The sequence below is a fragment of the Rhizobacter sp. P2_D12 genome (genome assembly GCF_056404395.1).
In genome coordinates, this window is the sequence record NZ_JBFUEB010000007.1 from 1 (window position 1) to 54568 (window position 54568).

Genomic DNA, 54568 nt, shown 5'->3' on the forward strand with positions numbered 1-54568 from the left:
CCATCCTGCGGCGCGCCGCACCGGCCGGCGACGAGGCCGCGCTGCCGGCGAAGCGGCTGCAGGCCGGGGCGCTGGAGCTGACGCCCGGCAGCCGCAGCGCGCTGTGGCGCGGCGAGCCGTTGGAGCTGACCGGTACCGAGTTCAGCCTGCTGGAGGTGCTCGCGCGCCAGGCCGGCCAGCTCGTCAGCAAGCAGGACATCTCGAAGCGCGCCTTCGGCCGGCCGCTGGAGCGCTTCGACCGGCGCATCGACGTGCACATCAGCAGCATCCGCCAGAAGCTGGGCACGCGGCCCGACGGGCAGTCGTGGATCCAGGGCGTGCGCGGCATGGGCTACCAGCTGCTGGTGGATTGACGACCATGGCGACCTTCTGGCGACTGTTCATCAGCCTGTGGGCGGTGTCGGTGCTGGCCTTCGGCGCCGCGGTGGGGGTGCTGCATTTCACCGGGCACAGGCCGCCCCCGGAGGACGCGCTGTTCCCGCTGCTGCCGATCGGCCTGGCGGCGCTGGTCAGCCTGATCTTCAGCGCCGGGGTCGCGGGCTTCCTGTCGCGCTCGCTGGGCCACCTGCGCTGGGGCCTGCAGCGGGCGGCGCAGGAACGCTTCGAGACACGGGTGCGTCCGCTGATGGACAGCCGCAGCAACGAGTTCATGGCGGTCGCGCACGAGTTCGACCGCATGGCCGAACGGCTGCAGCTGATGCAGGCGACGCGGCGCACGCTGCTGCACGACCTGTCGCACGAGTTGCGCTCGCCGCTGGCGCGCATGCAGGCCGCGATCGGGCTGAGCCGGCAGGATGCCGAGGGCGCGCGGCTGCTGCACGAGCGCATCGAGCGCGAGGTGCAGCGCCTGGACCTGCTGGTGGAGGAGCTGCTCACGCTGCACCGCCTCGAATCGGCGGACGACCCGGCCGGCGAACGGCTCGCGACCGAGCGCGTCGACCTGGTCGAGCTGCTGAACGCGATCACCGATGACGCCAACCTGGAGGCGAAGGCGGCCGAGGGCCGCAGCGTCGAACTGCGCAGCGACGGCGCCTTCGTCGCGAACGTCAACGGCGACCTCGTCTACCGCGCGTTCGAGAACGTGATCCGCAATGCGGTGAAGTACACCGCGCCGGGCAGCCGCGTCGAGGTGGAGGCACGGGTGTCGCAGGGCGGGCGGGCGCTGGAGGTGACGGTGTCCGACCGCGGGCCCGGCGTGCCGCAGGACAAGCTGCAGGCGATGTTCGAGCCCTTCGTGCGGCTGGAGGGCAGCGAGAGCGTGCGCGGCACCGGCCTCGGCCTGGCGCTCGCCAAGCGCGCCATCCTGTCGCACGGCGGGCGCATCGAGGCCCGGCGGCGCGACGGCGGCGGGCTGGTCGTCGGCATCCACCTGCCGGCGGGATGAGGCCGGACGGCGTCGTGGCCGTTCAGTACCCCACCGCCTGCCCGTCTCGGCGCGAATCGCTGGCGGCGACGTAGCCATCCTCCCCGTCGTCGCCCAGCTTCCAGATGAACTGCCCGCTGCCGTAGTCCATGTACGCATCGGGCGTCGGCTCGAAGCGGTGCCCCAGCGCCTTCAGCCCGTCGACGAGTGCGGGCGCCATCGTCGATTCGAAATCCACCGCCCGCCCCGCACCCACCTTCCAGCGCGGCGCATCGCAGGCCGCCTGCGGCTGCTGGCGGTGCACCAGCATGCGCACCAGCGTCTGCAGGTGGCCTTGCGGCTGCATGTTGCCGCCCATCACGCCGAAGCTCATCTGCGGCCGGTCGTCGCGCATCAGGAAGCCCGGAATGATGGTGTGGAACGGTCGCTTGCCCGGCGCAACGACGTTCGGGTGGTTCTCGTCCAGCGTGAAGCCGTGGCCGCGGTTCTGCAGGCTCACGCCGGTGCCCGGCACCACAACGCCGCTGCCGAAGCCCATGTAGTTGGACTGGATCAGGCTGACCATCATCCCGCGCTCGTCGGCCGCGCTCAGGTAGATCGTGCCGCCCTTCGGCGGCGTGCCGTGCGCCGGATCGGCGGCGCGCTTCGGGTCGATCCGCTTCGCGCGCTCGCTCAGGTAGCCGTCACTGAGCAGGTCTGCCGCAGTCACTGGCGTCATCGCACGTTCGTCCGCGACCCAGCGGTAGGTGTCGGCGAAGGCCAGCTTCATCGCCTCGATCTGCAGGTGCTGCGATTCGACGCTGTCGACCGGCAGGCGCCCCAGGTCCAGCCGCTCCAGCATGCCCAGCGCCATCAAGGCCGCGATGCCCTGCCCGTTGGGCGGGATCTCGTGCACCGTGTGACCGGCGAAATCCTTCCGGATCGTCGTGACCCATTCGGGCCGGTAGTTCGCGAGGTCCGACAAGGCCATGCTGCCGCCATGGGCCTTGGCGTGGGCCACCAGCTTCTCGGCGATCTCGCCGCGGTAGAAGGCCTCGCCCTTCGTCAGCGCGATCTGCCGCAGCGTGGCCCCGGCCTCGGCGAAGACGAAGCGCTCGCCGGGCTCGGGCGCGCGGCCGCGCGGCAGGAAGGCCTCGGCATAGCCGGGCTGGTCTTTCAGGCCCGGCACCTGGCGGGCCCACTTGTCGGACACGATGCGGCCGACGCCATGCCCGCGCTCGGCCAGCTCGATCGCCGGCTCCAGCAGGTCGGCGAACGGCAGCCTGCCGAAGCGCGTCGACAAGGCCACCCAGCCGGCCACCGCGCCCGGCGTGGTCACTGCATCCCAGCCGCGCACCGGCATCGCATCGCCATGCTTGCGGCGGAAGTAGCCCGGGGTCCATGCGGCCGGCGCGACGCCCGACGCGTTGAGGCCATGCAGTTGTTGCCCGTCCCACAGGATCGCGAAGTTGTCGCTGCCCAGGCCGTTCGACACCGGCTCGACGATGGTCAGTGCCGCCGCGGCGGCGATGGCGGCATCGACCGCGTTGCCGCCCTTGAGCAGCATGCGCAGGCCGGCCTGCGAGGCGAGAGCCTGCGAGGTGGCGACGACGTTGCGCGCCATCAGCGGGCTGCGGATGGTGGGGTACGGATTGTTCCAGTCGAAGTTCATGATGGGGATGGTGGGAATGTCGTTCGGGATCCATCTGTCGCATGAAGACCGTTCGGACTGAGCTTGTCGAAGGCCTGGTGGCTGCGCGCAAGGGCCTGCGGCGCGCTGCGGCGCCAACCCTTCGACACGGGCCCTCGACAAGCTCGGTCCCTGCCCAGGGCGAACGGTTCGTCGGTCATCACGCGATGCCTCATCATCGCTGCCGCGGATCCAGCGCATCCCGCAGCCCGTCGCCCAGCAGGTTGAAAGACAGCACCAGCAGGAAGATCGACGCCCCCGGCCAGATCGCCATCCAGGGCGCCGAGTCGACGTAGTTCTTCGCGGTATTGAGCATGCTGCCCCAGCTCGGCTGCGGCGGCTGCTGCCCGAGCCCGAGGAAGGACAGGCTGGCCTCGGCGATCACCGCCGACGCGATGGCCAGCGTCGCCTGCACGATGATCGGGGGCGTCACGTTGGGCAGCACGTGGCGCAGCGCGATGCGCAGCGGCGGGTTGCCGACGGCGCGCGCCGCCTCGATGTAGTCCTCGACCCGCACGTTGAGCACCTGCGCGCGCGTCAGCCGCACGAAGATCGGCGTAGCCGACACGCCGATCGCGATCATCGCGTTGCTCAGGCTCGGCCCGAGGAAGGCCGCCAGCGCGATCGCCAGGATCAGGAACGGACAGGCCAGGAAGGCATCGGTGATGCGCGAGATCAGCGCATCGGCGAACCCGCCGACGAACCCCGCCGCCAACCCGATCGGCACGCCCAGCAGCAGCGAAATGCTCACCGACACCACGCCGGCCAGCAGCGACGCGCGCGTGCCCCACACCACGCGCGACAGCACGTCGCGGCCGATCTCGTCGGTGCCGAACCAGTGCTCGGCGCTCGGTGCCTTGCGGATCGCACCCCAGCTGGTGGCCACCGGGTCCTGCAGGCCGAACCACGGCGCGAGCAGCGCCAGCGCGATGAAGCCCAGCACCACCGCCAGGCCGAGCAGCGCGCCGCGGCGGCGTTTCAGGCGCCGCCACGCGCGGCGCCACGGCCCGGCCTCGGAACGCGGCACGGTCGACATCGGAGCGGGAAGCACGGCCGCCATCAGCGCCTCAATCTCGGGTTGACCGCAAAGTAGGCCAGGTCGGCCAGCAGGTTCAGCAGCATGTAGGTGCTGGCGGTGACCAGCACCACGCCCTGCACCACCGCGTAGTCGCGGTTGAATACCGCATCGACCACCAGCTTGCCGAAGCCCGGGATCGTGAACACCTGTTCGGTGAGCACCGCGCCCGACAGCAGCGTGCCCAGCTCCAGCGCGCCCAGCGTGAGGATGGGCGTCAGCGCATTGCGCAGCGCATGCTTCAGCACCACCGTGCGCTCGCTCAGGCCCTTGGCCCGCGCGGTGCGCACGTAGTCGGCCGACATCACCTGCAGCATCGCGCTGCGCGTGTGGCGCATCAGCACCGCGGCGATCGCGTTGCCGAGCACGAAGGCCGGCATGGTCATCGCGGCCAGGTTGGCACCCAGGTCCTCGAACGGGCTCACGTAGCCCGAGGCCGGCAGCCAGCCCAGCTGCACCGAGAACAGCAGGATCATCAGGATGCCGAGCCAGAAGTTCGGCGTCGAGATGCCCCACAGCGCGAACGCATTGGCCGCATGGTCCCAGGCCGTGCCGCGCCCCACCGCCGAGACGATGCCCGACGGGATGCCGATGACCAGCGCGATCGCCATCGCCAGCAGCGCGAGCTCCACCGTCACCGGCAGCTTCTGCAGGACCAGGTCGAGCACCGGCTGCTGGTTGCGCACCGATTCGCCCAGGTCGCCGCGCAGCACGCCGCCTACCCAGTGGGCATAGCGCAGCGGCAGCGGCTCGTCCAGGTGCAGCCTGGTGCGCAGGTAGGCGATGACCTGCGGGTCCTGGTCTTCGCCGGCCAGGATCCTGGCCGGATCGCCGGGCAGCAGCTGCTGCAGCCCGAAGATCAGCATCGAGACGAACAGCAGCGTCGGCAGCAGCGTCGCGACGCGCTTGACGAGGTATTCGAACATCAGGGTGCGAGTTTCAGGCCTGCCACGCGCAACAGCCCGTCAGGCACGTTGCGCACGCCCGAGAGCTTGGCGTTGTAGGCCCACAGCCAGTTGCGGTGGTACAGGTAGACGATGGGCCGCTCCTTCAGCACGCGCGCGGCCACCTGTTCGAACACCTTCCTGCGCTCGGCCGGGTCGCGCAGCTCGCGCGAGCGGGCCAGCAGCGCATCGGTCTCGGCATCGCAGTAGCCGGCGTAGTTCAGCGGCTGCTTGCAGGCGTCGAAGCTGAACAAGTTGCCGTCCGGGTCGGCACGGCCGCTCCAGGCCAGCACCAGGGCCTCGTAGTCGCCCTTGTCGGCCATGTTCAGCGAGGTCGCGAACTCGGCGGCCTGGATCTTCACGTCGAAGCCGGCCTCGCGCGTCATCGCCTGCACCACCAGCGCCAGGCGCTGCGCGTCGGACGTGGTCGGCGCCACCAGCGTGAAGCTCGGGTTGGGCACGCCGGCTTCCTTCAGCAAGGCCTTGGCGCGCGCGACGTCGCGCTTGGGCACCGGCACGTTCTTCGCGTAGTACGCGTTGCCCGGCGCGACCCACTGGTTGCCCACCGTCGCCTCGTTGTCCATCACCACCTGCGCGATGCCTTGCCGGTCGAGCGCCAGCTCGAAGGCTTCGCGCACGCGGGCGTCGCGGCCCAGCGGGTTCTGCTTCGCCTTCTCGCTCTTGGCCAGGTTGATCGTGATGCCCTGGTAGCCGATCTCGGTGATGCGCGAGGTCTTGAGCTTCTTGTCGGACTGCAGCTTTTCCATGTCGCTGGAGGCCACGCGCTCGATGAAATCGAGCTGGCCGGACTTCAGGTTGGCCAGCCGCACCGTCGCATCCGGGATCGGCGTGTAGACCACCTTGTCGAAGTGGATCGCGTCCTTGTTCCAGTACTGCGCGAAGCGCTCGAACACGATGCGGTCCTGGGCGACGCGCTCGACGAACTTGAACGGGCCCGAACACACGGGCTTGACGCCGAACTTGTCGCCCGCCGCCTGCGCCGCCTTGGGCGACACCATCATGCCGGCGCGATCGGCCAGTTGCGCGAGCAGCGGCGAGAACGGCGCCGACAGGTTCAGCCGCACCGTCATCGGGTCGACGACGTCGACCGTGGTCACCGGCGCCAGCTCGCCGCGGCGGTTCGAGCCCGGCATCGTCTTGTGGCGCTCGATGTTGAACTTGACGGCGGCGGCGTCGAACTTCTCGCCGTCGTGGAAGCTGACGCCGGCGCGCAGCTTCAGCGTCAGCGCCTTGCTGTCGGCGGACCATTCGTAGGCGGTGGCCAGCTGCGGCACGATGGCGAGCTTCTCGTCGACGTCGAACAGCTTGTCGCACAGCGCGCTGAACACGACGCGGCCGACGAAGCTGCGTGCGAGCGACGGGTCGAGCACGTCGGGGTCTTCGGCCAGGCCGACGCGCAAGGCCTGCGCCGGCGCGAACAGCGGAACGAGCGCCAGCAGCAGCGCAGGGATCCATCGGGTCGGGGGGGTCATCGGGGGCTCCGGAAACAGCTCAGAAGGTGGGTTCGGCCTGCACGAAGGCCGACTGCAGGCGGGCCAGGCGCCGGCTGGCCGGCGTCGCCACGGGCGCTTCGTGCAGCGCGACAGGCGCCGGGATCTCGCGCCAGAAATGGCAGGCCACCGCGTGGCCGTCGTGCGTCTCGAGTGCCGGCGCCTGCTGCGCGCACAGCGCGCGCGCATGCGCGCAACGGGTGTGGAAGTGGCAGCCGCCGGGCGGATGCACCGGGCTCGGCACGTCGCCGGCCAGCAGCACGCGCTCGCGCTGCAGGCCCGGCTCGCGGATCGGGGCGGGATGCGGAATGGCCGACAGCAGCGCCTGCGTGTACGGATGCCGCGGCGCGGCGAACAGCGTGCGCTTGTCGGCCAGCTCGACCACGCGGCCGAGGTACATCACCGCGACGCGCGCCGCGATGTGCTTGACCACCGCCAGGTCGTGTGCGATGAACAGGTAGGCGATGCCGAAGCGGCGCTGCAGGTCCTGCAGCAGGTTCACCACCTGGGCCTGCACCGACACGTCGAGCGCCGACACCGCCTCGTCGCAGACGATCAGCTGCGGCTGCACCGCCAGCGCCCGCGCGATGCCGATGCGCTGGCGCTGCCCGCCGGAGAACTCGTGCGGAAAGCGCTGCGCATGCTCGGGCGCGAGGCCCACGGTGTGCAGCAACTCGGCCACGCGCTCGCGGTGACGGCCGGCGTGCAGGCCGTGCAGCATCAACGGCTCGGCCAGCGCCTGGCCGACCGTCATGCGCGGGTTCAGCGACGAGAACGGGTCCTGGAAGATGATCTGCATCGCACGGCGCCGCGCACGCAAGGCGGCGGCATCGAGCGTGCCGAGGTCCTGGCCGTCGAAGCGCACGCGGCCGGCGCTGGGTTCGATCAGCCGCAGCACGAGACGGCCGAGCGTCGACTTGCCGCAGCCGGATTCGCCGACCACGCCCAGCGTCTCGCCGCGGCCGATCGAGAGATCGACGCCGTCGACCGCGCGCACCGCGCCCTTCGCACGGCCGAACAGCCCGCGGCGCACCGGGAAGTGCTTGACCAGCCCCTCGACGCTCAGCAGCGGATCGCTCATGACAGCGGCGCCCTCCAGCAGGCGGCTTCGTGCCCGGGGGCGAGTTCGAACAGCTCGGGCTCGGCCTCGCGGCAGCGCGGCTCGGCGAACGGGCAACGCTCGGCGAACGCGCAGCCCGGTGGGCGGCGCAGCGGGCCGGGCACCTGGCCGTCGATCGATGCAAGCCGCGTGCGCTCGCCATCGAGCCGCGGCACCGACCCGAGCAGGCCGATGGTGTAGGGGTGCTGCGGGGTCTCGAACAGCACCTGCACCGGCGCGCGCTCGACGACGCGGCCGGCATACATCACGACCACCTCGTCGGCCACCTCGGCCACCACGCCCAGGTCGTGCGTGATCAGGATGACCGCGGTGCCGGTCTCCTGCTGCAGCGTGCGCATCAGCGCGAGGATCTGGGCCTGGATCGTCACGTCGAGCGCGGTGGTCGGCTCGTCGGCGATCAACAGCTGCGGCTCGCAGGCCAGCGCCATCGCGATCATCGCGCGCTGGCGCATGCCGCCCGACAGCTGGTGCGGGTGCTCGTGGAAACGCTGCTCCGGCGCCGGCATGCGCACCTTGCGCAGCATCGCCAGCGCCTGCGCCTCGGCCTCCGCGCGGCCGATGCGGCGGTGGCGCAGCAGCCCTTCGACGATCTGCTCGCCAATCGTGAAGACCGGGTTCAGCGACGACATCGGCTCCTGGAAGATCATCGCCATGCCGTTGCCGCGCAGGTCCTGCATCTGCTGCGCCGGGGCGCCGACCAGCTCGCGGCCTGCGAAGCGGATCGAGCCGCTGTCGATGCGCCCGGGCGGCGACGGCACCAGGCCCATGATGGACAGCGAGGTCACGCTCTTGCCGCAGCCCGACTCGCCGACGATGGCCAGCGTGCGGCCGGCATGCACGTCGAAGCTGACGCCGTCGACCGCCGGGAACTCGCCGTCGTCGGTCTTGAACTGCGTGCGCAGCTTGCGCACTTCGAGTAGCGCGCTCATGACGCGTTGAAGCGCTGGATGCGCAGCGCGGCGATCAGGCGTCCGGCGAATGGCAGCGTTGCGGATTCGCGATAGGTGCGCGCCGTCGCATCGATCACCTGCGGCCCGGCCAGCATGTTGCCGGCGATGCTGAAGTCGTCGAAGAGCCGATGGCCGCACCATTCGATGCATTGCGCGCCGGTGTGGGCCGCGGGTGCACCGCTCGCAGGCAGCAGGTGCACCTGGCGATGCGCACGGCCCGCATCGCCGGCCAGCAGGTTCTGCAGTGCAGCACCGGCCGCGTGGCCAGCGGCCAACAGCGCGAGGCCGGCAGCGCCGTCGCGGCTTGATCTCAACGACATCTTCTTGATCTCCGGCACATGGCGTGACCTGTGCAAGCAATGTGCCACCTGGGCGGGTGGCGTCCGTCCGGGTGAGCCGCAAGCCGGAAAATACGGCTCAAAAAGTGAGCCGTAAAAAAGTGATCGCGACCGCCACGTCGACGGCCTGGCCGAGGTCATCAACGACGCGGCGACCGGCTTCGAGCTGCCGCTCGACCATGACCGGCTGTATCGCTGGCAGTCCGCGCTGTTCCCCGGTGGCACGAGCGGCATCCGCCGCATCGCGGTGGGCCGCTACCGCGATCACGAAGACCCGAGCCTCGGCGCCAAGCAAGGCGGGTGCCGCTCAGCCCTTCCAGGCATCGCCATGCGCCAGCAGCGCCGCGCGAAGCCTGGCGGCGCTGGATGACTTTGCCAGGCCGCGCAGGTGGAAGCAGTGGTAGCGCAGGTTCGGCAGCTCGGGCAGTGCCACCGCCACCACGCCCTGCGGCAGGCGGCAACAGGCGTTGACCACGGCGAGCCCGATGTTCATCGCGACGAAACCCAGTATCAGCTCCCAGCCGTTGGCCTCCATCGCCACCGTCCACGGCACCTGCTCCGATTGCAGCAGCGCGCCCAGCATCTGCCGGTGCGGGCGCCCTGGCGGCGGCACCACCAGGCGTTCACCGCTCAGGTCCTTCAGCTTCAGGCGCGTGCGCCCCGCCAACCGGTGGTCCGCCGGCACCGCGAGCACCTGGCCCACCGTCGTCAAGGCCGTCGCCTGCAGGCCATCCGGCACGGTGTCGAGCGGCGCGACACCCAACTGGGCCTTGCCGCCCAGCACCGCCGCCACCGTCTGGTCGCGGTCCAGGCTCAGCAGGCGCAACGGCGCCTGGGCGTCGCGCTGGAAGCTTCCGATGCCGGTGCCGAGCAGGTAGAGGTACGCACCCTCGCCCGCGGCCAAGGTGACCGACTGCTCGCCGGCACCGTCGAGTCGCCCGAGGAATTCGTCCGCACCGGCGCGCAGCTGGCGCCCATAACGAGCCAGCGCTTCGCCGTGTTCGGTCAGTTCGAGCGCGCGGCCGACCCGCCGGTAGAGCGGCCGATCGAGCTGCTCGCCGAGCTTGCGCACCTTCACGTGCAATGCCGGCTGCGAGATGTGCAGCTTGCGCGCGGCCGCGCTGAAGTTGAGCGCGTCCGCGAACACCGCGAACGACAGAACGGCATCGAAGTCGAGTCGCGAAGCCTGGATCATGTATAGCTCTGGATTATAGAAGCTCTGGCAAGAGTAGTTCCCGAACAGCATTGACCTTCCTACGATGCCGCATCGAGTCAACGAGCAGCACGGAAGGAATCACCATGATCAAACTGGGAATCGACATCGGCCGCGTGCTGATCGCACCGGACGCGCCCGACGGCAAGGCCGACACCTCGTTCATCGGCGGGACGCTGGAGGCGGCGCTGGCGACGCCACCGTTCGACGGCATGTTCGACGCCGTGCCCGCACTCGTCCAGCAGTTCAAGGGCCAGGTCTGGCTGGTGTCCAAGGCCGGCCCGCGGGTCCAGGAGAAGACGCGCCTCTGGCTGCGCCGCCACGCATTCTTCGAGCGCACCGGCATCGCACCCGGCCACCTGCGGTTCTGCCTGGAGCGGCCACAGAAGGCATTGCACTGCCGCGAGCTGGGCATCACGCACTTCGTCGATGACCGGCCCGACGTGCTGGCCCACCTGGAAGGCGTCGTGGCCCATCGCTTCCTGTTCGGGCCGCAGAAGCGCCCCTGCGCGGCCCCCGGCATCGTGGCTGTGCCCTCCTGGGCCCAGGCGCGCACGGCCATCGAACAGTCGCTGGCCCGCAGCGCGCTCGCGCTGTGAAGCGCCGGGCCTAAGCCGCAGGCCTGACCCGGCTCAGGTGGCTCGCGATCATGCCGGCCACCGTCCGCGCGACCGCCTTCACGTCCAGCGGCTCGTCGAAGATCATCTCGACCGTCGCGTAGATCAGCTCCACCACGATGCGGCTGACGAGCTTCAGCTCGGCCGCGTCCGCGCCCGGCAGCGCCTTCGCCAGCAGCAGCGCCTGCTCCTGCGTGACGGCCGCGTGCGAGGCCAGCCGCACCTGCTGCAGCGCCGGCACCGCGCGCAGCGCGCGCATGATCCACACGCCGCCCATCGTCTGCAGCGTCACCTCGTAGGTGTCGACGATCAGCCCTTCGAGCGCCTGCTCCAGCACCTCGATGCCGCCGCCGAAGACCTCGATCGTGATCCAGTGGTCCACGCGCTCGTTCTGCCGCTGCATCAGCCGCTGGCCCAGCTCGGACAGCAGCGCGTACTTGTTCGGGAAGTAGCGGTACAGCGCCGGCGGCGTCAGCCCCGCGCGCTCGCACACCAGGTTGGTCGACAGCCGCTCGATGCCGACGTCGGCCAGCGTCTGCGCCGTCACCTCGAGGATGCGCTCGTAGGTCTCCGTCGCCCGCTGCTGCGCAGGCTGCTTCTTGGTGGCCAGCGAGGGTGGGGGCTTGCGGGTCGACGGCATCGGCAAGGTCGGGCGAGGGGCGTGCGGCATCAGGGATTGTCCGGGGAATGTTGTTGACACCAAACGGTAGTCATGACTATAAACTAGTCATCACTATCCAACGGTGCCGATGCCATGAAGTCCCTGCTGCCTGCTGCCCTGCTCTTGCTGGCCACTGCCGCGCACGCCGCCGGCCCCGACGATGCGAAGGGCCTGTGGATGACCGCGGAGAAGGATGCGGTGATCCAGTTCGCGCCGTGCGCCGATGCGGCCACCGCGCTGTGCGGGCGCATCGTCTGGGACAAGGACGCCGGCACGCCGAAGGACACCTGCGGCGTGCAGATCGCGCGGCTCGAGCGCTACGACAGCGACGCCTGGCGCGACGGCTGGGTCTACGACCCGCGCAGCACCAAGAAGTACAAGGGCATCGTCCGCATCAAGTCCGGCGAGCTCCACATCCGCGCCTTCGTCGGCGTCGAGATCCTCGGCGAGACGGAGATCCTGCGGCGCGTCCCGGCCCTGCCCGAGTCGCCGGCCTGCAAGTCCTGAAGTCGTCCCCCCACCCCTGGAGCCACCCATGCATTTCCGCTGTCTGCTTCCGGTCGCCCTCGGCGCACTGTTCACCGCCATCGCCCCGTCGGCCTTCGCGGCCGACACGGCCAGTTTCGCCGTCGACACCGACGTCAAGCTCACGTCCGACCAGCGCACCCGCGGCATCTCGGACTCCTTCAACCGGCCGGGCATCAAGCTCAGCGTGCAGGCCGCGCACGAGAGCGGGCTGATCGGGCTGGTCGAGCTCGCATCGGTCAGCAAGAAGCAGTTCCTCGACGGCAGCGGCGTCGGCGTGACGCTGGGCGGCGGCTACCGCTTCGGCGATCCGGAGGCCTGGCACTTCGGCGTCGGCCTCGCCACCGAGCTGTTCCCCGGCGCGAAGTTCGAGGCCCCGCACGGCTTCGACATGACCACCTTCACGCCGACGGATTTCCAGACCACGAAGTACGACAGCGCCTTCGCGGTGCTGGAGGTCGGCTACGGCGCGCTCGAAGGGCGCGTGCTGAACGTGATCTCCAAGACCTACCGCGGCGCCGACACCGGCGGCGTGTGCGGCACGATGCTCGCGCTGATGCCCGACCCGACGCAGGGGCTCGAGTGCTATGCGCGCGGCGACAACAACTCGCGCGGCAGCTGGCTGCTCGACCTGGACTACAAAGTCCACCTCGCACCGGCCACCACGCTGAACCTGCATGGCGGCTACCAGCGGATCCGGCACTTCTCGGAAGCGAACTTCTCCGACTGGCGCGTCGGCATCACGCACAAGCAATGGGGCTTCGACTGGAATGCCGACGTCGTGGCGACCAACACCCGCGTGCGCGAGCTGTACATCGCGCTCGACGGCGACGAGCAGCGCGCCACCGACAACACCAAGTTCGTCGTCTCCGTGTCGCGCCGGTTCTGAACAGGCCATGGCAAACACCCCGCTCGCCCTGAGCTTGTCGAAGGGTCGGACCCCTTCGACACGGGCCTGCGACGAGCTCAGCCCGGCTCAGGGCGAACGGGTTGTCGCGAGGTGAGTTCGCAATTGAACACGCGCGAACGCCTCGTGCTGGCCGTCGACCTGGGCACCTCCGGCTGCAAGACCGCGCTGGTGGGGCTGGATGGCACGGTGCACGCGTGGGCCTTCCGGCCGGTGGCGCTGCACGTGCAGGGCGCTGTGGCCGAGCAGGACCCGAACGCCTGGTGGGACGCCTTCCTGGCCGGCGCCGCCGAGGTGCTGAACGGCGATGCCGGGCTGCGCGCGCGCGTGGTCGCCGTGTGCTGCTCGGCGCAGACCGAGGGCACGGTGTGCGTCGACCGCGCGGGCGAGGCGATCGGCCCGGCACTGACCTGGCTCGATGCGCGCGGCGCCGACGCGATGGCGCGCCGCGCGCGCGGACGCGGCCTGCGCATCGAAGGCTACGGGCCGCTGAAACTGTGGCGCTGGCTGCGGCTCACCGGCGGCGCACCGTCGCTGTCGGGGCGCGACTCGGCCGGGCACATCGCCTGGCTGCTCGACCACGCGCCCGAGCGCTGCGAGCGCACGCACAAGTTCCTGAACGTGCTCGACTTCATGAACCTGCGGCTGACCGGGCGCTTCTGCGCGACACAGGACTCGGTGCTGACCTCGTGGATCACCGACAACCGCGACGTGCGGAAGGTGCGCTACGACGCCGGCCTGGTCCGCCTGCTGGGCGTCGCGCCCGACCAACTGCCCGAGATCGTGCAATCGACCGAGACCCTCGGCCCGCTGCTGCCGGCGGTGGCGCAGACGTTGGGGCTGAGCCCGAAGACACCGGTCGTGGCCGGTGCGGTCGACACCTCGGCCGTTGCCGTGGGCGCGGCCACCGGCGATTTCGAGACGCACCTGTACCTGGGCACCTCGTCGTGGCTGGGCGCGCACGTGCCCGCCATGAAGACCGACGTGCGCCACAAGATCGCCGCCGTGCCCTGCGCGGTGGACGGGCGCTACCTGGCGCTGGCGCTGCAGTCGACCGCGGGCGCGAACCTGTCCTTCCTGCGCGACCGCATCCTCTTCCACCCGGACGAGCTCGCCAGCGACGAAGAGCATCCTGCGGTCTACGAGCTGCTGAACACCATCGCCGCGCGCGTGCCGCCGGGCGCGCGCGGCCTGATCTACACGCCGTGGCTGCTGGGCGAGCGCACGCCGGTGGACGACCCGCACCTGCGCGCCGGGCTGCTGAACCTGTCGCTCGAGCATTCGCGCGAGGACATCTTCCGCGCCTTCCTGGAAGGCGTGGCGCTGAACACGCGCTGGATGCTGGAGCCGTTTACGCGGCTGCTCGGGCGCGACGCCGGCAGCATTGCCGCGGTGGGCGGTGGCGCGCAATCGGACGTCTGGTGCCAGATCATGGCCGACGTCAGCGGCCAGCCGATCCGCCAGCTGGAGAACCCGATCCAGGCCAACGCGATCGGCGCGGCCTTCATCGCCGCGGTGGGCATCGGCGCGCTGGCGTTCGCCGACCTGGCACCGCTGCGGCGCACGCGCCGCACCTACGAGCCGGCGCCCGAGCTGGGCGCTCTGTACGGCGACAAGTTCGAGACCTTCAAGGAAGTGCGCACGCGGCTGGCACCGCTGTATCGCCGGCTCAACGCAGCGCAGGGAGCACCGGCATGAGCACGTCGCGGATCCGCCAGGACATCGTCGACCTGTGCGTGGCGTTGTCGCGCCGCGGCCACCTGGCCGGCACCGGCGGCAACATCGCGCTGCGCATCGACGCACAGCGCTTCGCGGTGACGCCGTCGGCCACCGACTACCTGGCGATGGGCGCCGACGACATCTGCGTGCTGCGGCTGTCCGACCTGGCGCGGCTCGAAGGCGAACGCACGCCCTCGGTCGAGAGCGGCCTGCATGCGCGCGTGCTGCGCGCGCGACCCGACGTGCGGGCCAGCATCCACACGCACCAGCCGGTGGCGAGCGCGTGTGCCTTGCTCGGCCGCGCGCTGGAGGTGCCGGCCGGCGCGCTGCAGGCGTCGCTCGGGCGCCGCGTGCCCGTCGTCGGCTATGCGCCGTCGGGCACGGCGTGGCTGTCGGCCAAGCTCGCGCGGCAGCTGCGCGGCGACATCAACGCCTACCTGATGTTCAACCACGGCGCGCTGTGCTGCGGCGCCGACGTGCCGGCCGCCGTGCAGGCGGTCGAAGACCTCGAAACCCTCTCGCGCCAGCACCTGCTGCATCGCATCGCCGCACGCGCCGAACGCGAGCCCTCGATGCAGGCGGCACTGCGGCGTGTCGCCGCCGCACTCGCCACCTGACCCACCCTGGATCGCCCAATGAGCCCCCTGCCCTCCATCTCGGCCTGGCCCGACGTCGATGCCCTGTACCGCCGCTTCGATGCGCTGGTGAAGCAACCGATGCGGCCGATCAAGCCCGAGCACATGGCGCGCGTGATGCGCTGGTTCGACGAGCGCTGCCCGCGCAGCAAGCGGCTGGGCGAGCGGGCCCAGGCGGTGATCCCCGGCGGCGTGCAGCACAACCTGGCCTTCAACCATCCGTTCCCGCTGGCCATCGCCAAGGCCGAGGGCGCGCACCTGGTCGACGTCGACGGCAACCGCTACACCGATTTCCTGCAGGCCGGCGGGCCGACGCTGCTGGGCTCGAACCATGCGGCGGTGCGCACTGCGGTGAACCAGGTGCTCGACGAATGCGGCCCGGTCACCGGGCTGCTGCACGAATACGAAGTGAAGCTGGCCGAACTGGTGTGCCGGCACATGCCGGCGGTGGACATGCTGCGCCTGCTGGGCTCGGGCACCGAGGCGGTGATGGGCGCGGTGCGGCTGGCGCGCGCCTACACGCGGCGCAAGTGGATCATCAAGGTGGGCGGCGCATACCACGGCTGGAGCGACCAGCTGGTGTACGGCATGCGGCTGCCCGGCACCGGCCGCATGGAGGCGGTGGGCATCCCGCGCGGCGCGACCGCGCACACGCAGGAGTGCGCGCCGAACGACCTGGACGCGCTGCGCCGCAAGCTGCAGCTGAACCGCCTGCGCGGCGGCACCGCGGCCGTGCTGCTGGAGCCGCTGGGCCCCGAGAGCGGCACGCGGCCGGTGCACCCCGACTACAACCGGCAGGTGCGCGCGCTGTGCGACGAGTTCGGCGCGCTGATGATCTTCGACGAGGTGGTCACCGGTTTTCGGGTCGGCATGGGCGGCGCGCAGGCCTACTTCGACGTCAAGCCCGACCTCACCGTGCTGGGCAAGTGCCTGGCCGGTGGCTACCCGATGGCCGGCGCGATCGGCGGGCGGCGCGACGTGATGATGCTGCTGGTGGGCGGCATCGGCACGACGGCGCGGCGCGCGTTCGTCGGCGGCACGCTGTCGGCGAACCCGCTGTCGTGCGTGGCCGGCTACCACGCGCTGATGGAGGCGCAGCGGCTCGATGCGGCCGGCGTGGCGGGACGTGCGGGCGACCGGCTGCGCCAGGGGCTGGACGAGATCATCCAGCGGCTCGGGCTGCCGTACGTGGCCTACAACCTGGGCTCGATCGTGCACCTGCAGACCTCGGGCGTGCTGCTGCTGGACACCGGCAACCTGCTGAAGCTGCTGCGCGTGAAGGACGAGGCGAAGCGGCGCAAGCACATGATGGAGGAGATGGGCGCGGCCTACACCGCGCACGGGCTGATCACGCTGGCCGGCAGCCGCATCTACACGAGCCTGGCCGACACCGACGACGTGATCGACGATGCGCTGAACCGCTTCGAAGACGTGTTCAAGCTGGTGTGATGCGATGACGACGCCCGAACACCGATGGCAGCAGCTGCGCGACCGCTTCGTCGCCCGGATGCCCATCCGGGATGGTGCCGAAGCGAGCCTGTCGCTGCGCATTCCCGGCCAACCCGCCATGTGGTTCGGCGATGCATCGGCCGACGCCCCGCGGCAGCTGCCGCTGGCATCGGCATCCGGCGAGGCCACCGTGCACGCCGCGGTGTACGCGGCCCGCGCCGACGTCGGCGCGGTCGCGGCCGGCGGCGGCACCTACGGCCTGAGCCTGGCCGATTTCGGCGGCACGATGCCGCAGGTGTTCGACGAGCAGGCACGCCACCTGGGCCCGATGGGGCCGGCCGCGGCGGCACCGGGCGACCTGGCCGCCTCGCTGCGGGGCGGGGGCAATGTCCTGCTGCTGCAAGGCCGCCCGCTGTGCCTGGGCACCACGGCCACGCGCCTGTCGCTGAACGCCGAGCTGTTCGAGAAATGCGCCAAGGCCTACGTGCTGGCCGCGGCCGCCGGCGGCCCGGTGCGCCCGCTGCCGTGGTTTGTGCGCATGATTGCCAACCGCAGGCTGCGCAAGGACGAACTGCGTGCCGCGCAGCGCCTGGCACAAGGCCTGCTCCCCGAAGAGAGCCAGGGTTACTGAGGAGAACGCTGCATGACGACGAGCCCCACCCCGCAGATGTCGCGCCGCCAGGTCGGCGCGGCGCTGGCCGTCGGCACCATCGCGATCCTGATGGTGGGCATCCAGCCCATCCTGCTGGGCGAGCTGGTCGAGGCGAAGCAGGTGAGCCTGGAGGGGGTGGGCATCGTCGCGATGGCCGAGATCGTCACGCTGGGGCTGGGGGTGGTGCTGGGGGATGCGCTGCTGCCGGGGGCACGGCTGCGCCTGATCACGATCGTCGCGGCATTGCTGGCGGCCGGGCTCGACCTGCTGACGATGTCGCTCGGCGGCGACGGCGCGTTGACGGGCGTGCGGGCCGCGGCCGGGCTGGCCGAGGGCGTGGTGGTGTGGGGCACGACCGGGGTCGTGGTGCGCAGCGCCAACCCGGCGCGCGTGGGCGGCATCTTCTTCGTCGTGCAGACGATCGCGCAGGCGGCGCTGGGGGCGGTGCTGGCGAACGCGGTGATCCCGCGCTGGGGCTGGCAGGGCGGCTTCGCGACGCTGGCGCTGCTGGCGTTGTTGCCGTGCGTGCTGGCGTTCGTGCAACCGGCGCGGCTGGCACCGTTGGCGGCGGCGGCGGTGTCGGGCTTCCGGTGGTCGGTGGCGACCTGGCTGCCGCTGGTCGTCGCCTTCCTGCAGCTGGCGACGCTGGGCTCGTTCTGGGCCTACCTGGAGCCGTTGGGCAAGGCGGCCGGCTTCGATGCGCGGGCCGCGCAGACGCTGATCGCCGGCGTGCTGGCGATGCAGGTGGTGGGCGGCAGCCTGGCATCGCTGGTGGTGGCGCGGCTGGCGGTGGTGCCGACGCTGGTCGGCTGCTCGGCGGTGCTGGCGGCCGTGACAGCCACGCTGCATGCATTGCCGCCGGGCAGCACGCTGAACTTCGCGCTCGGTTGCGCGCTGTTCGGCTTCGTGTGGATGTTCATGCTGCCGTTCCACATCGGCTTGGCCTTCAAGGCCGATGCGAGCGGACGGGTGGCCGGGCTGGTGCCGGCGGCCCAGTTGCTGGGCAGCGCCTTCGGGCCGCTGACGGCGTCGTTCATTGTCGAGGGGGAGAACGCGGGCGCGGTGCCGCTGCTCAGCGCGGGGTTCGCGGTGGCAGCGGCACTGCTCTTGCTCTTGCGCGGACGGACTCGCCGGGCGGGTGCCCATCCGGGGCACGCCAGCTGACGGACATCCCGGATCGGCATCCGGGCTGCGGGATCAGCTGGCCAGCTTGGCGGCGATCTGGGCCACGTGCTTGCCCTGGAAGCGCGCGCCTTCGAGTTCATTCGCCGAAGGCTGGCGCGAGCCGTCGCCGCCGGCGATGGTGGTGGCGCCGTACGGGCTGCCGCCGGTGATCTCGTCGAGCTTCATCTGGCCTTGCCATGCATACGGCAGGCCGACGATGACCATGCCCTGGTGCAGCAGCACGGTGTGCGTGCTCAGGATGGTGCTTTCCTGGCCGCCGTGCTGCGTGGCGGTGCTCGCGAACACCGAGCCGACCTTGCCGACCAGCTTGCCGGCGAACCACAGCGGGCCGGTCTGGTCCAGGAAGTTCTTCATCTGCGCAGCCATGTTGCCGAAGCGGGTGGGCACGCCGAAGATGATCGCGTCGTAGTTGGGCAGTTCATCGACCGTGGCGATCGGGGCAGCCTGGTCGAGCTTGAAATGCGAGGCCTTGGCAATGGCTTCCGGAACGATCTCGGGCACGCGCTTGATGTCGACCGTGGCGCCGCCGCTGCGGGCCCCTTCGGCAACGGCTTGCGCCATGGTCTCGATGTGGCCGTAGCTGCTGTAGTAGAGGACGAGGACTTTTGCCATGAGGTGCTCCTGGTTGGGTGGGCTGGAGCGGATTCTGGTCGCCTGACAGCGGCGCGGATTGCGCCGGGGCGAACACACGGTTCAAATGCAGTGAATGGTCCTGGCCCGCTCAGCCGGGGTCCTTGTCGAACGCCGTGATGGCTATCCGTGCAGCTGGACCACCGTGATGCCCTCGGCGTCCGCGAGCGCAAAGCGCTGCCCCGCGGAATCGATCGCGATCACGGGCAGCACCGTGTCCGGCGCCACGATGGCGCTGACCTGGTTGCCGGAGTCGAGGTGCGGCCACGCGAGCACCTCGGTGCCGGTGGGGACGTGGATCAAGCGCGGGTGGCCGTGCAGCGCGAGCACGTGGTGGTTGCCGATGGCGGCGATGCGACCCAGGCTGCCCACCCCGCCGATGACGATGGGCGAGGTGGAGCGGCGCGGGTCGTGGATGCGCAGTTCGCCGTGCTCCAGGGGGCCGTCGTCTTCGCCGGCAAACACGTCACCCTTCATGGCAATGGCCCAGCGGCCGTCCGGGAAGAAGGCTGCGCTGCTTTGCGCCGCACCTTCGAAGGCGCCGATGCCTTGGCCATCCAGGTGGGCGGGATCCGCCAGTGCCGAGACGACGTCGTAGACGCAGACTTCTTCGGCGGGGTGCCACACCCACCCGGCACTCAGGAGGTAACGGCCATCGGCAGATGCCGCCAGCCGCGAATGGAACACGTCGCCGGGTTCGCGCGGCACCGTGTCTGTCAGCAGCTCGCCCGTCAGGACGTCCTCGATGTCGAGCCGGCAGTATGCGCGCGGGCAATGGGCCAACAACACCCGGCCGGACGGCTGGCGAAGCAGCGCGATAGGGTATTCGTAGAGATCGGCGTGGTAGTAGCTGCGGTTGATCTCGCGCACCACCTTGCCGTCCTGGAGCACCAGGCCCTTGGTGCCGCAACGCGTGTAGATCACCGAGAAGGCGCTGCCCGCCAGCGATGCCACCGCATCGAAGCCGTAGGCGTAGCGCACGAGCTGCGGAAGCATCTCGCCCTGCAGCCGGTAGCGCTGGCCGCCGCCGACCCAGTCGACCAGGGCGTCATCGTCCCAGGCGAGGGAACGGACACCTTTGGCGGGGATGCGGGTTTCGGTCGGACGCATCGGGCGCGCAACTTCGGCGTGATGGGGTTGCGAGGCAGTCTAGCAACTTCGCGAAAACGCTGTCAGGCATCTCCATGCAGGCTCGGGACGAAGCCGCGGTGCGCCGCATCATGCGGGCAATGACGCCCCAGAAGACGGCGAGCAAGGCCACCTCACAGCCCATCGATCTGCTTCCGGAGCTCCTTCAGTTCCTCGAACGCGACCGCGAGTGTCTTCTCGCTGTCCACGCCGAAGAACTTGTTGCACGCTTCATGGTGGGTCTTGAGGAGCGTCCGCATCTCTGCGCAGAGCAGCCTCAGCGCCGACACCTCGTGGCGGGATTCGGCCGCACTGAGCTGCACAGCGGCAAGATCTGCAATGACCTGGAGATGCGCGAGGTAAGCCGGGCCCAGCAAGACCGATGCGCCACGTTGCCCGGTGACGGTCACGACCGCTCCGTCATCGCCCTCTTCAAGCACGGCGATCTCTTCGTATTGCTTCAGCTTCATGGGCGACTCCGCGCAGACGGTTCGATCGAGATGCAACTACCCATCCAGGAACCCTCCGCGGTAGAAGCACCAGGCCGTTCCATCGTGGAGGTAGAAGTGCCCGTCGGCGCAGAAATCCTTGCCGGGAAAGAACTCGCGGTAGGCCTTGGGCACCAGCCTGATCAACTGCTCGTCCGAGAGCTCTTCGAACTGCTCTGGCGTGACCGGGCGTCCGACGCGGAGTTGGATGGGTTCCATGGCGCGCAGTATGCAATCAGCGTCGAACTCTTGACGCCACCAGCCGCGCATGCGCCTCGGAAAGCGCCAGCCATTTCGTCTCGAACCGCTGGAGATACCGCTGCACCAGATCGTTCAGCAGGTACCGCTCTCTCGGGCCATGGGGGCTCCAGGCCTCTTCACGGATCCTCGCGACGATGGACCTGACGGTGCTGATGGCACAGCCGCCCGCCACGGCCGCCTCCTTGAGGTTGGCGGCGCGCTCCAGTGGATCGACGACGAAGTACGCTCTCGCGGCACCGAAGAACGGCACGAACTTGTCGTCATCGATCGCGTCCGACAGCACCGCGATATCGCGAACCAGCTCGTGGCGCACGCCCGCCTGCGCCAAGCGCTCTTCCTGCAGCTGGGCCGCGATGCGCCATAGGTCTTCCTGGTTCTCGAGCCTGAGCAGGCAGGCTTGCAGCATCCGCACGTGATCCGCATGGACGAGCCGCGCTGTCTCGAACAAGGGCGCAATGACCGTCTCGTACCGGGCGTGGTTCCGGCTCTCCCGGTACTGGGCCAGTTCCGCCACCTTCTCCGCCAGCTTGATCAGCGCATCGAGCATGTTGCACCCCGCATCGGGAAGCTTACTGCTTGCACCGCAGGCTTGGCTCGGTGCAGGCCGTGGCACCATGCGGACGGACCGCCCCTGGCTGAACACGCGAAGTCAATCTACGTCCGGGTCAACGGCATCGAAGCCGCCTCCTGCTCAAGGTCACGATTTCGGGAAGATTTCCAACATCACGCGCTCCGAAGTTGATCTCAGAGAGATCAAGCAAGACGCCAGTGGCGAATGGCAAGAGGTCCGGACACTGCTGATGCACTTGGCGCCATCCACCCGGTTGCCCGACGCAGACTGCATGTGTCAGGGTAGATTGCGACTTGAACGAGGAGGGATCAAATGTTCGATCGCATGATCGCCACGATGCTGGGCGCCGCATCGGGGGCGCTGCTTTACTTCGGATTCCATTTTCTTTCATCGCGCCATGGCATCGGCAGCGGTCACTGGTCCTGGCCCGGGCCGGTCAGGTGGTTCGTCCTTGCAGGGGCAGTGATCGGGTTCGTCGGAGGGCGAGACGTGGCCGAGCGCCTGTGGTCGAATGCCAGGGATGAATTGCGTGAAGACGCCAGATGGGGCATCGGCACAGGCGCGGTCATTCTTGTCTTCGTGCTGATCGTGGCGGCGGGGCTCTTTTTCGCCACTCGATGAACCGCGACGTCGGCGTGCTTCACGTGGGCTCCGGCGAGACGCCTACACCGCAGCCTCGGCAGCTGGCTTGAGAGCACCGTGGACGGCTTTGCCGCTCGCGAAGGACGCGGTCATCCCAAGCAGGCCGCCGAAGACCGACCTTTGACGGGATGTGGAAACATGCATGTGGGGTCTTGGGTTGGTAGATGGGAGGACGCGGAATGAGAGCAGGCTGGAACCCCGGGCGCCGGAACAGAAACGCCGGAACCAAGGCCCATGGTCACGGATTGAACAACAAGATGACCATTCCGGAGTCTTGGCACGAAGCCAAGTGCTTCTATGAATACCTGGCTTCCTATGACGTGGTCAAACGGCGCATTGCAGGCTGCGATCTTGTCTTCCTGGTGGAGCCCACCCGAGCAGGCTGGTTCCATCCATGCACCGTCGAGGATGTCTGTTTCGCGCTGTCTGCGCTGCCACCGGAGCACGTCGCGACCTTCGACCTCGTGGTGATGCGACAGCCGACTCGCAAACAGCGCCTGCTCAGCCCGGTGTGGGGGCGGGCGATTTTCGCCTTCGATGTTGCTGAATACAGTGGCGCAGCCATCGTTCTGGAAGCCCAGAACAACGAGCCGGTGGCTTGGCCGCTTTCATTGTCTCCAGCCGAAGCACGCGAACTCGACCGCCTTCGTGCCGACGGCCATGAGGTCCGAAAGTCAAAGCGAAAACTCGAGATCGTCACGACCCCGCAATCCTTGCGGAACACGATGCTCTATCGGACGCTGCTTCATGAGGTCGGCCACCACGTCGACCATTCCCAGTGCCCGAGAGACCAGTGGCACGGGAGAACGTCGCTGTCCAAGGAAGACTATGCCCATCGGTATGCCACCGAGGCCTTGACGAAGCTTCGAGAACGGGGCGTGGTGCCATTCGCCCAGTTGCTCGACGCAGACAGCCTGCGCCAGGGTGGATTGCAACCCGAGTGACAGTCGCATTCGTGAACGTGGAGCCGGCGGGGCATTGAAGCTTGCGGTGATCGGACGCGGCGTGATCGGGTCGGCGGCTGCTCGCCACCTGGCCAGGATGGGCCACGATGTCGCGCTGATCGGCCCCGACGAGCCGGCCGACCTTGCGCACCATGCCGGGGTCTTCGGGAGCCACTGCGACGAGGGCCGCATCACGCGCACTTTCGATCCGGGCCCGTTCTGGCGAGAGGCGAACCGTGCCGCGATTTCGCCCTACCGCGAGATCTCGGCGGAAATCGAACTGGCCCGGCTGGGTGGCATGGCCTTGCTCGGCGAGTTCAGCGCCGAGCTCGCGCCCGGTTGACGACGGGATCCCGCGATGGCTGGCTTCATCCGCCCGCCGCAGACGCGGCGGTGAACACCGCCAGTTGCGCCTCGAAGGCCCGTTTGTAGGCGGGCCGCGCTTCGCCGCGGGCGACATAGGCGCACAGGTTCGCATAGCCGTTCAGCAGGCCCGAGGGCTTCAACCTCAGCAGCACCGCGATCATCATCAGGTCTCCCGCGCTGAACTCGCCATCGAGCCAGTCGGCCTCGCCCAGGCGACGGGCGAGGTCGACCAGCCGCTGATGCAGGCGCTCTTCGATGAAGGGCATGCGCTGCTCGTACCAGCTCTTGTCGCGCTCCATCACCCGCGCGGTCTGGAGATCGAGGATCGGCGGCTCCACCGTGTTCATCGCGGCAAACATCCAGGCGATCGCGCGCGCCCGGGCGTTCGCGTCCGCAGGCAGCAGGCCCGCATGACGCTCTGCGAGATGGAACACGATGGCCCCCGACTCGAACAGCACGAGGTCGCCTTCTTCATAGGTCGGGATCTGCCCGAATGGATGAAGCGCGCGATGCGCGGGGGCCTTCATGGCCTCGAACGACACCAGGCGAACCTCGTAGGCCTGGCCCACTTCTTCAAGCGCCCAGCGCACGCGCATGTCGCGCGCCAGCCCCTTGCCGCGGTCCGGAGACCGTTCGAAGGCGGTGATGGTGGGGATCGTCGAGGGAAGCGTCATGGCGGTGTCTCCTTGGGTGAATGCTTGCAGCTCACCTGGACGACGTTCGAGACGAGCCTGGATCGACATACCTCGTGATCCACTCCATGCCGGGCTTTCACCGATCCGTGCCGCCGCCCGCCATCTCGAACGCCGGCACCTGCCGGCCGTCGACGTCGGTGAAGCCGTACTCGCGCGCCAGGTCGCCCACACGCAGCACCTGGCCGCTCAAGCGCAATACCTGCGGGTCGGCCGCCAGCGCCGCCACCGCGCGGCCCAGGTAGCGCGGCGATTCGGTGCGCGCAAGGGCGGGCCGCTCGTGCCAGTGCACCTCGTCGGTCTGGTGGCCGGCCAGCACGAACTCGGTGCGCATCCAGCCCGGCGACAGCGCGACCGACGCGACACCATGCGGGCGCAACTCCTCGGCGATGCCGAAGGCCAGGCGCGTCATGCCCGCCTTCGCCAGGTCGTAGAACAGGTTGCCGCGCAGGTAGTGGCCGCGGTCCCAGAAGGTCGTCGTGACGATCAGCCCGTGCCCCTGGCCCACGAAGATCGGTGCGGCGGCGCGGCTGGACAGCAGGTGGTTGCGCAGGCCGCGATCGAACATCGTGTCCCAGTGCCGCAGCGGGTGCTGCCAGAACGGCGCGTCGAACACGCCATCGAAGCTTTCATGGCCGCCCCAGGCGTTGTTGACGAGCAGGTCGAGCCGGCCCTGCTCTCGCATCACCCGCTCGAACAACGCGGTCACCTCGTCCTCCCGGGTGTGGTCGCAGCGCACCGCGATGCCGCGGCCACCGAGCCGCGTCACCTCGTCGGCGGTGTCGTCGATGTGGCCCGGCAGCGCCGGCAGCTTGGACAACCCGAGCAACTGGCCGTAGGTGTCGGCCGGCTGGTTGCGGGTGCTGCGGCCGGTGATGTAGACGGTGGCGCCTGCTGCACCGAGCTCGACGGCGCAGCCGCGCCCGGCGCCCCGGCTTGCGCCGGTGACGACGGCGACGCGGCCCTGCAGCGGGCGGTTCGTGTTCTGTTGCGGCATGGGACAGCTCCTGTGTGCGGTGTCAGGCCATCGTCGCCGCTGCCGGCCCCTGCGTCTTGGAAGAATGCGAAATCGCGCCCGCCGCCGCCAGCCGGCGGAACGCGCCCGGCGTGCAGCCGAGCAGCGCGCGGAACTCGTTGACGAGGTGGGCCTGGTCGGAGAAGCCGGCCTCCAGCGCCAGCTCGGCCCAGGCCGGCGTGGGTTGCCGCCTCAGCGCGCGCAGGCAGCCCTGCAGCCGCAGCAGCCGGCCGCAGGTGCGCGGCGTCAGCCCGAAGCAGGCGTCGAACAGCTGCTGCAGGCGACGCTCGCCCAGGCCCACCGCGGCCGCGAGTTCGCGCACCCGCAGGCGGCCGGCGCTGTCGCCCAGCAGGCGCAAGGCATGGAGCGCGGCGCGCGTGTCCGATGGCCGAGCCCGCTGCAGGCGCCGCAGCAGCGCCTGCTGGACGGCCTGCACGCGCGCGGCGTCGTCGACGGCATCGGTGGCGCGCGCCAGGTCTTGCGCATCGCGGCGCGTCCACAGCTGGTCGGCCGGCACCGCCAGGCCCGCGATCTCGCCGGCAGGCAGGCCGAGCAGCATGGCCGCAGCCCCGGACCGCAGCGTGACCGCCAGGCCCTCCATCCGACCCGACAGGGGCACCAGCGCCGGTGTCGCCGACGGGCCGATGACCGTCAACACCCAGGCGCCGCCGCTGCTGCGGCTGAACGCAAGGCGCACCGCGCCGTCGGGGACCACGCGCTCGAGCACCTGCTCGCCGCGAGCGAACGACTCGCGATAGCCCAGGATGTGGGCGACGTGCTGCTGCAGCGCCGGCTGCACGCACACGGACCGCAGGCTGCCGGCCGGCGCGCCCGATTCGGGGCCTTGCAGCGTGTCTTCATCGAGGCGCAGAAAGAGGCGTTCGCTCATGTCGTCACCGGCGGCCGCTCATTATCGGCCGGTGGGATCGCATGCCGCGTTACAGTGCCAGCACCTGAGGCGAGCAAACCCTCCGTTGGGCCGATTGCGCCAAGGCCGCTTCGCCTGCTGCGGCCTGCCGCCCATGTCGCATTCTTCCAGCCGACGCCATGTGGACCGACTTCCTCACTCAACCTCAATCCGTCACGCATGTCTTTGCCGGCCCCCCGCCTTCGCTTTCGGGGCTGGTACTGCGCGAAGTCCGCTTCCGACCGTCGGAGCCCGGCGAGGAAGTCACGGTCCTGCTGGAGTGGAGCTCATTGCCGCCAGGGGTTCCGGACAAGTGGCACATGAAGGGCTACAAGGCATTGCAACTCGTTCTGTCCTTCTCGGCTGCATCGTCGGTCGTCAAGCACGGCAGCTTCATTCAACGCCCTGTGGATGTGGTGGTTTCAAAGAATTGCGCAGAGCTGCTCCAGCCCTCTACGCAAGCGTCACTGAAGATCGAATCAGAGCAGGTTTTCGCCAAGCTTCATCCATACGATGGCGACAGCCAGCACCATGGAATTCGCCTTGGCTAGCCCGGCGCGGGGAAATTTGCCGCAGAAGTTGTTCTCACAAATGCATACACAAGCAGGCGCAAAGGAAGCAGTCCGTCGCTGATCGGGAAAGACTTCCCGCTTCCTGAAACCTAGCATCCGCCTCCATGAAATCACTGGAGAGCTGGATGCCTGCGGTTCGTGCACACACGATCTCCCTGCGTCATCGCCGCGTCCGTGCGGCCCGGAGCCGCCTGGTCAGCGCCATCGCGGTGGCCTGGCTGGCCACCCTGGCTCCGCTCTCGCCCGCGCATGCGGCGAAGGTCGTCAACGGCACCGTCACGAAGATCGTGGGCGTGAACGGCGGGCTGTGCCTCGGCGTGGGCGGCGCAACCGATGCAGCCGGCGCCCCGCTGCAAAGCCAGGGCTGCAGCGGATCGAACTATCAGCAATGGAAACTCGTGGTCGATTCCGCCGGCTACGCCGAGGTGGTCAACGTGGGCAGCGGCAAGTGCATCGACGTGACCGGCGGGTCGACCGCCAGCGGCACCAACCTGCAGCAGTGGAACTGCAGCGGCGCCGACTACCAGAAGTGGAACTTCTCCAACCAGGGCAACGGGCAGTTCGCCATCCTCTCCAAATACAACGCACTGGCCCTCCAGGTGTTCGAAGCCAGCACGGCCAACGGCGCCCGCATCGTGCAATCCTCATGGGCGAATGGCAGCCACCAGAAATGGACCCTGCCTTCGGCCGATTCCACCGGCGTGGCCAGCGGCTCCGTCATCACCCTCACCGGGGTGCGGGCCGACAAGTGCATCGGCGTCAAGGGGGCCAGCACGGCCTCCGGCGCGGGGCTGCAAAGCCAGGACTGCAGCGGGGCAGCCTCCCAGCAGTGGCGGGCGCTGAAAGATGCCGCCGGCCTGTACGAGCTGGTGAACGTGGGCAGCGGCCTGTGCATGGATGTGCCCGGCGCATCGACGGCCCAGGGCACCGGCATCCAGCAATGGGGATGTGGCGGCGGCCTGTGGCAGAAATGGTCGTTCCGCGACGACGGCGCGGGCCACTACGCCATCACCTCCAAGTCCAGCGGCCTCGCGCTCGACGTGAACGAGGCGAGCACGGCCAACGGTGCCGCCATCATCCAGTGGCCCTACGTGGGTGCCGGCAACCAGCAGTGGATCGCCTCCGCCGCCACGGGCTCCGGCAATCCGGGTGGGTCCGGCGCGTCGGACGGGCCGGTGGGCTTCGGCGCCGGCGTGACCGGCGGCAAGGGCGGCACGGTGGTCACGGTGACCACCCCGGCGCAGCTGCAGGCCGCGTTGTGCGCCACTTCGTCCAACGGGGCGTGCACCGACACGACGCCGCGCATCGTTCGCGTCTCGGGCGTGATCGACTTCCGCGGGACCGAAGGCACGAAGACCAGCCTGGGCTGCACCTACTCCCACAACAGCTGCAGCTACAAGGAAAAATCCGAGCGCATCCTGAACTATTCGAGCTACTGCTCGGGCCGGAAGACCTATGACATCACCTACGACGCGGCTGGCGGCGTGCCGCTGCTGGTCGGCTCCAACAAGACGCTGATCGGTGTGGGTGCCGCCTCGGGCATCAGGGGCAAGGGCCTCACCGTGCGCGGCGGTGCCTCCAACGTGATCATCCGCAACCTGTCGATCACCGACATCAACGACGGCATCATCTGGGCCGGCGACGCCATCACGCTGGACAACGCCAGCAAGGTGTGGATCGACCACAACCACATCGCCCGCATCGGCCGCCAGATGATCGTGACCGGCTGGGGCACCGCGCAGAACGTCACCATCTCGAACAACGATTTCGACGGCACGACCGACTACGGCCACTATTGCGACACGCGCCACTACTGGGTGATGCTGCTGGTGGCAGAGAACCAGACCATCACGCTGGCAGGCAACCGCATCTACAACACCTCGGGGCGCTCGCCCGAGGTGGGCAAGTCCTCCAGCGCCGTCAGCGGCGGCATTGTCCACATCGTGAACAACTACTACGACAGCAACTACTACATGGGCATCGGTGCGAGCGACGACGCGGTGACCCTCGTCGAAGGAAACTACTACGCCAAGGCCGGCTACTTCTTCCCCATCATGGAGAAGAGCTCCAACAAGGTGTTCGCACCGCTGGAATCCAACCTGGCCGCGGCGAACAACAGCTGCATGGCGGTGCTGGGCCGCGACTGCGTGGCCAACTACGACACCAATTCGCCCAAGGACTTCATCCTCAATCCGTCGGCGATGTCGACACTCCAGTCGTCCTCGGCGGCAGTGAATGCCGTCAAGTCGGTCCGACCCGCACCTTACTCGACGGTGCCTGCACACGAGGTGGGGCCGCAGGCTGGCATCACCCAGTGACGCAATGGCGGCCTACTCGCTGTTCCTGCGTCGACAGTCAGTTCGTCGAGAAGCCGGCCGCTTTTGTTCAATGGGCCTCTCTGGTCTATCACCGCACTAAGCAGCTGCTGGTGCGGCAAGATCGCGAAACAAGAGTTGGCCGCGGGTCGCGTCCTACCACGCCAGGAGTGCCAGCATGTCGAACGAGTATCGCGAAGCCCGATTGCACGATCTACCAGCGATCTGCGAGCTGGGCCAAGTCGTCAATCTTCTCCACCACGAGGCTTGGCCTGCCATCTTTGCACCGCCGTCTGATGCGCTGCGCGACGAGGCGCATTGGCGCCGGGGCATCGGTCACGCCGATGCGGTGACATTCGTTGCCGAACAAGCCGGCAACCTGGTCGCGTTCATCACCGTGATGCTCGTCGACGAAAGCAACTCGTTGCTGCAGCCCGGGCGCTACGCGCGCATCGGTTCCATTTGCGTGGATGAAGCCTTTCGAGGCAGGGGCGTCGGCAAGCGACTCATGGTCCTTGCGGAGGAGTGGAGCGCATCTCGCGGCGCCAGCGACATGAGGCTCAACGTCTGGTCATTCAATCAGCGCGCCCTGTCGTTCTATGACGAACTCGGCTATCAGGTACGCGCGCATTCCTTGGGCAAGGCTTTGCCCAACCGTGGGACCTGACCCGCTTGCCTTCGTGAAGCCGGAAGCACACGACGCGATGCACAATCCGGTGATGAAGTGCGGGATTTGCGGTCGACCACTTGCCCAGCAAGATGACCCTCTGTCGATGGATTGCGGCGGGGATTGCTGGGGATGCGTGGGCGAGATCGAGGCGGAGATGGGCGAGGTGCCATCCCTGGAAGAGATCAGGGATGAGTTCGAAAACACCAAGCCATTTCTGCTTGACCAACTGCGCCGCGCGCTGAGTGAAGGCGCAGAGGAGTTGCGCTTCGTCTCCGGTCAACCGCCTTCGATCAAGGTTGCAGGCAGTCTTCGCCCTGCCGAAGGGATTGAAGTCAGAGCAGAACTCGTTCAGGCTCTGCATGAAGTCTGCCTGAGCGAGGCTTGCCCCGCCGATCCTCATCAAGCCTTCAGTACCTCCTACGTCGTGTCTTTCCAGGGACTGGGCGCCTTTCGGTGCGAGTTCAAGACCAAGGGAAATACGAGGTCGCTTTCACTCTATCCAGAATCAGAGGGATGCTCCGCCACAGAGGCGGTGGCAAAGTCCAACCCTTCTTCATCGGGCGGGGAAGCAGCCGCCGACCAAGAAGACTGACAAGCCATGCGAGCCACCACGTCACCCGTCGTCCAGGGCCACCCGCTGACGCTGCGGCCGATCGAGCATTCGGATGCAGCCGCGTGGTTCGAGTACGCAGGCGATGCTGAAGTCATGCGGCACACCAGTTCCAGCGTCCGCTCGGTCGAGGACGTGGAAGCGATCCTGCGCCGAATCAACGCGCCGGATGCGGGAACACCGATTCACTTCGCAGTCTGCACCCAGCCCGACGGCAAGCTCATCGGCACGGTGGGGTTCCACACGATCTCGGTGCTCAACCGCACTGCCGAAATCACCTATGACCTTCACCCCGCGCATTGGGGAAAGGGCATCGCGACAACGGTGTGTGCCGCCACAGCGGCTTGGGGCTTCTCGGCCCAGGGCTTCGTCCGTGTACAGGCCACCGTGCTGGAGGCCAATACGCCATCCCTCGGAGTCCTTCAACGCTGCGGCTTTCAGTTCGAGGGCACGTTGCGAAACTTCCGCATCGTGCGCGGCGAGCCGCGGGACTACCTGCTTTACGCCCTCATTCCCGGCCCTCCGCGCGCCGATGAATCAGCGCGGCGGCCCGAACCAGGCGGTCAGTGAGTCGACGAGCCCCCAGCGAGAGCCGTCTCCGACCCACGCCACATGCCCGTCGGGCCGGATCAGCACCGCGCCGGGCGCAGCGACCACCCCCAGCACCGGAAGCTCCCACGATCCCAGGTACTTCGCGTCGACCTGTCGAACCCGGTCTGCCCACGGCGCGATGTCCAGGCGCCCGGGCTCGCCGACATTCAGCAGCACCGGCCGGGCGCCATGCAGCAGGCTGAAGACCCGCAGCGGGCCGCTCGCAGTGACCAGCTCGAGATCGGGCATACGGCGTCCGAGCAGCGGGTGGCCCTCGCCGAGGTCGTAATGGATGTCCAGGCCCGACATCTCTCCGGCGATTCGCTTGCGCGGCTCTTCCATCTTCAGGAGCTCGCCGACGATGTCGCGCACGGCCCGCGAGCGTTCGTCCTCGCGGTGCAGCGCAACCTGCGCCATCGTGGTCTTGAGCACGCGCGCACCCACCGGGTGGCGCTCGGCATGGTAGGTGTCGAGCAGGCTGTCTGGTGACGTGCCCTTGACCACCTGCGCCAGCTTCCATCCAAGGTTCACCGCATCCTGCAGCCCGGTGTTGAGCCCCAGCCCGCCGATCGGCGAGTGAACGTGCGCGGCGTCGCCGGCGAGCAGGACGCGTCCGCTTCGATACCTGGCGGCCTGCCGCGTCGTGTCGGTGAACCTGGAGATCCAGGTCGGGCTGTGGACGCCATAGTCGGTGCCGCACGTGGCGATGAGCAGCTCCTTCAGGTCGCGCAACGTCGGCTCGGTGGTCGCATTCGCGTTCGGCTCGGTGACCATGACGCCGATGGGCCCGACATCCTTGTAGTGGATCTCGCCGCCCTTGATCTCGAATTCGGACCGGCCGAAGGCATACGTGCCCGCGGGCGACCGATGCACGCCGTAGGGCGGCGTCTGCGTCATCTCCACTTCGGCGAGGATGTTGCTCGTGGTCGGATCCCAGCCCGGGAAGTCGATGCCGGCCGTCTTGCGCACGAGGCTGCGCCCGCCATCGCATCCGACGAGGTACCGCGCTCTCAGGGCCTGCCCGTCGGCGAGGGCGACGTCGACCGCGGCGTCGTGCTGCACGAATCCCGTGATTTCGTGGCCGTAGAGGATGGGCACTCCGAGCTCGGCGACCCAGCCGGCAAGGATCCGCTCGATGTGCTTCTGGCGCAGCGCAAGCCCGTGGTTGTGGCGGGTCGGGAAGTCGCTGATGTCCAGGCGGGTGACGGCAAAGCCCGTGATCTGCGCGGCTTGCCCCGCCGAAAGGAATCGATCCGCGATGCCGCGCTGGTCGAGGACTTCAATGGTGCGCGACGAGATGCCCAGCGCACGCGCGCCGGAGAGTTCCTGGTTGGGCCGGCGCTCGACGATGGCGACGTCCACCCCTGCCAGCGCAAGTTCGCCTGCCAGCATCAGCCCTGTCGGGCCCCCGCCGGCGATCACCACCGCATGCTCGGTCATCGTTCGTGTTCTCCCATGCTCAGGAATTGGCGGCTGCAGTCTAAACGCCGACAATGGGCCATCAAGAAGCCCGGGGCAACCGGAACACAACATGCTCATCGATCTCATTGCCGCCACAGCCGAAGAGGCGGAAGCCATCATGTCGACACCCGGGCACGCCAACGTGTGGCCCACGCTGGAGGCCAGAACCGTCGATCAAATCAAGCTGGCCAGCCTCGCTTTCATCCTCGAGGGAAAGCCACCCGAGAACGAGGCCGTCACCGAGTACGTGAAGGGCTTCCGGAAGCTCGCGAACGGTGGCGAGGAAGGCCCGTGGATCGACCTTCTCCCTTCCGATCTGGTGGAAGGCCTGGCGCTCTTGAGCGACGACCAGATCGCGGCCGCGGCCAAGGCATGGGCCTCTACCGAGGCGGCAAAGCGTGACCGGTGGAATGCCAAGGATGTCGAGCCATTGCTGCGCGAGCTCTCGGCCTTTGCAGGGTCCGCTCGGGCTCAGCAGCGCGAGGTGCTGTTGTGGGCGTGCCTGTAGCTCACGATGCTGAGCGCTTTACGCAATGGAATAGCCAAGCGGTTCGAAGTCTTTGCCGAGCTCATTGGCCTTGCGTTCTCTCTGTCGGGGGCCACGCTTGCTGCGGTACTCGGGAAGCTTCTGGTGGCTGTGATCCTGGGCGCTGTCACGCTCGGCTTCTTCCTCCGTCTCACGGGCAGGCGCACCGGGGCCGTGGTTCGAACGCATGCGACGCCTCTTTGGGCGCGATCCGTGGCCGCACTGCTGGCGATCGTCGAGGTGGCCATGCTGGTTGAAGCCACCGATCTGCCGGTCCGCTTTCATCAACCGGGCTTCGCGTATCGTCACTGGGCGCTCGTTCTTGCCGCGCTCGTGGTCGCGTACCTCATCCAGGTTCAGCTGCTGCGCCGGATGGTCGGCAAGCGCGATGTGCAGCCAGCGCCTTAGTCCCTTCGGTTCCAGCCATTCCTCATGCCAAACACCCGGTGTCACGTGCAGTGGCTACTTCTTTCAGCGCCTCTTCTGCTCATCGCCAGCGCCTGGGGCGCTGAATCCACCGAAGTGGCGCTCAAGCCCGTCAAGCCAACGCCAGCGCCATATGCACTGATAACCCTTGTTGGCACAGGACCATCGTACGGCCCAACCTCACAAGAGACTCGAGGCCGGTTCAACAGGCTGGTCGTTGTGCGGCAGGGCCTTGTCTACGACCATCCAGTTCTGCGAATCGAGACCTTGACCTATGGAGACGAAGGCTGCTGCAGCAAGCTGGTGGCGGCCAAAGAACTGGACCTCAATGCACTTTCACAAGGCGGAATGAAGCTCCCAGATCCGACGACAGCCGCAATTGAGTCCATTCGATGGACGTCGAACGATGACGTCACCATTCGCTATGCAGCCTTCTCGTGTCGCCTGCAAGGGATTCTCAAGCCCAAAGTCAAAGTGTCGTGCAGCCCGTGAAGCCAAGCCCGTGAATCGATCGGAATGGCAACGGGCTTCTCTCTTCGCTGGCCTGCACCGCCCGGGTCACTCCGGCTCTCGCGCAACCCGGGTCGACATCGAGAGGGCAGCCGCCCGGCACGCATCGAAGAAGGTCAACTTCAATGCGCTGCGACGGCGATGCTGCGCACGGTGCTTCGAAGGGACCTGGTCGTCCGTGCGGATCAGCGGCGAGGCCGGAAGTTGCCAATAGCTCGACGCAATGCGATCCGAGCCGGCCTCGGACCAGATGCTGTCGTAATCGAGCTGGATGCTGCGCTTTCTGGCGTAGCTGGCATACACGTGGCATTGGCGTGACACCGCCAGCGGCGCAGGCAATTGCCATCCCGCGCACAGCCCCTGCAGGGCGCAGATGAGGAGCGCAGAGGGCCGCAGCTTCTGCAGCGAGGCACCCAGTTCGCGCATCTCTTGCTCGGTGCCCCGCACGCCCTGGAAGCCGGCCACGAGCATCGTGCTCGGGGTGCCTGGGTGCAGGGCCGCGGCCCGGCCATCCACCACGCTGAAGGTGGCCGACATCAACCGGCGTTGCTGGTGATAGAGATCGAGGCTCAATTCGCCTTCGCGGCTCTGCGAGGCGGATTGCCGCAGCATCAGTTCAACGCCTGGGCAGCCGGCCACATCCAACGGGATCGAGACGCTGTGGTGCTGGCAGAGCGACCGCGACACCTCGGGCCGCAGCGTGGTGTGCAGCCAGTGGAAGTGCGAGAGAACGCACCGGGCCCGGGACGCCACGGTGAAGCCGCGGCACAGGTAGGGGCGCATGGGCCGCAGGCTGATCTCGATGGAGTAGTGGGCGCCGAGATCGATGCCGAGCTGGTGCATGGAGGTGATGCATCTCTCGACACTCGGCCAGCGCAGCACCAGGCGACCATAGAACTTCACAGCGCGCGTCCATGTGGCCCATCTGCCGCCCGCCCCGTCATCGGTGCTGCGGAAGATCGAGCCCCAATCGCCGCGCGCACGCGCCGACGTTGCTTGCATCTTCAGGATCCCCTCAAACCCTTGTTGCCGCCCGGATCGTTGCCAGACGTTTGCAAAACTTTACCATGCAGAAATAAAGATGACGCCCCTCCTCAAGCCTGCGGATGYGGCCATCTCGCATGCGGATCACAGTCGTATCGCCCGAGTGAAACGACCGATCCCTACTTTGCGGAGACCGCCATGAACCACGCGACGACTGCACTCTTCAGCCTGGGGGTCATCGCCGGCATGACCCTGCCGATCCAGGGTGCCCAGGCTTTCCCGGCGCTGTATCTGGAGCGAACCCAGTTGCGCATCCCGATCGGACATTGCCCGGGTGCGGCACTGGCAGCCGTCAAGCGCGCCGGGTTGCAACAGCCCATCAAGGACACCGAGGGGGCCGGCGGCACCACGCCCACCGCCCGTGCAACGATCCGGTGCGTGCGATTGCCGCATGCGGGGCCGTGCAATACGGATGGCGCCACGGCGGTGTTCATCGCGGCGAGCGACATGAACTTCGAGGAGGCCAAGGCCCTCGTGCAGCGCATGAACAAGGCGCTGGGGAACCCGGTGCTGATCGACTGCAACTGATCGGGTTGGCCCATGGTCCAGCCAGAGCGATCTCCCCATCTTCAGTTCGCCGACTGAGGCGTTTGGGCACTTCTGCGGCCCGGTCTCGCTGGGTTGAATGCCCAATGCTTGGACTTAACCAGTGGCCGCGTGATTCTGCTGTTGAATAGATTTGCTCGATCCGACCCGAGCGATGATCTTCTGGCCGACCGCCTTCATCTTTTCCACCAATTCGCGAATGCGCACCGGAAGATCATCTGCGATTGTCGCTGGGTCTACGTTCCAGAGCTTTATGACCGCCTTCTGATGGTCGGCGAGATCACGCATCAGTACGTTGGCGTAGATAATGTTCGAGATCAGAGCGTGGTCCTCCAAGAAGTAGTACTCGGAGAACCCGTTGGCGATGGTGTGGCAGACAAACAGATCGTCGTCGCGCATCTGGATATCGATCAGCCAAGCCGCGACCTGAAGCTTGTCGTTCTCGGCAGAGAGCTTCTGCAGGTCTTGCAGGATGATGCCCTCCCACCTGAGCGTGAATTCGTCCTTCAGGAGGGAGAAGATCAACTCTCGTTTCTGCCGGTCCGCTTGCAGTTCCTTCGTCTGAATTCTCTGTTGCACTCGGGTGTTGAAATGCAGCGTGAGCAGCACGGCGAGAAGCGAAAACGCCGACCAGACCAAGCCCAGCGTCCCGCCCAGGTAGCTCCCCAGGCTGGCCCAATCCTTGGGGTCGTTGCTCAGCTTGCTGGGCAGGAACCAAGCCACATAGGCCAGCGCGACCAATGCAGCCAACGCCGCGGCCGAGATCAGCAAGAGCTTGATCGTGCGTTGCAATGGCTCGATGGCAGGGCCATGAGCCAAGTCGAGATTGGACATGAGCCCTCCCGTTGCCTGTGATTCACCGGAAGTCCAGACTCTGGATCAGTCAATCGATATCGACATCCGCTTGTTTGCGGATGTGCGGAGTCCGCAACTGCACGTCAAATTCTCACAGCTCACCAACGGAGGTAAACATGGCAGACGCGAGCATGACAGATGCAGTGGTACTGGGAGCCGACCTCAAGGGCTTGGAGCTGCTGTTCGACTACACCAAATTCCATATCGGCTTCTACCTGAGTCTCGCTTCGGCGTTTGTCACGATCGCAAGCCTCAAACGTGGCGAAGTCTTCGTCATTAACCTGAGCCGGTTCTTTGTCTGGCTCACGCTCGGCTCCTTTCTTGTCGCCGGGTTTGCTGGAGGCGTGATCGCCAGCTCGATCACGCAGTGCTACGGCTACACGCTGTCAGCCCCGCAGGCACGCTGCCCGAGCGCGGACAGCTTTCTGCTGCAGAGACTCGGACCGCTCGACATGGAGTGGTTCACCGGGCGCACATGGACCCAGATCGAGCATTGCGCATTTTGGATTGCCTTGCTCTCGGCTGTCGCGTCGTTTGCCAAGGGTGCGCCGACAGACTCGCCCTCGAGGAAGGAGCCGAGTGAGGTCAGAATCTCAGGCGCCATCGCGGTCTTGCGGACAATCCAGAATGCCGGTGATGACGCGCGCTGAGCTTGCCGTGCGACAACGCCGCACCGTCAGCGGTGATCTCGGCCAAAGGCGGACGGTTGTGGAGCAGCATCTGCCTGTCAAACGGCATGATGCCGCTAGGATGGCGGCTCACCGCTGGAGCGCGCTGCTTGACTTACATCATTGTCGACCTTGAAGCCACGTGCTGCGACCGGGGCCAGGTGCCCCGGGATGAGATGGAGATCATCGAGATCGGCGCCGTGGCGCTGTTCGAGAACGGTCCGAACGTGCGGGCGGAGTTCCAGTCTTTCGTGAAGCCGATGAGGCACCCGGCGCTCACCGATTTCTGCAAGCGGCTCACGTCGATCAGGCAGGGCGATGTGGATTCAGCAGAAGCTTTCCCGGCCGTGCTGCAGCGCTTTGCTGCATGGGTGGGCTCTTTCGACAAGCCAACCTTCTGCAGCTGGGGCGACTATGACAAGCACCAGCTGCGGCAAGACTGCGCGCTCCATGGCGCGCCGTTCCCTTTTGGGGATGAGCACATCAACATCAAGAAGCGGTTTGCGGAGAACCTGAATCTGCGCAAACCTTGCGGGCTGGGGGATGCGTTGCGGCGCGTCGGGCTGGAGTGTGTGGGGAGCCCGCATCGGGGGATTGATGATGCGAGGAACATGGCGAACTTGTCGGGGTATTTGTTCTTTTGAGGGCGTGCGCTGCACGGCGACTGCCCACGTTGGTCCAATCGATTTGATGGCGATGACGCCTTTGCAGCGGTTGCGGTCGGTCGATCCGGCGAGTCCGATTCACGCTGTCCACCACTAAGCCGACCTTGAACTCGACGCTGGCGCGGCCACGAACGTCAGCGAGCGGGCGGATGACCGCCGCCAGTGTTGCAGCCATGTCGCGCCGCACCACGAACGACCGGTCTCCACCAGAGTGACGGGCTCGAATCGACCCTGAGCCGCCCGTCGAGGTGTCGAGATGCTCGGCCGCGAAGCAGACATTCGCGCAGGCCAGCCGTGGATGCGCGCGACCGACCCACTACTGAGACTGTCAGTCTCGGCTTGCCTGCCCGGAGGCCAACGCTCAAGTTCTGCGCGGCATTCAGTCGCAGTTCTTCGGCTTTGGGGACTGAGAGCAGTATTTATTTCTCTTCTCTTGGTACTCCCGAAAACCATCTATCACGAACTGTTTAAATGTGGCGGCAGATCCTGAGGCCAAGTACGCCTCGAGTCTTTTGCAAGCTGCTGGAGAACCCTGCATCACCTGAGCGTTCTGCTCGCCCTCCCTCAACTGAATGTCAATTGCCGCGGGCGGGTATGGGTCACCCTGCTTGCTGTCGCTCCCCGCTTTGTATACCTCAAGGAGGCCAGCCTTAGTGCCGGAGTAGAAGGCTTCCATATAGCTATCAAACAGAGTCTCGACAAACTTCGAGTCTGGTTGCTCTTGCCTAGAGCAGACCTCAACGGCCTTCTTGAAGGTACGGACCGGCGCCTCAGCCAGCAATCTGGCGCCCCGTTCAGCCGCCTCTTCCACCCCCGCCAACACTGACGTTGCGGTCACGCCAGCGAACAGCGCGAGTAGAAGCGGAGTGATCCGGATAGAGGTCATTTGGTCTTTCATGAGGATCTCGCGTCCTTATGACGGAGGGTGAAAAAGCGTTGAGTCTGGGCGGGGATACCCAAGAGCGGTCACCGGAGAACACCTGCTTCTGGCCGGACTCTGTCTCACGTCGCCAGGTTCCAGCGCGTTCACGGAACGCGCAAGCACGCTGTAGGTCACAGGCCTCGCATGGTCCCATTGCATTTTCCGCACGGACACGAATGCCGCCACGAGGTCGGGCGGCTCTCGCCAGGTAGGGTCAGCGGCTCTACCACGATAGGGTCGTGGCAGAAGAAGCAAAGCTGGTCCACTGGATCCCCGTATTGAGACTGGCCGAGCGCAACCAGAACCTCCTTGGCTCCATTCGGTAGCGAGTCAACATCCAGGCCAACAAGGTATTTGTCATAGGCCGTCATGCAGTCCTCATACGGATGCCGGTTATGACCGAGCTATCGCCGCAATTCTTCATGCGAAATCGGAAGGAGCGCAGTCTAAGCGCCATTGTGGCGCAGTGCCGGCGCATATCGCCCGCTGTCCTTGGTCATCAAAGGCGAACTGTGGCGACGGACCGCTCTTGGCCGAGGTTGTGTGAAAACCCCGATCCGCGATTGGCCGCAGCTGCGTAGAGTTTGAAGGCATATCGAGAAGGAGTCGATATGGGCAGGTTCGTTGAGGGGCAGGATCGGCATCAGGTCACGTTGCTACCGGAGTCGCTGGACGAGTTCATTGCCGAGGACAACGCGGTTCGCGTGGTTGACGCGTTCGTCGAGGAACTGGATCTGGCATCGATGGGCTTCGAGGGCATGACGCCGGCGGCAACAGGGCGCCCCTCGTATGACCCGGCGGTGCTGCTGAGGATCTACATCTACGGCTACCTCAACCGCGTGCAGTCGAGCCGGCGACTGGAGCGGGAGTGCCAACGCAACGTCGAGGTGATGTGGCTGACCGGCCGTTTGGCGCCGGACTTCAAGACCATCGCCGATTTCAGGCGCGACAACGGCGCGGGCATCCGCGCCGTGTGCCGTCGTTTCGTCGAGCTGTGCCGTGACCTGAAGCTGTTCTCGCAGGCCGCCGTGGCGATCGACGGCAGCAAGTTCAAGGCGGTCAACAGCCGYGAYCGCAACTTCACGCCGGCCAAGATCGAGGCGCGCAAGAAGCAGATCGARGAGAGCATCCAGCGCTACCTGGACGCGCTGGACTCGGCGGACCGGACGCAGCCCGGCGAGTTCGTAGCCAAGACCGACAGGCTCAAGGACAAGATCAAGACGCTGCGCGAGCAGATGCGGCGCATGGATCGACTGCAGGAGCGCCTGGCGCGCCAGCCCGAGGCACAGCTGTCGCTGACCGACCCGGACTCGCGCTCGATGATGTCGCAGGCCAAGGGCACCGGCGTGGTGGGCTACAACGTGCAAGTTGCCGTGGATACCAAGCACCACCTGATCGTGGCGCACGAGGTCACCAACATCGGCAATGATCGAGCACAGCTCACGAAGATGGCAACGACGGCGCGCGAGGCGATGGACAAGCCGAAGCTGCGCGCCTACGCCGACCGCGGCTACTTCAATGCTCCGCAGATCAAGGGCTGCGACGACGCGGGCATCGTGCCGTTCGTGCCGAAGCCGCTGACCTCGAACGCGAAGGCCGAGGGCCGGTTCGACAAGCGCGACTTCATCTACATCGCCAAGGACGACGAGTACCAATGCCCTGCGGGTCAACGCGCGATCTACCGCTTTACGCGAGAAGAGAACGGCCAGCAGATCCGGCGCTACTGGAGCAGCGCATGCCCGCAGTGCCCGATGAAGGCGCAGTGCACCCCCGGCGACTACAGGCGGATCTCGCGGTGGGAGCACGAGGCGGTGCTCGATGCCATGCAGCGGCGCCTCGACCAGCAACCCGAGGCCATGACGCTGCGCCGGTGCACGGTCGAACACGTCTTCGGAACGCTCAAGCACTGGATGGGTTCGACGCACTTCCTGACGCGCAGGCTGCGCAACGTCGGCACCGAGATGAGTCTGCAGGTGCTCGCCTACAACCTCAAGCGCGTGCTGCGCATCCTGGGCATGGCCAGAACGATGAAGGCGGTCAGTTCGATGGGGGCGTGAGCCCCTTGTTGCCTTCAACAGGCTCGCTTGGGCCGCTCCACGGCCTGCGTGAAGGCCTTCCGGCGGCACCACAACACTGTGGATCGCCATGCCGCCTTCCAACGCGTCGCATCGCTGATGGAGCTGTGCCTATGGCGCAGTTCTCACACAGCCTCGGCCAGAAGCGGCCGGTCGCCGATGTCGGTTTTCCGGTAGGCTGCTGTTCATGACGTCAAGCCCGCGCAAGCTCTTTCGAGAAGTGCTCGACGGGACGAGCGATCCCCTCGCCGCCATCAAGGCAGTGCGGGAGGTCTTCGGCCTTTCCGTGAGATGAGGGGTGTGTGGCCTTGATCGGTGCCCTGGGCCGCGCGATCGGAGCGCTCGTGATCCTGTTCCTCCTGCTGGGGATCACGTCCAAACTGGGCAGCAACGTCTGGGTCGCGTTCTTTTCCATTGGCCTCGTCATGTTCTGGCGCGGCGCCACGTGGTGGCTGCTCCCATGGCGTGCGCGCAGATGGCAGAAGGTCGATGTGATTGTTCGAGGATCCGCACTGCGCAAGCGCGGCGAAATCGTCGATGCGACGCTCCGCACCGATGTGGCGCCTGAATTGATCCTCTGGCGTGAAGACGAACGCAGGGAGGTGCGGGGCTTCGGCCTGCTTCGAGGCGACCACCGCACCGGCGCACCGGAAGATGAAGTCGAGCGCATGCTGGTGGAGAGCTTTCCGCGCGGGATGCAAAGATCCGCTCTGGTACACCCCGGCGACCCCGAATGGATCGTCCTGGTTCCGAAACTGTCCCGGCGCTTGCTCCGGCGCAGCATCCTGTTGGCTGTGGGTGGGCTGCTTTCCGCCAGCTGGGGCGTGTGGATGCTGATCAACGACCTTCGTTGACGCATGGCTCAACTCGTACTCCGGAGGTCAAACCGATCGACCAAGGAGTCCTGCGCCGGGATATCAACGGTCGTCAGTGAAATTGGTCGTCGAATTTGCACGAAAAGTCCGTGCCGGCGGGCGTCAACGTGCCCGGCCGAGGAGCGCTGCCCGAGCGGCAGGGGACGGAAAAACGCAGGAGACGTCGTGGGCGCAGCCAGGCACAACGACGATGCGACGCTGGAGGGTTGGCGCGAGACGCTGGCGGTCATACTCGGCATAGGCTTGGCCGCGCTGCAGACGGTACGGGCCTTGCGCCATGGCGGCGCAGCTCTTGTCGAGGGCACCGTAGGCGGTATGCGAGTCGGCACCGGCGTCGAGCTCTCCTTCGAGGTAGCTGATGTCGGCGGATGCATAGCGCGTACGGGCTTCGGCGGCGCTTCGGCCCAGGGTCACGGGCATTTCCTCGACACCGTACCTCCAGCGCCGCAGCGTCGGGCAGTCCTCGGCCGGTGCCTGCGGTGCCGGCCATGCCTCGGCAGAGTCGAAATACAGCCAGCTGCCGGGATCGGCAACGACGAAGCGCAGCGCCACCCTGGTCGGAAGAGCCGCCGCTTCGAAGCCGATGTAGTGCTGCACCATCTGGCCCCCGGCGGAGAAGCCTGCGACTGTGACGATCCGCAGGCTCGGCCATTGACGGACCAGCTCGGCGAGCAGCGCATCCAACGCAGCGAAAGAGGACGGATGCGCCCCATTGGTTGCCCGCTCGCCTTCCATCCAGGAGCTGCAGGTCCAGGTCAAGTCCTCGGCTTCGGCCATGGGCACGCCGGGATTGCGGCACTTGGCGGCGCGGGCTTCATCGACCTGGAACAACGGGGCGATGACCAGCGTCGAGGGCAAGCGCTCGGCCAGCTTGACAGCCAGCAGGGTTGCATCGAAGGTCTTGTTGGCGTCGCGCGGGTGCCCATGCATCGCGACGATCGCCGAGGTGGGTGTGCCTTTACTTGGTTGAAGCGATGCGTAGTAGTGGAACGTACCGCCGAGAGACGCGGGGGTGATGGAGAAAAAGCAGCTCGGCGAAGCCCCGGCCTCGCAGCGGGTCGCGTCACTGGCTGCTGCGCAAAGCGGGTGCAAGCTTGCCGCCGCCATGCCCAGCAACAGGCCGCGGATCCAGTGACGCACGAACGCGGACGGTGCATTCATCCGGCGATCTTGCAGCCGCTCGGTGAACCTTGTGTTTCCGCGGTTGCCGCTGGCGCTCAAGTGTTGCGGCCCAACACGGCCTGCCAATCCTGCCAAAGCGATCAAGGACCTGGCGTTGCTTGCCAGGCACCTCGTACTTCCGGCGCAGCCGCAGCGCAGCCAAGGAACGAGCCGCGATCGCAGAGCGGCGCCTTGCAACGCCTCAGCGAGGAAACGCGGCCGGGTTCTTCAAGTAGGCCTGGAACAGCCGCGCGAACTGTCCGCCATCGGTCGTGATGTTCGCCGAGGTGCTGCCGCCTCCGCTGAACACGATCGCAAACACACCGCCGGCGGTGAACTGCGTCGGGTGGGTGAGCATGTAGTGGACATGGTTGTCCCGGTAGTGGCCGGGCGTGCCGCCGGGCGTTGCAGAGGGCACGCCCATCGGCGTCTGCCAGAACAGGATGGGCAGATTGCCGAGCAGGCCTCGTACAGTGCCCCAGTCGGCAAGGCTTTGGTTGTAGTTGGGTGTCGCTGCGTTGTCTTCGTCCCAGTAGAACGGCCCGTTGCCGCGGCCCGCGCACTCGGCCACCGGCGATGCGACTTCGAAGCAACCGGCATCGCGATCGCTCGTCTGCCCCACGATGAAGTCGGCCTTGTCTGCGCCAAGTTTCGCCATGAAGGTGCCAACGGTGGTGGCATCGCTTCCGAAGAAGGATGGCGGAAACCCGATCTTCGCCCTGGGCGCGTAGGTCCGCCCGAGCTTCAACAGGCATCCCGCGATCCCCGCAGCGGTATCCGGCTGGTTCGCGCATTCCGTCACCATGCTCACGCGTGCCGGCATCCTTGCCGGGTCGCCGCCGGGTGCGGTTGCCAGGACATAGCCCCAGAAATCCGGTTCGAGGTTGACCAGCGTGGGCTGGTCCGTCGCGCCGATCTTCTGGTACATCAACCTGGCTTGTGCCCAGTAGTTGCCCATGAACGTCGCGTCGTTGATGCCGCTGATGTTCCCGTCTCCGTTGGAGGCCATCTGGTAGAGCGTGAACATCGGCACGGCGCCGGTGGCCCTGACGTTCGCCGAGACATAGGTGACGTAGGCCCCGTCCGGGTCGTTCCAATGCTGCCATGAACCGGCTCCCACCCCGACAAGATACGTGTCGATGATGTCCGGCTGAATCTGCTGGCTCTTCATGTCCGCGACCGCGTTGCCGGCGCCCAGGCCGACGAGGAGGCGATTGGGCACACCCAGGTCTGCGGTGATTGACGACGCAGGTGCGGGCGCGGGCGCAGGCGCAGGCGCTGACCCAACCGGCGCTGCAGCGGTGCCCGAGCCATTGCCGCCCCCGCAGGCGGACAACACCAGGGCGCACAGCAGTGCGCTCGTCGCAGTGATGCGCTTGGGGTGTTGGCTTGGCATGCTCATCGTGAAGATCCTGTTGCGTCAACGCAAGTGCGGCCCGCCCATGCCATTCGACTGAGCTTCGGCCTGTGCCATCGAGTACCCGCGGAAGTCCTGCAGCGACCGTTGAACGCCGCGTGCACGCGTCCTGGCCGAGCAGGCGCAGCGGGTCGCGGTCAAGCAGCTTTCCTTGTCGCATCGAGCGAAGCACGGATCGCCTCCGGTGGAAGCAGGGCCTCGTATTGCCGTTCGAGCTCCATGAACACCGAGTGCGAAGCGTCTCCGACCATCAGCCGGGATTCCGTCGCGAAGTCGGACAGCCGATCGCCGTTCTCGCCGTAGAGCGGATCTTCCGGTTGGGCCAGCACGGCGACGGCCATCTTCGAACGCAGCTCTGCGAGCTGACGGTTCGACCCGTTGGAGACGATCGAATCCAGCTGCCTCAGCGCAACCGCCAGGACATCGACAGGCATCGCGGCCATTGCAGCCAGGCCTTGGGTGGCCAGTGCACGCTCGACGTACCGCAGGTGGCGCAGCACCTTGCGGGCCTGGGGATGCGGATCGAGCAGCTCCTTGAGCGCGGCCCGCAACGGCGCCGCTTCGGCGATCGCCTTTTCGGTCCGCGCCTGCGGTTCGGCGTCGGGCGAGGTCGCCGCGATGCGGATGTGAAAGTCCCGTCCGTCGCGTTCCAGTTTCAAGTCGCCGAAGAGGATGCGCGCCATGAAGAGAAACGGCCTCAGCAACCCCGCCCGCGCCACCCTGGGGAATTCAAGTGGAACCATCGATCGCGCCCCCATCGTGTCATCACGCCGACAGTGTGGGCAGCCTTCGAATCCAATGCATGATCGAACCATGATCAAAGGTTCGCCGGCATGAACCCCGTGAGCAATTCACGGGGTTGCGCGGGGCCCCTCAGCAGGGCGAGTTGGTCTGCGTGAGCACGCCGAGCCGGTACGGCAACCTGCCGTAGTCGCCGCTCGCCCCAGGCGCCAGCCCCTGGTAGAGAAAGCGCATGTTGCAGGCACTGATCTCGACATTCTGGTCATACCCGGTGCGCAGCATCTCTCCGTGGCTGATGCCCTGGCTCCACTTGCCGGTCGGGAAGCTCACGTTGGCGTCACCGGCGAACGGGCTGGACTCGGTCGCGGCCAGCGGGGTCCAGGTGCCGCCCAGGCTGCTCGCGGTCCAGGAGCGGAAGTACCGGCCGCTGCTTCCGATGGCCTCGACGATGAGCAGGTACTGCCCGGTCTCGCGGACCTTGTACACCTGGGGTGCTTCGAAGACCTTGTTGCGATCGGCATCCTGCAGCGCAATCACCGTGTTGCCGAAGCCGGTGGGGAAGTTCGCGAGCGTGGTCTGGGACCGGTAGATCTGCCCGTTGTCGCCGGCGGAGAACAGGTGGCAGTTGGCCGTGTCGCAGGCCACGGCAAAGTCCAGCCAGTTGCCGCCACCGGCGGTGTTCTGCTGGACGATCGGCGGGACGCTGCCGTAGAAGGTTTTCAGCGCGCTCCATCCACCCGGGTTGCCGATGTCGGGATTGGTCGAGTAGGCGGCGTTGCCGTTCTGGAACACGAGGTACCACAGCCGTGATGGCGCATGGAAGAACACGAACGGTGCTGCCCTGTACCCACCGCCGATGGCGGTGGTGTCGAGGAAGTAGGGCGTCGCTGCGCCGGCGTTCGACCAATCCGTGAAGGAGCGGTACTCCAGGCCCCACCCGTTGCCCTTGGCCTGGGTCGAGAAGACGTGCCACAGGCCGTTGTAGTAGACGACCGACGGGTCCTTGATCGCCACTTCCGGGAACTGCGCGGCAGGCTTGGCCACCATCAACGCAGCGCTCGAGGTCCAGCGGAAGCTGGACGGCAGCACCACGTTGCCGCCTCCGCCGACGGGCACGAGCGCCCAGGTCTGGTTGCGGCCGCTGTAGTCGGTGTACTGGGTGACGTCGCCGCCGTCGGCGGTGGATGCGCCGGCGACTTCGAGTGCCTTGCCCGAATTGCGATTGATGAAGCGCACCGCGTTGTTGTCGGAGCCGACCAGCTGCCACTGCTGGTTCGTGCCGTCGTGGTCGGTGTACTGGTTGACGGCGGCCCCGTCGGCCGTCGAGAAGTTCCACACGTCGACGACCTTGCCCGAGTGCCTGTTCTTGAGCCGGTAGTAGCCGTTGCCGGAACTGATGAGCTGGAACTGCTGGTTGGTGCCGTCATGCCGGCTCCACTGGCGGAACTCGGCGCCGTCGCCGGTCATCCAGTTGTAGAGGTCGAGCGCCTTGCCGCTGTTGGCATTGACGACGACGTACCAGGCGTTGCCGTCGACCGTGACGGCGGCCTGTGCCGGGGCGGTTGCCACCAGCGTGCCCGCCGACAGCACGAGGGCGGCCAGCGTCGACAGCACCTTGCGAAGCTTCATGGTGTTCTTCATGGCAGTTCTCCTTTTGCGGTGAGGAAGGCCTACAGGTCGCCGAATCCGATGGCGCCGTTGCAGTGCAGCCATTCGCTGCGGCCGCTGCCGCCCCCGCACCGGCCGTTCTGGTACACGCCGGTGTTGTAGGTCTGGTTCTCGGCCTGCCGCACGTTGCCGTTCACGCTCAGGTAGTCGACCTGGACGTCGCGGCCGGCGGCATCGTTGGTGAACTCCACGGTGCTGCCGCCCGACAGGCTGGTCGTGAACGTGTAGTTGGTCATGGTCCGGCCGAGCGTCCAGGTCTTCACTTCGGTGCCGCCGATGCGCAGGGTCACGCGCTCCTGGCCCGAGGTTCCGCGTGCGCGCACGACGATGGTCTTGCTGGGCGTGCCGCCACCGCCGCCGGGGTTGTTGTTGCGCACGTAGTTGGCGAGCCAGGTCAGCGCGGGCCGCTCGCTGCCGTCACGGCGCACGAGGTGGGAGTTGGCCACCCAGGTCTGGCCTTCGAGGTAGCCCCACAACGTGACGCCCGCGACGGCCGGATGCGTCCACATGAGCGGGAACTTCTGTTGATAGCGTGTCAGCTGCGTGGCGTCGTCGCCGGTCATGTCCAGCTCGGACACGTAGATCGGCAGGCCGGTCTGGGCCAGCGAGTCCAGGCTTTGCGTGATCAAGGAAGCCGGCACGTCGTCCAGGCTGAAGTAGTGCGACTGGGTGCCCACGCCGTCGATCAACCCGCGCGACTTGAGGATGTTGACGATGCCCTTGTAGCGGTTCAGCTCGTCGGGGTTGCCGACGAGGCCGTACTCGTTGATGAGGAGCTTGGCGTTGGGGCAGTGCTGGCGGGCCTTCTGGAACGACCAGACGATCCAGTCCCAGCCGGTGGCGCCGGCGCCGCCCAGGGCTGCGCGGTAGCTGGCCGGTTGATGCAGCGGCTCGTTGACCACGTCGATGTACTGCGTCTGCGGGTAGCGCTGGCAGTACTGGCGGATGAAGTCCTCGACCTCGGCGGCCTGCTGCGCAGCGCTCAGGCCGCCGATCCAGTTCGGCTCCTGCGAACCCCACACGAAGGTGTGCTGCTTGAACGGGAAGCCATTGGACCGCGCGTAGTTGTAGGCCGCGTCGAGCGGGCCCCAGTTCATCTGGCCGCGCACCGGTTCGACCGAGCCCCATTTCCCGGCGTTCTCCGGCGAGACCTGGTTCCAGTAGGCGCTGAAGTTGCCGGGCGGGTTGCCGGCAATGATGTTGCCCAGGAACTTGGGCTTGCCGACGGCCAGCTGCGCGTGCGCCAGGCCGGCCGAACCCAGCAAACCGAGGGTTGCCGTGGTGCAGATCATGGCGCGGCTCATGGCCGTGAAGATGCGTGAGGTGCTCACTGTTCGTCTCCCTTGATGTGTTGAACGGATCGGGTGGCGGCCACCGGCGGCTGCCGGCGGCCGGCGACGGCGCGATGGCGCGTCGATCGACTTTCTCAGTTGACCAAGGTCGTGATGCTCTTGGCCGGCAGCGAAATGGAGAACGCGTTCGCGCTGACGCCGATCGCGGGCTGTCGCTCGAACGTGGCGGTCCCGGTGGTGCGGTACGGCGTCAGGCTGGTCAGCGATCGACCCGCGGGGGCGATCGACGTCGTCAGGGTGACGTCGGTCGCGTTCTCGTTCACGAGCACGACCACGGCCTTGTTGTCGGCCGTGCCGGCGGGTGTTCCGAACGCCGAGACGCGGACGCCCTTTTGCGGCAGCGATGTCGCGTCGTAACGGACGTAGCCCGGACGAATGAAGTACGAGAAATGCTTCAGGCCGATGCCGAAATAGGTCGGCTTGTTGTTCGTGCCGATCAGGCCGGTCGGTGTCGAGTCGTTGGAGTTGACGAGCCACCAATGGACGTACGCGTTGTACTGCGACAGCGTCAGGCCGTCGTGGATTTCCTTGGCCATGGCGATGGCGTCATCGATGCTGGTCGGCCATGACGCCTTGGCGTCGGACTTGTTGACGGAATCCAGGAAGTGCTCCGTCATCCAGACCTCTTTTCCGAGCTTGCCGGCCGCGCTGGAGTAGTTCGGCGTGCCGCCGTAGAGGTGGCCGCCGACGATCGAGAGGTTGCTGGCGGCCTTGGCGTCTGCCAGCAGCGTGTCGGTGGTGGCCTGCGAGTAGTAGAAGGACTCCGGCGCCATCAGCTTGGTCGTGGTCCCCGAGACCGCCGTCGCACCGTGGCCGCTGACCCAGGCCGTCATCTCGTCGGCGTTCCACAGGCAGGACTCGTAGTCCTGCGGGTCCCAGTCCGGTTCATTCTGCAGCGACACGGCGTAGAGCTTCACATTGCGCGTGGCGGCATACCGGATGTAGGCGTTCAGGTACTGGGCGTAGTCCGCATACTTCGCGGGGTCGAGGCGCCCGCTGTAGAGCGGGTTCGTGCGATCGGCGTTGACGATCTTCATGCTCGCCGGAGGCGACCACGGCGACGCGAAGACCAGGGCGCCGCGCGACTGGGCGGCGATGCCGTTCTCCAGTTCTGCGGTCCATTGGTTGGTATCGGCCGTCCTGGTGGACGCGTTCCAGGCGGCGGGCGCGATCCGCAGTCGAAGGATGCTCAACCCGAGGCTGTCGGCGACGCTGGTGCCGAACAGGACGTTCATGCGATCGTCCGACATCTTGTTGTAGTACCAGGCGGCCGAGCCGCCGAATCCCTGGATGGTCTGCTTCGCATCGCCGAAGTCGATGGCGGCCGTGCTCGGGGCCGGCACGATGGTCAGCGTGGTGCTGATGACCGACGAGATGTAGTGCGCGCTGTCCTTCGGGACGAACGTGGCCTGGACGAGGGCGCTCCCGGCGGATGCCGTCGTGGCGCTGCCCAGGGGCTTGCCGTCGGCGGTCATGTAGGAGGCCGGATCGGCCGTGCCCTGGACGCCGTAGATCGCGTAGGGTGCGGTGGTGATCTGCGAGGACGTGAGCGCGGTCCCCTGGAGCACGGCAGAGGGGAGGTCCCACCTGACCGGCGGCTGGGCCTTGTGGACCATCAGCTTGCGCACGACGGTGCTCGCCGAATACCGGGTCTTGTCCTGCGGCGTGAACGTGAGCGACAGCGTCTGGACACCGACCTCGGGTTTCGCACCCACCGCGGGTGAATACGCGAATGTGCCCGGGACGCTCGAAGTCGCGTTCAACTGGGCCGTGCTGAGGGCCGTTCCCCAGTCGATGGCTGCGGGATCGGGCCAGGTGATCTGAGCAGCAGGCGCAGGTGCGGGCGCAGGTGCAGGCGCAGGTGCGGGCGCAGGTGCAGGTGCAGGTGCAGGTGCAGGTGCAGGTGCAGGTGCAGGTGCGGGTGCGGGCGCTGGCGCTGGCGCTGGCGCTGGCGCTGGCGCTGGCGCTGGCGCTGGCGCGGGTGCAGGTGCTGGTGCTGGTGCTGGTGCTGGTGCTGGTGCAGGTGCCGACCCCACCGGTGCCGGAGCGGTGCCCGGGTCATTGCCTCCTCCGCAGGCAGACAGCACCATGGCGCACAGCAGTGCGCTCGTCGCAGTGGCGCGTCTGGGTCGTTGGCTTGGCATGCTCATCGTGAAGATCCTGTTGCGTCAAAGTGCTGCGCGCCCATGTCATTCGATGTGCTGCGCTCCCGATTTCGGCGCGATTGTGTGAGTCGCGATGTCGGGGAAACTGACGAAACTTGCGGAGTCGATGGATGCCACGCGGGGGCGTTGGCGCAGCGAGACGCAGTGCAACAGGATGCAATTTCACCGCACCCGATTTACATCGAATCGAGTGGCTGCGCGCTGTCCGCGATCACGAGTCGATCGACAGTCGATCATTTTTTTTGTGGGCGCGACATCCAGACTTCGGGTTTTGGGCGGAGTCCAGGCCATGTCTTCATTTCAGCCTCGCGTGTTGCTGTGCTTGCTGCTTCTCGGTTCCGGCGGCGCTGCGTGGTCGCAATCCCACGGCGACACCCTGGCCCGGATCCGCGACAGCCGGACCATCACCATCGGCGTGCGCGAATCGGCCCGGCCGTTCTCGTTCCTGAACGAGCAGAAGCAACCCGTCGGCTACTCGGTCGACCTGTGCATGAACGCCGTCGACGAGATCAGGCGCGAGCTGAAGCTCGGCGAGCTCAAGGTGCAGTTCAAGGTCGTCAGCGGCGCGGAGCGCATTCCCAAGCTGCAGGCCGGCGAAATCGACCTCGAATGCGGGTCGACGACCAACACCCGGGCGCGCCAGCAGAAGGTCGATTTCAGCTACTCGTTCTTCGTGGCCTCGATGCGGGTTCTCACGCCCAGGAGCATCCAGGTCAACGCGGTGAAGGATCTGAACGGGCTGCCCATCGCGCTCATCAAGGGCACGACCTCGGAGAAGCTGTTCCAGCAATTGGCCGATGGAGAACTGCGTGCGCAGTTCCAGTCGTACACCAGCAATGCCGAGGCGTACCAGGCGCTGAAGGACGGCCGGGCTCGGGCCTTCCCGCAGGACGACTCATTGCTGCTCGGCCTGGTGTCCGCCGACAAGGCGCTCGATTCGCTCGAGGTGAGCCCGCTGGCCCTCTCGGTCGAGCCCTATGCGGTGATGGTCCGAAAGGGTGACAAGGCCTTGCTGGCGGCGGTGGACCGCAGCCTGATGCGGCTCTACTCGAGTGGCGAGATCAACGCGCTGTACGACAAGTGGTTCATGACCGACACGCTGACGATCAAGATGAGCCGGCTGACGCGCGACGGTTTCGCGCGCCCCAACAAGGAGGCCGGCGTCGCCGCGCTGCTCGGCTTCTCCCTCTGATTCCACCCAGTCAGCGACCCAGCGTGATGCGGCCCACCTGGAAGTCGATGTCGCGCTTGCCGGCGCCCACCTTGGCGTCGGCCACTTCCACGGCCGACAGTGCGCCCTGCGTGACCGCAACGGTGCGCGCATTGGCACCGCAATACGACTCCGAGGCGAAGCGCGCCAGCGAGATGCTGTACTCGCGCAGTTCCGGCGTGACCGGCTGCAGCACGACGGGGTAGCAGCCCGCGTCGCGAATGGCCTTTTCGTCGCCGAGCACGCGGATGCGCAGCACGCCCGGCGTGCTGGCAGCGAGTTGCAGCGTCAAGGTCTTGTAGGCCGAGGCATCCATCGGCTTGCCGCCGTCGCCCACGCCGACGGTGAAGCCGACCCCGGCCCAGGTGCTGCCCTTCTGCGGCCAGATGACGCCGGTCACGCGGGCGACCCCGTTGGCAGCCGCCAGCTTGCCCACGGACGCGTCGCCGGCCTTCTCGGCGTACGCGAAGCCATCGGTGGAGGCGCCTTGATCGGTCCCGCTGCCGGCCTTCATGGTCGCGAGCACGAGGCGGTTACCGTCGACCGCCGGCTCGGCGGATGCGGGCGTCGGCGCAGGCGCCGTGGCGCAGCCCGCCGCAAATGCCCCGACGATCGTTCCTGCGAGCCATGCACGGCTTGCGGTGCTTCTGGTGTTCATGCCGGTTTCCCCGTGGTGGTGATGGACAGGAGCGCGTTCCCGTTCCCGCGGATGGACGCGCGGCGAAGGCCGTGGATGGCGGCGATCCAGCTGTCGTTGCTGGAGGTCAGCGCCCAGCTGGTCTCCTTGACGATGTCGAACCAGGTGAAGGCCCGGACGTTGGGCAGCGTCTCGATGTCGCTGAACATGCGCTCGATCCACGCGACCTTGTCGCCGCCGGTCTCGGAGCAACCGAGCTCGGACAGCACGATGGGCTTGGACGGCGCGATCTCGCGGGCCATCCCGACCGCGCGGCCGAAGACCTGGCTGAAGGGCGTCCAGTGCGACCAGTTCTGGCTGGTGCCGAAGTTGTAGCCGTCGATGCCGATCCAGTCGACGTACGCGTCGCCGGGGTAGGCCGCGCGCGGGTCGTTCCAGGACTCCGCGGGCGTGCTGTCGTTGTTGAAGCACCAGACCCAGCGGACCTTGTTCGCGCCGGCCGCGCGAAAGCGCTCGACGATGTGGCGGTGGGCCTGCGCAAAGAGCTGGGGCTGGCGGCCGTTCTTCACCAGGCACCAGGGATACCAGTCGCCATTGAATTCATGGCCCACGCGCAGCATGAAGGGGTGGTCGATGCGCGCGGCGCCCTGCGCCCAGGCGTCGATCGTTGCATCCCACTTGCCTGCGACGATCTCGGCGAGCGGCACGGGGCTGTTGTCGAAGCCCCAGGGCTCCCAGGTCACTTGCGCCGCCACGCCGCGCTGCGCGAGGAAGCGGATCTGCGACTCCGGGAAAGCCGCGCCGAAGCGCGTGAACCACATCGCGGCCGCAGGCTGGCGGCGCAGGTCGGCCTGCGCGTCGACCAGTACATCGGGCAGCGCGTTCTCGCGGAAGATGCCGAAGAAGATGCCGCGGCCGCCGTTCTCGTCGCGGTCGACGAGGACCGGAAGTGCCAGCGCGTCGTCGAGCGCCGACGCATTCTTCGGCGAACTGCCGCAGGCCGGCAGGCCCATGCCGAGCACCGAGGCGGCGAGGAGGCGGCGGCGCAGGAGTCGATCGGGCCTCACGGTGCCGCCTCCAGCGTGACGATCGCCATCGAGCGGGCGGGCAAGGTGATCGTGCGTCCCGCCTGCGCGGCCAGGGGCTGCAACGGCTTCTCCTCTTCCGCGATGCCCGCGTCGAAGAAGCGCGCATCCTTGAGCGTCAGCGCGGCCTGCCCGTCGATGCGCACCGGCTGGGCCTGCGTGCGGGTGTTGAACAGCACGAGTTGAAGCTGCGAGCCCGTCTTCGTCGCATGGGCCCACAGCATCGAGTCGCTGCTCGTCGCTTCGACGAAGGAGCCGTCCAGCTTGCCCAGCAGGCCGAAGCCGTAGTAGGTCGGGCGCGGTACGCCCCCGGTGTCCAGCAGCCCGTGGAATCCGGTTCCCATGTAGGCGAAGTAGTGGGCCAGGTTCACCCCCTGCTGCGCCATGCGCAAGGCCGATTCGGCCGCCCACATCGCGCCCACCTGGTCGGACAGGAAGCGTGGCCGGTCGGTGCGCCACGACAGGCCATATTCCGTCACGCCGAACCGGATGCTCCTCCCGTGGCCGAGCGGGTTGCGCGAGCGGTCCTTCCAAAGTGCGGAGAAGCGCGCGATCGAGCGGTCGACTTCGGTGACCGTGGCGAGCGCGGCCTCTTCCGTACCGTCGCCTTCGGTGGGGTAGATGTGCCAGGTCAGCACATCCACGACGTCGCCGCACAGCTCGACGAAGCGCTCGAGGAAGAGCGGTGCGCCGGGCTGGGCGCCGGAGACGGCGGGGCCGGCGATCAAGGCCTTCGGGTCTTCGCGGCGAATCGCCGCGGCCTGCGCGCGAAAGACATCGCAATAGCGCTGGACCGTCCAGCTGGCGTCACCCCGCACGGCGCTGAACAGGTCGGGCTCGTTGCCGATCTCCCAGATCCTGACGTTCAGCCCGCGAGCGCGGGCCATGCGCACGGCGCGGGCCGCGTCCTGCGGCGCGTTGGCGGCAGGGCGGTCGGGCCGCCCTTGGAACACGCGGGTCTGCACCAGCAGTTCGCGTTCGCCCTCGACCTGCGACAGGAGCGACTTGAAGGCGTCCAGCGTCGCCTCGTCCATGTCGTGCTCGTCGCCGATGTTGCCGCCGGGAAAGCGCAGCGCAGCGGCCGGGACCTTGGCGAGCTCGTCGCGGAACTCGGTCACCGACATCCAGTTGCCGAAGTTGAAGCCGGACAACACCTGCCGATTGACGGCAGGACCCGTGCGGGATGGGTCGATGCGCACCGTGGCGACCTGCGCGTTCGCCCAGGTCGCCACGGCCAGCGCGAGGACGCCGGCGCATCGAACGGCCGAGCGCATGGGAGTGGCGTGCGAAGTCGTGGCGTTCATGCGTTGCAGCCGTTGTCGGCGATGAGTTGGCTGTACCAATGGAAGCTGTCCTTCGGCGTGCGCTTGAGCGTTTCGAAGTCCGTGTGCACGAGGCCGAAGCGCTTGCCGTAGCCGAACGTCCACTCGAAGTTGTCGAGCAGCGACCAGGCCAGGTAGCCGCGGATGTCGCAGCCCGAACGCATGGCGCGATGCACCGCGATGACGTGACGATGCAGGTACTCGACGCGGACGGCGTCGTGCACCCGCCCGTCGGCGCCGGGCAGGGTGTTGTCGCAGGCGCCGTTCTCCGTGATGAACAGCGGCGGGTTGCCGTATTCGTC

The 54568-nt window shown here is 67.3% G+C and carries 60 protein-coding genes (1 of these 60 cut by a window edge); 28 read left to right on the plus strand and 32 right to left on the minus strand.

The genetic code is table 11. The annotated features are described in order from the left end of the window. Both AC1DYN_RS03480 and AC1DYN_RS03485 read left to right on the plus strand, forming a co-directional pair. On the plus strand, positions 1–353 hold a 353-nt coding region (locus AC1DYN_RS03480; RefSeq protein ID WP_477957713.1), incomplete at its 5' end, for a winged helix-turn-helix domain-containing protein. A 5-nt stretch (positions 354–358) separates the two neighbouring features. Next, positions 359–1384, plus strand: a complete 1026-nt coding sequence (locus tag AC1DYN_RS03485; protein ID WP_477957714.1) for a sensor histidine kinase — start codon at positions 359–361, stop codon at positions 1382–1384. A 22-nt stretch (positions 1385–1406) separates the two neighbouring features. Here AC1DYN_RS03485 and AC1DYN_RS03490 read toward each other — a convergent pair whose 3' ends face one another. From AC1DYN_RS03490 to AC1DYN_RS03530, 9 genes are all read right to left on the minus strand, one after another. Further along, positions 1407–3014: a gamma-glutamyltransferase family protein gene (locus AC1DYN_RS03490; protein ID WP_477957715.1), complete on the minus strand. Its 1608-nt coding sequence runs from the start codon at positions 3012–3014 to the stop codon at positions 1407–1409. A 193-nt stretch (positions 3015–3207) separates the two neighbouring features. Then, positions 3208–4092 carry an ABC transporter permease gene (locus AC1DYN_RS03495; RefSeq protein WP_477957716.1) on the minus strand — a complete coding sequence of 295 codons (885 nt, stop codon included), beginning with the start codon at positions 4090–4092 and terminating at the stop codon, positions 3208–3210. Then, a complete protein-coding gene (locus AC1DYN_RS03500; RefSeq protein WP_477957717.1) occupies positions 4092–5033 on the minus strand; it encodes an ABC transporter permease in 942 nt (313 codons plus the stop codon). Before AC1DYN_RS03500 ends, AC1DYN_RS03495 begins: the two co-directional genes overlap by 1 nt. Continuing rightward, entirely contained in the window at positions 5033–6544 is a 1512-nt protein-coding gene (locus tag AC1DYN_RS03505; protein ID WP_477957718.1) for an ABC transporter substrate-binding protein, read from the minus strand. The genes AC1DYN_RS03500 and AC1DYN_RS03505 overlap by 1 nt, the downstream gene beginning before the upstream one ends. Positions 6545–6563: 19 nt before the next feature. Beyond that, the gene (locus AC1DYN_RS03510) at positions 6564–7643 is read right to left on the minus strand and encodes an ABC transporter ATP-binding protein (RefSeq protein WP_477957719.1); all 1080 of its coding nucleotides are present in this window, start codon (positions 7641–7643) and stop codon (positions 6564–6566) included. Continuing rightward, complete coding sequence (locus AC1DYN_RS03515; RefSeq protein WP_477957720.1) at positions 7640–8611, minus strand: ABC transporter ATP-binding protein; 972 nt, start codon at positions 8609–8611, stop codon at positions 7640–7642. The genes AC1DYN_RS03510 and AC1DYN_RS03515 overlap by 4 nt, the downstream gene beginning before the upstream one ends. Continuing rightward, positions 8608–8952 (minus strand): DUF1028 domain-containing protein, encoded by a 345-nt coding sequence (locus tag AC1DYN_RS03520; RefSeq protein ID WP_477957721.1) that lies wholly within the window; start codon positions 8950–8952, stop codon positions 8608–8610. The genes AC1DYN_RS03515 and AC1DYN_RS03520 overlap by 4 nt, the downstream gene beginning before the upstream one ends. A gap of 97 nt (positions 8953–9049) precedes the next feature. After that, positions 9050–9265: a hypothetical protein gene (locus AC1DYN_RS03525; protein WP_477957722.1), complete on the minus strand. Its 216-nt coding sequence runs from the start codon at positions 9263–9265 to the stop codon at positions 9050–9052. Between the two features lie 12 nt (positions 9266–9277). Continuing rightward, a complete protein-coding gene (locus tag AC1DYN_RS03530; protein WP_477957723.1) occupies positions 9278–10165 on the minus strand; it encodes a LysR family transcriptional regulator in 888 nt (295 codons plus the stop codon). A 104-nt stretch (positions 10166–10269) separates the two neighbouring features. Between AC1DYN_RS03530 and AC1DYN_RS03535 the strand changes: the two genes are divergently transcribed. Continuing rightward, positions 10270–10782, plus strand: coding sequence for a hypothetical protein (locus AC1DYN_RS03535; protein ID WP_477957724.1), 513 nt, complete (start codon positions 10270–10272; stop codon positions 10780–10782). A gap of 10 nt (positions 10783–10792) precedes the next feature. Here the strand turns inward: AC1DYN_RS03535 and AC1DYN_RS03540 are convergent, their stop codons facing one another. Further along, entirely contained in the window at positions 10793–11470 is a 678-nt protein-coding gene (locus AC1DYN_RS03540) for a TetR/AcrR family transcriptional regulator (RefSeq protein WP_477957725.1), read from the minus strand. Positions 11471–11554: 84 nt separating this feature from the next. On the opposite strand from AC1DYN_RS03540, the gene AC1DYN_RS03545 reads away from it, so the two are divergent. The 7 genes from AC1DYN_RS03545 (at position 11555) to AC1DYN_RS03575 (ending at position 18512) form a co-directional block, all read left to right on the plus strand. Continuing rightward, positions 11555–11968 carry a DUF2147 domain-containing protein gene (locus tag AC1DYN_RS03545; protein WP_477957726.1) on the plus strand — a complete coding sequence of 138 codons (414 nt, stop codon included), beginning with the start codon at positions 11555–11557 and terminating at the stop codon, positions 11966–11968. A 28-nt stretch (positions 11969–11996) separates the two neighbouring features. Then, the gene (locus tag AC1DYN_RS03550; RefSeq protein ID WP_477957727.1) at positions 11997–12875 is read left to right on the plus strand and encodes a TorF family putative porin; all 879 of its coding nucleotides are present in this window, start codon (positions 11997–11999) and stop codon (positions 12873–12875) included. Between the two features lie 123 nt (positions 12876–12998). Then, positions 12999–14591 (plus strand): xylulokinase, encoded by a 1593-nt coding sequence (locus AC1DYN_RS03555; RefSeq protein ID WP_477957728.1) that lies wholly within the window; start codon positions 12999–13001, stop codon positions 14589–14591. After that, positions 14588–15229, plus strand: a complete 642-nt coding sequence (locus AC1DYN_RS03560; RefSeq protein WP_477957729.1) for a class II aldolase/adducin family protein — start codon at positions 14588–14590, stop codon at positions 15227–15229. The genes AC1DYN_RS03555 and AC1DYN_RS03560 overlap by 4 nt, the downstream gene beginning before the upstream one ends. Positions 15230–15247: 18 nt before the next feature. Next, positions 15248–16696, plus strand: coding sequence for an aspartate aminotransferase family protein (locus tag AC1DYN_RS03565; protein WP_477957730.1), 1449 nt, complete (start codon positions 15248–15250; stop codon positions 16694–16696). Between the two features lie 4 nt (positions 16697–16700). Further along, complete coding sequence (locus AC1DYN_RS03570; RefSeq protein WP_477957731.1) at positions 16701–17327, plus strand: hypothetical protein; 627 nt, start codon at positions 16701–16703, stop codon at positions 17325–17327. Between the two features lie 12 nt (positions 17328–17339). Beyond that, the gene (locus tag AC1DYN_RS03575) at positions 17340–18512 is read left to right on the plus strand and encodes an MFS transporter (protein WP_477957732.1); all 1173 of its coding nucleotides are present in this window, start codon (positions 17340–17342) and stop codon (positions 18510–18512) included. 33 nt (positions 18513–18545) lie between these two features. Here the strand turns inward: AC1DYN_RS03575 and wrbA are convergent, their stop codons facing one another. From wrbA to AC1DYN_RS03600, 5 genes are all read right to left on the minus strand, one after another. Continuing rightward, complete coding sequence (gene wrbA / locus AC1DYN_RS03580) at positions 18546–19145, minus strand: NAD(P)H:quinone oxidoreductase (protein ID WP_477957733.1); 600 nt, start codon at positions 19143–19145, stop codon at positions 18546–18548. 141 nt (positions 19146–19286) lie between these two features. Further along, complete coding sequence (locus tag AC1DYN_RS03585; RefSeq protein ID WP_477957734.1) at positions 19287–20273, minus strand: hypothetical protein; 987 nt, start codon at positions 20271–20273, stop codon at positions 19287–19289. Between the two features lie 152 nt (positions 20274–20425). Next, positions 20426–20761: a hypothetical protein gene (locus tag AC1DYN_RS03590; RefSeq protein WP_477957735.1), complete on the minus strand. Its 336-nt coding sequence runs from the start codon at positions 20759–20761 to the stop codon at positions 20426–20428. Positions 20762–20797: 36 nt separating this feature from the next. Next, positions 20798–20998 carry a hypothetical protein gene (locus AC1DYN_RS03595; protein WP_477957736.1) on the minus strand — a complete coding sequence of 67 codons (201 nt, stop codon included), beginning with the start codon at positions 20996–20998 and terminating at the stop codon, positions 20798–20800. A 16-nt stretch (positions 20999–21014) separates the two neighbouring features. Further along, on the minus strand, positions 21015–21587 hold the full coding sequence (locus tag AC1DYN_RS03600) for a hypothetical protein (RefSeq protein WP_477957737.1): 573 nt from the start codon (positions 21585–21587) through the stop codon (positions 21015–21017). 336 nt (positions 21588–21923) lie between these two features. Between AC1DYN_RS03600 and AC1DYN_RS03605 the strand changes: the two genes are divergently transcribed. From AC1DYN_RS03605 to AC1DYN_RS03615, 3 genes are all read left to right on the plus strand, one after another. After that, a complete protein-coding gene (locus AC1DYN_RS03605; protein ID WP_477957738.1) occupies positions 21924–22232 on the plus strand; it encodes a hypothetical protein in 309 nt (102 codons plus the stop codon). A 200-nt stretch (positions 22233–22432) separates the two neighbouring features. After that, the gene (locus AC1DYN_RS03610; RefSeq protein ID WP_477957739.1) at positions 22433–23197 is read left to right on the plus strand and encodes a hypothetical protein; all 765 of its coding nucleotides are present in this window, start codon (positions 22433–22435) and stop codon (positions 23195–23197) included. A 34-nt stretch (positions 23198–23231) separates the two neighbouring features. After that, positions 23232–23540 (plus strand): FAD-dependent oxidoreductase, encoded by a 309-nt coding sequence (locus AC1DYN_RS03615; protein ID WP_477957740.1) that lies wholly within the window; start codon positions 23232–23234, stop codon positions 23538–23540. A 25-nt stretch (positions 23541–23565) separates the two neighbouring features. On the opposite strand, the gene AC1DYN_RS03620 is transcribed toward AC1DYN_RS03615, so the two are convergent. The 3 genes from AC1DYN_RS03620 to AC1DYN_RS03630 form a co-directional block, all read right to left on the minus strand. Next, positions 23566–24237: a glutathione S-transferase family protein gene (locus AC1DYN_RS03620; RefSeq protein WP_477957811.1), complete on the minus strand. Its 672-nt coding sequence runs from the start codon at positions 24235–24237 to the stop codon at positions 23566–23568. A gap of 97 nt (positions 24238–24334) precedes the next feature. Continuing rightward, on the minus strand, positions 24335–25252 hold the full coding sequence (locus tag AC1DYN_RS03625; RefSeq protein ID WP_477957741.1) for an SDR family oxidoreductase: 918 nt from the start codon (positions 25250–25252) through the stop codon (positions 24335–24337). Positions 25253–25274: 22 nt separating this feature from the next. Further along, positions 25275–26159, minus strand: coding sequence for a helix-turn-helix domain-containing protein (locus tag AC1DYN_RS03630; RefSeq protein WP_477957742.1), 885 nt, complete (start codon positions 26157–26159; stop codon positions 25275–25277). A gap of 158 nt (positions 26160–26317) precedes the next feature. Here AC1DYN_RS03630 and AC1DYN_RS03635 point away from each other — a divergent pair, with 158 nt between their 5' ends. From AC1DYN_RS03635 to AC1DYN_RS03655, 5 genes are all read left to right on the plus strand, one after another. Further along, entirely contained in the window at positions 26318–26728 is a 411-nt protein-coding gene (locus tag AC1DYN_RS03635) for a hypothetical protein (protein ID WP_477957743.1), read from the plus strand. Between the two features lie 146 nt (positions 26729–26874). Continuing rightward, positions 26875–29067 (plus strand): RICIN domain-containing protein, encoded by a 2193-nt coding sequence (locus AC1DYN_RS03640; protein ID WP_477957744.1) that lies wholly within the window; start codon positions 26875–26877, stop codon positions 29065–29067. 175 nt (positions 29068–29242) lie between these two features. Then, positions 29243–29731 carry a GNAT family N-acetyltransferase gene (locus AC1DYN_RS03645; RefSeq protein ID WP_477957745.1) on the plus strand — a complete coding sequence of 163 codons (489 nt, stop codon included), beginning with the start codon at positions 29243–29245 and terminating at the stop codon, positions 29729–29731. A gap of 13 nt (positions 29732–29744) precedes the next feature. Next, positions 29745–30326, plus strand: a complete 582-nt coding sequence (locus AC1DYN_RS03650; protein WP_477957746.1) for a hypothetical protein — start codon at positions 29745–29747, stop codon at positions 30324–30326. A 6-nt stretch (positions 30327–30332) separates the two neighbouring features. Next, positions 30333–30914: a GNAT family N-acetyltransferase gene (locus AC1DYN_RS03655; protein WP_477957747.1), complete on the plus strand. Its 582-nt coding sequence runs from the start codon at positions 30333–30335 to the stop codon at positions 30912–30914. Here the strand turns inward: AC1DYN_RS03655 and AC1DYN_RS03660 are convergent. Then, positions 30882–32375 (minus strand): FAD-dependent monooxygenase, encoded by a 1494-nt coding sequence (locus AC1DYN_RS03660; protein WP_477957748.1) that lies wholly within the window; start codon positions 32373–32375, stop codon positions 30882–30884. The genes AC1DYN_RS03655 and AC1DYN_RS03660 overlap by 33 nt on opposite strands. 91 nt (positions 32376–32466) lie before the next feature. Here AC1DYN_RS03660 and AC1DYN_RS03665 point away from each other — a divergent pair, with 91 nt between their 5' ends. The 3 genes from AC1DYN_RS03665 to AC1DYN_RS03675 are packed head-to-tail and all read left to right on the plus strand — an operon-like array spanning position 32467 to position 33840. After that, entirely contained in the window at positions 32467–32904 is a 438-nt protein-coding gene (locus AC1DYN_RS03665) for a hypothetical protein (protein ID WP_477957749.1), read from the plus strand. Between the two features lie 6 nt (positions 32905–32910). Next, positions 32911–33330, plus strand: coding sequence for a hypothetical protein (locus AC1DYN_RS03670; RefSeq protein WP_477957750.1), 420 nt, complete (start codon positions 32911–32913; stop codon positions 33328–33330). 45 nt (positions 33331–33375) lie between these two features. Next, a complete protein-coding gene (locus tag AC1DYN_RS03675) occupies positions 33376–33840 on the plus strand; it encodes a hypothetical protein (protein ID WP_477957751.1) in 465 nt (154 codons plus the stop codon). Positions 33841–33906: 66 nt separating this feature from the next. Here AC1DYN_RS03675 and AC1DYN_RS03680 read toward each other — a convergent pair whose 3' ends face one another. Further along, the gene (locus tag AC1DYN_RS03680) at positions 33907–34860 is read right to left on the minus strand and encodes a DUF535 family protein (RefSeq protein WP_477957752.1); all 954 of its coding nucleotides are present in this window, start codon (positions 34858–34860) and stop codon (positions 33907–33909) included. A 180-nt stretch (positions 34861–35040) separates the two neighbouring features. On the opposite strand from AC1DYN_RS03680, the gene AC1DYN_RS03685 reads away from it, so the two are divergent. Next, a complete protein-coding gene (locus AC1DYN_RS03685; protein ID WP_477957753.1) occupies positions 35041–35430 on the plus strand; it encodes a hypothetical protein in 390 nt (129 codons plus the stop codon). A gap of 114 nt (positions 35431–35544) precedes the next feature. On the opposite strand, the gene AC1DYN_RS03690 is transcribed toward AC1DYN_RS03685, so the two are convergent. Next, complete coding sequence (locus tag AC1DYN_RS03690; protein ID WP_477957754.1) at positions 35545–36282, minus strand: hypothetical protein; 738 nt, start codon at positions 36280–36282, stop codon at positions 35545–35547. A 137-nt stretch (positions 36283–36419) separates the two neighbouring features. On the opposite strand from AC1DYN_RS03690, the gene AC1DYN_RS03695 reads away from it, so the two are divergent. Together AC1DYN_RS03695 and AC1DYN_RS03700 are read left to right on the plus strand one after the other, a co-directional pair. Further along, on the plus strand, positions 36420–36953 hold the full coding sequence (locus AC1DYN_RS03695) for a hypothetical protein (RefSeq protein WP_477957755.1): 534 nt from the start codon (positions 36420–36422) through the stop codon (positions 36951–36953). Positions 36954–37081: 128 nt separating this feature from the next. Then, a complete protein-coding gene (locus AC1DYN_RS03700) occupies positions 37082–37615 on the plus strand; it encodes a 3'-5' exonuclease (protein WP_477957756.1) in 534 nt (177 codons plus the stop codon). Between the two features lie 400 nt (positions 37616–38015). Here the strand turns inward: AC1DYN_RS03700 and AC1DYN_RS03705 are convergent, their stop codons facing one another. Further along, positions 38016–38534, minus strand: coding sequence for a hypothetical protein (locus tag AC1DYN_RS03705; RefSeq protein ID WP_477957757.1), 519 nt, complete (start codon positions 38532–38534; stop codon positions 38016–38018). Positions 38535–39169: 635 nt separating this feature from the next. Here AC1DYN_RS03705 and AC1DYN_RS03710 point away from each other — a divergent pair. Next, a complete protein-coding gene (locus AC1DYN_RS03710; protein WP_477957758.1) occupies positions 39170–40615 on the plus strand; it encodes an IS1182 family transposase in 1446 nt (481 codons plus the stop codon). Positions 40616–40935: 320 nt separating this feature from the next. After that, positions 40936–41487 carry a hypothetical protein gene (locus AC1DYN_RS03715; protein WP_477957759.1) on the plus strand — a complete coding sequence of 184 codons (552 nt, stop codon included), beginning with the start codon at positions 40936–40938 and terminating at the stop codon, positions 41485–41487. Between the two features lie 123 nt (positions 41488–41610). On the opposite strand, the gene AC1DYN_RS03720 is transcribed toward AC1DYN_RS03715, so the two are convergent. The 6 genes from AC1DYN_RS03720 to AC1DYN_RS03745 form a co-directional block, all read right to left on the minus strand. Then, complete coding sequence (locus AC1DYN_RS03720; RefSeq protein WP_477957760.1) at positions 41611–42669, minus strand: three-fingered domain-containing protein; 1059 nt, start codon at positions 42667–42669, stop codon at positions 41611–41613. 202 nt (positions 42670–42871) lie between these two features. Next, positions 42872–44071: a hypothetical protein gene (locus AC1DYN_RS03725; RefSeq protein WP_477957761.1), complete on the minus strand. Its 1200-nt coding sequence runs from the start codon at positions 44069–44071 to the stop codon at positions 42872–42874. Positions 44072–44223: 152 nt separating this feature from the next. Continuing rightward, a complete protein-coding gene (locus AC1DYN_RS03730; RefSeq protein WP_477957762.1) occupies positions 44224–44769 on the minus strand; it encodes a hypothetical protein in 546 nt (181 codons plus the stop codon). Between the two features lie 190 nt (positions 44770–44959). Then, positions 44960–46468, minus strand: coding sequence for a non-reducing end alpha-L-arabinofuranosidase family hydrolase (locus AC1DYN_RS03735; RefSeq protein ID WP_477957763.1), 1509 nt, complete (start codon positions 46466–46468; stop codon positions 44960–44962). 29 nt (positions 46469–46497) lie between these two features. Further along, the gene (locus AC1DYN_RS03740; RefSeq protein WP_477957764.1) at positions 46498–47826 is read right to left on the minus strand and encodes an endo-1,4-beta-xylanase; all 1329 of its coding nucleotides are present in this window, start codon (positions 47824–47826) and stop codon (positions 46498–46500) included. A 95-nt stretch (positions 47827–47921) separates the two neighbouring features. Further along, complete coding sequence (locus AC1DYN_RS03745) at positions 47922–49562, minus strand: glycoside hydrolase family 30 beta sandwich domain-containing protein (RefSeq protein ID WP_477957765.1); 1641 nt, start codon at positions 49560–49562, stop codon at positions 47922–47924. 122 nt (positions 49563–49684) lie between these two features. Here AC1DYN_RS03745 and AC1DYN_RS03750 point away from each other — a divergent pair, with 122 nt between their 5' ends. Next, positions 49685–50002 carry a hypothetical protein gene (locus AC1DYN_RS03750; protein ID WP_477957766.1) on the plus strand — a complete coding sequence of 106 codons (318 nt, stop codon included), beginning with the start codon at positions 49685–49687 and terminating at the stop codon, positions 50000–50002. 299 nt (positions 50003–50301) lie between these two features. Next, the gene (locus tag AC1DYN_RS03755) at positions 50302–51204 is read left to right on the plus strand and encodes an amino acid ABC transporter substrate-binding protein (protein ID WP_477957767.1); all 903 of its coding nucleotides are present in this window, start codon (positions 50302–50304) and stop codon (positions 51202–51204) included. 10 nt (positions 51205–51214) lie between these two features. Here AC1DYN_RS03755 and AC1DYN_RS03760 read toward each other — a convergent pair whose 3' ends face one another. The 4 genes in view from AC1DYN_RS03760 to AC1DYN_RS03775 are tightly spaced (each overlapping or abutting the next) and all read right to left on the minus strand, a layout consistent with a single transcriptional unit that may run on beyond the window. Continuing rightward, positions 51215–51880 (minus strand): hypothetical protein, encoded by a 666-nt coding sequence (locus AC1DYN_RS03760; protein WP_477957768.1) that lies wholly within the window; start codon positions 51878–51880, stop codon positions 51215–51217. Beyond that, the gene (locus tag AC1DYN_RS03765) at positions 51877–52926 is read right to left on the minus strand and encodes a glycoside hydrolase family 26 protein (RefSeq protein ID WP_477957769.1); all 1050 of its coding nucleotides are present in this window, start codon (positions 52924–52926) and stop codon (positions 51877–51879) included. Before AC1DYN_RS03765 ends, AC1DYN_RS03760 begins: the two co-directional genes overlap by 4 nt. Beyond that, positions 52923–54248, minus strand: coding sequence for a GH39 family glycosyl hydrolase (locus AC1DYN_RS03770; RefSeq protein WP_477957770.1), 1326 nt, complete (start codon positions 54246–54248; stop codon positions 52923–52925). The genes AC1DYN_RS03765 and AC1DYN_RS03770 overlap by 4 nt, the downstream gene beginning before the upstream one ends. Beyond that, positions 54245–54568, minus strand: the 3' portion of a protein-coding gene (locus AC1DYN_RS03775; protein ID WP_477957771.1) for a GH1 family beta-glucosidase. Its footprint extends 1074 nt past the window's final position; 324 of the gene's 1398 nt are visible here — the last part of the coding sequence; the start codon falls outside the window, past its right edge; the stop codon is at positions 54245–54247. The genes AC1DYN_RS03770 and AC1DYN_RS03775 overlap by 4 nt, the downstream gene beginning before the upstream one ends.

Bases quoted from the DNA above. Each gene is read 5' to 3' on its own strand.
- AC1DYN_RS03485 (WP_477957714.1), top strand. From the start codon at position 359: ATGGCGACCTTCTGGCGACTGTTCATCAGCCTGTGGGCGGTGTCGGTG.
- AC1DYN_RS03490 (WP_477957715.1), bottom strand. From the start codon at position 3,014: ATGAACTTCGACTGGAACAATCCGTACCCCACCATCCGCAGCCCGCTG.
- AC1DYN_RS03495 (WP_477957716.1), bottom strand. From the start codon at position 4,092: ATGGCGGCCGTGCTTCCCGCTCCGATGTCGACCGTGCCGCGTTCCGAG.
- AC1DYN_RS03500 (WP_477957717.1), bottom strand. From the start codon at position 5,033: ATGTTCGAATACCTCGTCAAGCGCGTCGCGACGCTGCTGCCGACGCTG.
- AC1DYN_RS03505 (WP_477957718.1), bottom strand. From the start codon at position 6,544: ATGACCCCCCCGACCCGATGGATCCCTGCGCTGCTGCTGGCGCTCGTT.
- AC1DYN_RS03510 (WP_477957719.1), bottom strand. From the start codon at position 7,643: ATGAGCGATCCGCTGCTGAGCGTCGAGGGGCTGGTCAAGCACTTCCCG.
- AC1DYN_RS03515 (WP_477957720.1), bottom strand. From the start codon at position 8,611: ATGAGCGCGCTACTCGAAGTGCGCAAGCTGCGCACGCAGTTCAAGACC.
- AC1DYN_RS03520 (WP_477957721.1), bottom strand. From the start codon at position 8,952: ATGTCGTTGAGATCAAGCCGCGACGGCGCTGCCGGCCTCGCGCTGTTG.
- AC1DYN_RS03530 (WP_477957723.1), bottom strand. From the start codon at position 10,165: ATGATCCAGGCTTCGCGACTCGACTTCGATGCCGTTCTGTCGTTCGCG.
- AC1DYN_RS03535 (WP_477957724.1), top strand. From the start codon at position 10,270: ATGATCAAACTGGGAATCGACATCGGCCGCGTGCTGATCGCACCGGAC.
- AC1DYN_RS03540 (WP_477957725.1), bottom strand. From the start codon at position 11,470: ATGCCGCACGCCCCTCGCCCGACCTTGCCGATGCCGTCGACCCGCAAG.
- AC1DYN_RS03545 (WP_477957726.1), top strand. From the start codon at position 11,555: ATGAAGTCCCTGCTGCCTGCTGCCCTGCTCTTGCTGGCCACTGCCGCG.
- AC1DYN_RS03550 (WP_477957727.1), top strand. From the start codon at position 11,997: ATGCATTTCCGCTGTCTGCTTCCGGTCGCCCTCGGCGCACTGTTCACC.
- AC1DYN_RS03560 (WP_477957729.1), top strand. From the start codon at position 14,588: ATGAGCACGTCGCGGATCCGCCAGGACATCGTCGACCTGTGCGTGGCG.
- AC1DYN_RS03565 (WP_477957730.1), top strand. From the start codon at position 15,248: ATGAGCCCCCTGCCCTCCATCTCGGCCTGGCCCGACGTCGATGCCCTG.
- AC1DYN_RS03570 (WP_477957731.1), top strand. From the start codon at position 16,701: ATGACGACGCCCGAACACCGATGGCAGCAGCTGCGCGACCGCTTCGTC.
- AC1DYN_RS03575 (WP_477957732.1), top strand. From the start codon at position 17,340: ATGACGACGAGCCCCACCCCGCAGATGTCGCGCCGCCAGGTCGGCGCG.
- wrbA (WP_477957733.1), bottom strand. From the start codon at position 19,145: ATGGCAAAAGTCCTCGTCCTCTACTACAGCAGCTACGGCCACATCGAG.
- AC1DYN_RS03585 (WP_477957734.1), bottom strand. From the start codon at position 20,273: ATGCGTCCGACCGAAACCCGCATCCCCGCCAAAGGTGTCCGTTCCCTC.
- AC1DYN_RS03590 (WP_477957735.1), bottom strand. From the start codon at position 20,761: ATGAAGCTGAAGCAATACGAAGAGATCGCCGTGCTTGAAGAGGGCGAT.
- AC1DYN_RS03595 (WP_477957736.1), bottom strand. From the start codon at position 20,998: ATGGAACCCATCCAACTCCGCGTCGGACGCCCGGTCACGCCAGAGCAG.
- AC1DYN_RS03600 (WP_477957737.1), bottom strand. From the start codon at position 21,587: ATGCTCGATGCGCTGATCAAGCTGGCGGAGAAGGTGGCGGAACTGGCC.
- AC1DYN_RS03605 (WP_477957738.1), top strand. From the start codon at position 21,924: ATGTTCGATCGCATGATCGCCACGATGCTGGGCGCCGCATCGGGGGCG.
- AC1DYN_RS03610 (WP_477957739.1), top strand. From the start codon at position 22,433: ATGAGAGCAGGCTGGAACCCCGGGCGCCGGAACAGAAACGCCGGAACC.
- AC1DYN_RS03620 (WP_477957811.1), bottom strand. From the start codon at position 24,237: ATGACGCTTCCCTCGACGATCCCCACCATCACCGCCTTCGAACGGTCT.
- AC1DYN_RS03625 (WP_477957741.1), bottom strand. From the start codon at position 25,252: ATGCCGCAACAGAACACGAACCGCCCGCTGCAGGGCCGCGTCGCCGTC.
- AC1DYN_RS03630 (WP_477957742.1), bottom strand. From the start codon at position 26,159: ATGAGCGAACGCCTCTTTCTGCGCCTCGATGAAGACACGCTGCAAGGC.
- AC1DYN_RS03635 (WP_477957743.1), top strand. From the start codon at position 26,318: ATGTGGACCGACTTCCTCACTCAACCTCAATCCGTCACGCATGTCTTT.
- AC1DYN_RS03640 (WP_477957744.1), top strand. From the start codon at position 26,875: ATGCCTGCGGTTCGTGCACACACGATCTCCCTGCGTCATCGCCGCGTC.
- AC1DYN_RS03645 (WP_477957745.1), top strand. From the start codon at position 29,243: ATGTCGAACGAGTATCGCGAAGCCCGATTGCACGATCTACCAGCGATC.
- AC1DYN_RS03655 (WP_477957747.1), top strand. From the start codon at position 30,333: ATGCGAGCCACCACGTCACCCGTCGTCCAGGGCCACCCGCTGACGCTG.
- AC1DYN_RS03660 (WP_477957748.1), bottom strand. From the start codon at position 32,375: ATGACCGAGCATGCGGTGGTGATCGCCGGCGGGGGCCCGACAGGGCTG.
- AC1DYN_RS03665 (WP_477957749.1), top strand. From the start codon at position 32,467: ATGCTCATCGATCTCATTGCCGCCACAGCCGAAGAGGCGGAAGCCATC.
- AC1DYN_RS03670 (WP_477957750.1), top strand. From the start codon at position 32,911: ATGCTGAGCGCTTTACGCAATGGAATAGCCAAGCGGTTCGAAGTCTTT.
- AC1DYN_RS03680 (WP_477957752.1), bottom strand. From the start codon at position 34,860: ATGCAAGCAACGTCGGCGCGTGCGCGCGGCGATTGGGGCTCGATCTTC.
- AC1DYN_RS03685 (WP_477957753.1), top strand. From the start codon at position 35,041: ATGAACCACGCGACGACTGCACTCTTCAGCCTGGGGGTCATCGCCGGC.
- AC1DYN_RS03690 (WP_477957754.1), bottom strand. From the start codon at position 36,282: ATGTCCAATCTCGACTTGGCTCATGGCCCTGCCATCGAGCCATTGCAA.
- AC1DYN_RS03695 (WP_477957755.1), top strand. From the start codon at position 36,420: ATGGCAGACGCGAGCATGACAGATGCAGTGGTACTGGGAGCCGACCTC.
- AC1DYN_RS03705 (WP_477957757.1), bottom strand. From the start codon at position 38,534: ATGAAAGACCAAATGACCTCTATCCGGATCACTCCGCTTCTACTCGCG.
- AC1DYN_RS03720 (WP_477957760.1), bottom strand. From the start codon at position 42,669: ATGAATGCACCGTCCGCGTTCGTGCGTCACTGGATCCGCGGCCTGTTG.
- AC1DYN_RS03725 (WP_477957761.1), bottom strand. From the start codon at position 44,071: ATGAGCATGCCAAGCCAACACCCCAAGCGCATCACTGCGACGAGCGCA.
- AC1DYN_RS03730 (WP_477957762.1), bottom strand. From the start codon at position 44,769: ATGGCGCGCATCCTCTTCGGCGACTTGAAACTGGAACGCGACGGACGG.
- AC1DYN_RS03735 (WP_477957763.1), bottom strand. From the start codon at position 46,468: ATGAAGAACACCATGAAGCTTCGCAAGGTGCTGTCGACGCTGGCCGCC.
- AC1DYN_RS03755 (WP_477957767.1), top strand. From the start codon at position 50,302: ATGTCTTCATTTCAGCCTCGCGTGTTGCTGTGCTTGCTGCTTCTCGGT.
- AC1DYN_RS03760 (WP_477957768.1), bottom strand. From the start codon at position 51,880: ATGAACACCAGAAGCACCGCAAGCCGTGCATGGCTCGCAGGAACGATC.
- AC1DYN_RS03770 (WP_477957770.1), bottom strand. From the start codon at position 54,248: ATGAACGCCACGACTTCGCACGCCACTCCCATGCGCTCGGCCGTTCGA.